This window comes from Paenibacillus mendelii, assembly GCF_024498075.1.
Lineage (GTDB): Bacteria > Bacillota > Bacilli > Paenibacillales > Paenibacillaceae > Paenibacillus_Z > Paenibacillus_Z mendelii.
This window is the reverse complement of sequence record NZ_JANHOF010000021.1, coordinates 1-57,671: the sequence shown is the minus strand read 5'-3', so window position 1 is coordinate 57,671 and position 57,671 is coordinate 1. Positions and strand designations below refer to the sequence as shown.

Below are 57,671 nucleotides of genomic sequence, written 5' to 3'. Positions count from 1 at the left end.
TTGGGAAGTTGCGCTCCCACTGTTGCAGCTTCGTCTGTACCATCCCTATCAACATGGAGCAAAGCTGCTCATGACTTCCGCATAAGGCAATCTCACTTTGCAGCTCTAACGGTTGGTTCATAATACGACTGAACGTTTGACTTAATCGCCTTGCCGTTTCTTTCACACGATACATCGATTTTTGCTGTATTCTCATGTGGTCAAACAATTGAATCAGTCGTTCACAGCAGCGATCGGCTTTCATTTGTTCGAATACAAGAATGATGATGCGTTCCATTTTCCACAAATCCTGTTCTCCCGCAAAGGTAGAAGGATCTTCTAACAGAGCATTGTCCCTTTTTTCCTCATACCAGTATCGATCTGAGCGAGATAATGCTTGACCCCAAGCCTCATAAAGCTGCTCCAAACGAACGACAGAGCTATATTCGATTCGGTATCGCATAAGCTGTGTTTTACGTAGGTTTTCTAATACATGCTCCGCATCTTTCTCAGCAGTAAACCAACAAAAAAAAGCCGTCTGGCCCCATTTCGAAAAGGTATGAATCGTTTGAGGCTGGACATGTGACCAGAGCTCCATACGCAGCAGCTTATTTTTATCGAACGTTTCTGAACCATGGGTGGAAACCAACACGATCAAATGCAACCCCTCAAAACCCGTCAAGGGAAAACGCTCGCGAATATCTGACTTCTGAACAATCACCTGCTCACCAATCTGTCCCCATATGTGTTCATAGAATGGCTGCAGTGAAGTTACCTGTTGACTAGAATCCTTCAGCATCTCCAACTTTACTTTCTGCAAAGCCTCGGTCAGCGACTCAATGTTCATCGATAATTTCAAAATGTAATTGGAAGCACCGTACTCCATCGCTTCTCTCACATATTCAAAATCACTCATGCAAGACAAAACGATAAAACGGCTTTCATAGCCTTCTTTTCGTGCCTCTTTCAATAAGTCGACTCCATTCATAATCGGCATAATAATATCTGTAATAACAAGGTCCGGATTGAATTGACGAATACAAGTCATCGCCTCTTCACCATGATCGGCTTCTGCAACGACTTGAAACCCTAACGACTCCCAAGGGATGATCCGTTTCACAGATTCACGAACTAAAATTTCATCTTCCACCAGTAGAACGGTTAACATTCGATATCCTCCTATTCATAGGGTTCTGAAATAAGCAGCGGCATGCGAAAATATACGAGTGTCCCCTCATTCGTCGATGTCATCTCTAAACTCGCTTGGTCTTTGAATAACAAGTGCAAGCGCTCTCGTAAATTGTTCAAACCAATGCCGCTATGTTTGGATGTTTTACTGCTATGTTTCTTGGAGGCTTCAGGTCCAATCCCATTATCAAGCACAGCAACGTCCAAAAACTTATCATCTGCCGTAATGCGAATTTGAATGATCCCTGTACTTTTCCCTGCGAATCCATGGATAATGGCATTATCCACTAGCGGCTGCAAGCTAAGCTTAGGCACCAGGGCAAAAGATACCATTTCATCATATTCCCAGTTTATCTCATACTGCTTGTTATAACGGAAGCACTGAATCTGGATAAAGGCATTCACAAGTTCAATTTCATCCTTCAAATGAATCAGTTCGCTTTCCGAATTCAGCCCAGCCTCCAGCAATCGACCCAGCGCCAAACAGATGTCTACGATGCGTTGATTGTGATCATTCATCGCGATCCATTTGATTGTATTTAATGTGTTTAGCAAAAAATGAGGATTCGTCTGAGAATGCAGCATGCGAAAATGAACGGCTTCTTTCATCCGCTCTTCTTGGTTCAGTTGCTTCACCAGCTTTTGAATATCACTTACCATCTGGTTGAAGGACGTAGCCAACTGCAGCACTTCACCACGATATTGTTCTTCTGGCAAATGAATTTTCAACTGCGATTGCGCTACTTGCGACATGCTTTCCTGGAATCGTTTCAACGGACGTGTGACCGCAGAAGCAATTAAGAAGGTCATGCCAATAAAAGCCGCCGTAAACAGAAAGAACGTAATAAAAAAGGAGCGTTTCAAGTGCTTCACTTCAGCAAATACAATATCGGTTGGCACCTGCTTCACCAGATACCATCCCATGGAGGGCATAAAGCTGTAGTTAATTATGGAACCATCTGATTCATAGTGTCCCTGCGCTGTTCCGAATGCATCCAACTGTTCGAAAGAAATAGCTTGTACAGGGTTGGTTGTCGATGATTGTATAATGCCATCTGGTTGTACAATCGCATAAATATGTTCTGATGGATAAGCATGTGTAAGGTTCTGATACCACTGATAATAATCAATGCTGATCCGTGCGACAGCATAAGGCTTATAGCTTCCATCAAGCAAAGCTACGTGAATAGAGAGAACATCCGAACTGCGAGAAACTTCAGCGTGAACATAATTCGGTTCAATGGCTAACGTATAAGGCAGTATGCCTTTCAATGCTTCTTGAAATCTCGGCGATTGTTGTAATTGAGTTTGAGATGAAAAAGGTTCTGCTGGCATGTAGGAGGAATACACATGACCTTTCAAATCTACGATTGTATAAAACACTTGTGGGGTTGTGAGAAATAAACTATTATTAATGGCTCGAAAACGTTCCTCGATGAGTGAAACGCGTTCAATCTCATTGAATTGATCGGGTTTTTGCAGCACGCGCCGCACTAATGAATCTTGATTTAACAAAACAGACGTACGATAAGCATCGTTAATCATCTCATCAAAGGATTGGTTAATCTTTTGCATTTGCTCCATGCTCTGCTCACTAAAAGTACGCTGCAACACAGATTCCACATTGCTGAAGTGATGCAGCATTAATAGTGAGAAAGGCAGGAGGATTAGCACAATAAAAGCTACGAACAAGCGAAGCTTTAACGTAGTAGGCAATATATGATCGATCAATCGACCCATTCTACTTTCCTCCTGACATTCCGATCTTAAGTTAGAATGATGACTATGTGTGAGTGTCGATTATTGTTTCCATTATTCCCATACTCGCTCTAAGCATAGTCGCATAGTCTCGTATCAAATCAAAGCGTCCTGAATGGATCCATTCTTTGTTAACCATGCTGCCGCCAATTCCTACACCGATGGCTCCCGCCTTCATGTATGCAGCAACGTTATCTTCATTGATCCCACCAACAGCAAGCATAGGAATATCGTTCAGTGGTCCCTTCAATTCTTTTATATAGTTAGGGCCAAGACTGGAGCAAGGGAAGATTTTGACTACCGGCGAACCGAAGCGCACAGCTTGAACCACTTCAGTTGCCGTCATCGCTCCTGGCAAAGGAAGAACACCATTCGCAACAGCATAACGAATCATGCCTTCATCCACGTTCGGCGAAACAAGAAATTGTGCACCAGCAGCAATCGCATCTTTGGCACTAGCTTCATTCAGCACTGTACCCGCTCCGACCATCATTCGTCCGTCATATGCTTTGCGCATCATGCTGATCGATTCCAATGCGTGCTCTGAATTCAAAGTGATTTCTGCCATGCGGATACCGCCGTCATACAAAGCTTGGAACAAATCGCTCATGTAAGCTGGTGCAATGCCTCGAATAATAACAACGACTTTATGCTGTTCTAATGGAAGTAATAAAGATGATGTCACCATTAGTTTAGTCCCTCCTTGTAAGCTTGATATAATTGAACAGCGCCTTTGGCGCTCAATTGATCTGACAAAGCTTCCGAAATGACAGTCACCCTCATATGCGGGTACTGCTCATTCAGAAGGATACGGAATAGTGAAGGAAAAAGCTCTTTACCATACAAAACAATGTGCTTCGTCTCTGCCGTCATCATTTGCTCAAGCATCGCCATATCCAAAGCGATTAGAGCACCCAGAAACAAGCTTGTAGCAGCTTGCTTATCTTCACCATCCATGACATGCATAATCCGAGAACGGAACAAAGCATGTCCGAAGCCAGATGCTCTGGCGATCGCAAGTCCTTGCTTTACAATCGCTAGATCAGGCAATACGTCAGATGGTGACACAAGGCTATTCTTCAATATCGTCTGCTGCTGAATCGCCATCATCAATTCACCCGTAACCGAGGTTGCACAGCCTACGATTCGACCATTTTCAAGCAAAATGCCTTTATGGTGAGAACCATAGTGCATGAATAGCATCGGCTCCTGAGCCGCTTCGCCAATTTCATGCAAATAACCGATAATCTCCGCCTCTTCTCCGCGCATCATATCTTTCTCCATGAGATTCGCATCTGCTTGAAATCCTGTTTTTATCCCGGGAACAAACAAAATCGGACGATCTGTAACGGATGGATAGGTCCGACTAATCATTCCTGCTTTCATTTCGTCGATTCCCGCAGGTGCAGGGAGATGAGGAATTTCTAACAATCCCATATTGGATGTAATCATGCCAGAGGCAATAATCGATTCGATCTCATCCATCGTAAGCTGCTGCGCTGTGAGAAGTTCCTCAATCGCTTCTCGTAAGGCAGCCTCCAATACTTGTGTACTTCCGGTGACAGCAACATCTTTCGCACCAACAGGACGGCTAACGGTAGCCAAGACATTAGTGCCATCGGTTAAACGGATACGGCTATTCGTTGTACCAGAATCAATGACTAATAACAATTTCATAATGGCATTACTCCTCTCGTGTTGTCACTTAGGGGTTGAGTAGACGATTCGAATGAGAAGAGCTTGTAATATAGCCCATCTTCATCGAAATATGATCAGACACCTCGATTAAAATTCGACTCAGCTCCTGCTCTCTTTGCTCCAGGCGGATCTCAGATAATGAACCTGAAATACTGATGCCCGCAATCACATCTCCCATACGATTCCGAACAGGCGCTGCAAGACACGCTCTGCCTAATGCCAATTCTTCATCTTCCATCGCATATCCGCGTTCGCGAATCCACTGAAGCTGTTCCATAAGCTGTTCCTTGCTCGTTAAGGTCTTGCTTGTATAAGCGAATAACTGATCCGAAGATAACGCCTTCTCAAGTTGGTCACTACCCATGTGCGCTAACAGTACTTTGCCAATTCCTGTACAATGCAATGGATTGCTTCTGCCGATCAACGTGTACATTCGCGGTGAATGATGACTATCGACGTGAGCTAAATAGAAAATTTGGTTTTCTTTTAACATAGCGAGATTCGCACCCAATCCGAGCTGCTGCTCTAATGCGTGCAATTCCGGTAGTGCCTGCTTACGAATGTCGTAATTATTCAAAGCTATTCCACCCAAGGTGACAATTTTCGTCCCTAATCGATAGAATCCAGAGAGTTCATCCTTCTCAACGTATCCCATCGCTTCCATCGTCGCTAACAGTCGCGAAACATTACTAATGGTTAAATCCAACTGTTTAGCAACATCACTCACTCTCACCTCTGGTTGCTCATCTGAAAAACAAGATAAAATAGTTAATGCTCGTACTACACTTTGTGTCGGCGCTTGGATTCCACTATCCTTCACTTAATCACCACCATTTTACAATATCTATTATCATATTATAGGAATAATTATTGCATTACGCAATTAGTTATTAAAAACAAAAAAACGCCACCTAATAAGATGACGGTTTTCTTCGAAATTATAACCAATTCAAACCTTACACTTTGAGCTTCTCGTGCTGAATACGGTCTGTTTCAACTTTCATATGTACAACATCAGCTCATGCAACTTTTGGATTCTCTTTCATCGATAACATCAGCCATTCATGGAAAAAGTTCAAACAGAACGTTGTAGTTATGCGTCTTGAATCATTGTTATCACGCCAGTAGATATCCTCCCAGATTTCAGGTGCAGCTGCGCGAAGCACATCGCCTGCGCCAGACATTCCGTGCTGTTCATTCTCTATTTCTTGTTTAACTAAACTGCCGTTAGCGCAATGACGGCTGCCCTGTGGCAGCCGTTTTGGTGTTGAACTATCGTAAACCCTTAGTTTAGTCATGTTTTTCATTGAATCAATATCAATCGTCGTCTGTTCTTCTTAATTTAAAAAATACATTCACTGCAATAAATACAACTGCAAAAAATAACTCAGAGAAACTGTCTATGTGGCTCAACGCACTATACAAAGGCTTCACCTCAAAAAATATGCCTTCACACAAATGAAGGCAAAAAATACTACTTATCCGCCTACGGCGAGGACAATTATAACAACAGCCAAAATCATAATCATTAAACAGACAAGAAGCATGGCGCTCCGATCGGCTTTATAGCCGATACGCTAGGTCATACAGCCGAAGACGACAAGGGAAACTATTTGCGCACCGCACTCAAAAAAGAGCATGATGTTAGCGAGTTTGTCGATATTCATTTGCCGAAGTGAGGATTGCGCTGTTTTCTCTGTTGTTATCGCTTCGAATAATTGCTATACTTCTAGGTTATGTAGTCCCCCCTATAAATAAAAGCCAAGGTGAACGAACATGTTATCATTTTCCAGATTAAGCAAGTGCAAGCCCCCGATCCCGTAATTTCGCCAATTTCTCTTTAGGCTTAGCCTGATATTGAGATTTTGGAATTATAGGGGGCGAACAATATGGCACAAAAAATCTCAACACCATCATTGCTGTTGTTTATTATTCTTGTAGGATTCCCGCAAATTAGCGAAACGATCTATACGCCGTCATTACCAGATATCGCAGAGCAGCTGCATGCCAGCGGCAATAGCATTCAGTTGACGCTAAGCATCTATTTTTTCGGATTTGCAGTAGGTGTGTTTTGTTGGGGCAGATTGTCGGATGCAATTGGCCGCAGGCCTTCACTGTTATGGGGCATCGTTGTCTATGGCATCGGGAGTATTGGATGTTACCTCTCCCCTTCTGTCGAATGGCTGCTCGTTAGCCGTTTTATTCAAGCCTTCGGTGCTAGCACCGGCTCAGTCGTCACACAGACGATATTGCGAGAAAGCATTGCTACTGATAAACGCCATGGCATGTTTGCACAAATTTCTGCGGCGCTAGCCTTTACGCCTGCAATCGGGCCGCTAATTGGCGGCTGGATGGATCAATGGCTTGGCTTCCGCGCCGTATTTATGACATTGGTCGTGATGAGTATTGCGATCTTCGCCTACACATGGCGCTCGCTACCTGAGACTAGTGCGGCATCTGCGATAACGAAGATCAGCACACTGGCAGTTGCCAAACGGATGCTTACAGACGGCTGCGTTTGGGCATTCGGCATTCTAATCGGTGTGACGAATGGCATTTTGTTCAGCTATTACGCAGAAGCACCGTTTATATTTATTGATTTTTTTCAGATGAGTCCTGGCTGGTTTGGTTTTTTCGGTATTTTTGTGGCATTGTCCTCGATCATCGGGGCGATGGCATCGAAGAGAATGCTTCAGAGCTATGCCGCGGAAAAAATCATTATGATCGGCTGTCTGATTGCAGCAGTTGGCGCTCTATTCTTGGTTGGTCTGGCGCTAAATGGCCTGCAGCCGACTTTGGTTCATATGGCACTAATGGTGATTGGCATTTTCATATTATTGCTCGGAGTAGGTATGGCAATTCCGAACTGTCTCAGTCTCGCGCTTGTCCGCTATGGAGATGTGCTCGGAACTGCCGGAGCAGTATTCGGATTGGGCTACTACCTGCTCGTTAGCTTAATTACGAGCGGTATGAGCTTTTTGCATAACGAATCGTTGCTGACGATGCCTGTCTATTTTCTGGTATTGACCACTATGATGGTTGTCGTAAGCAAGAGCCTTCAAATTAGAAGTAATTGAGCAGGAGCTGACTCAGCGCTTATCGATGAATCGATCGCGGGAGTCAGCTCCTTTTATAATTGTATAAGAAATAGTCAATTTCATAATACCGCTGGCAACTGTAATCAAGGCCACTCCTACTCGGACGGAAGGTCCCGTCTGCGAAGTCCTATAACAAGCCGTCTTCCAGTTGCTCAAGCACGCAGCTCCACCAATGGTTTTCGTCTGCCAGGCTGGCCACGTCCTTCTCTTCAAACAAAGCCCGCATCCGGGTCAACTCCGCCTTGCGGTCGAAGGCCAGCCGTTTCGGACGCTGCGGGACGATCTCACCGCGGCGGAAGGCGGCCAGTCATTCACGCATTTCCTCCGCCGTCCATATCGTCACTTGATCACCTTCGGAGTGACTTGCTGTAAACGATCGGACGCAGGATAAGAACAACAGAAAAAGACGAATATCCGAGTTAACGAATCCTGATTGCCCGGAGGCCGGGTGGAAGGAACATAGATGTCCCGAACCTTGAGCCAGCCCCAGAATGGCGCTTTCCGGCTCCCATTCGTATCCGATGGGCAGCAGCTTGCGTTCGCCAGCGTGCAGAAGTCCCATATCCGCGAACGATTGGAAGCGAACGCCTAAGACGGCATCCGCAGGCTCGATAAGAGGAATCCCTTCCTTAAGCAAGCATGCCTCTACCTTCTCAGGCAAATTGACGGATCTGACGAGATCCGGATCATAGACGACAACACGTTTCAAATGGCTGGAAGAGAGCGAGTTGCGGTTGTGGCAAGCAATTGCTTCGGCCGAGACGGTCGGTGAGCTGAGCGTAGAGGCCGTTCGTCATCTGAGTTTGACGTACGCCGAAATCTCGGACAAGCGCGAGAAAAAGACGCACAACGTCGTGGCGCATATCAGGCGATATATCGAGAGGCATTACGCGGAAGATTTGACGAACGCCCGGATCGCTTCCTCCGTCTACTTGACTACGACCTACGTCTGCCTCTTGTTTAAGCAAGAGACGGGTTTGACGTTGAACGAATACGTCGTCGAGACGCGGATAGCCGTGGCGAAACGGCTGCTGGCCGATCCCGCGAACAAGCCTTACGACGTCTGTTACGCGGTCGGGTACAAGGATCCAGGGTATTTCGGAAAGCTGTTCAAGAGGCAAACGGGCTATACGCCGGGCGAGTTCCGGGAGCGCGGCTTATGAACGGTTGGAGATGGCTGAAGGGGTACTTGCGGGCGTTCTCCGGCGCGAGCGTCACGAAAAAAGCGATCGCGATCTACGTCGGTGTTGTCTTATTGCCGGGCTGTCTGCTGTTTTATCTCTATTACTGGTAGACATCCGGCATCATCGAACGGGAGATGAGCGATTCGATGCTACAGACGCTGAACCAGGCAGAGTATAATATCTCGAACGGACTGGACAACGTCGCGAGCGTCTCGGACAGTTTGCTCGCCAACCAGGATATCGTCGACTATTTGAGCGGCACAAATGAACCCGCGTTCGAGCAGTACTGGCATTTTCAAGCGCTTGAGAAGCTGGTGACCAGCGCGGAGCGGAACCGGGGCATCCACCGGTTCCGCCTGTTCGTCGACCCGAAGCTGACGTACTCGCGAGAAGGGGTTCGTTTCTTTTCGCTGGAAGACTTGGATCGCGGGGCCTCCTGGTATCGCGACATGACTTCGCGGAATGGGGTGAACATCTGGCGGGGAACGTACCGCCAGTCTTATCTGGGAGAACCCGACGCCGACGTCGTATCCGCCGTGCGCATGCTTCACGATCCGCTACACTACAAGACGATTATCGGGGTGCTGTCTGTGGATAGCAAGGCGGACGACATCAGGGCGATTTTGAACCGGGTTTCCCTCTCTCCTTCTCAAGAAGTGTTCGTCGTGGACAGCGATCGCCGGCTCGTCTCCCACCCGGACGAGGAACGGTTTGGCAAACCCGCCGATCTGACCGTCGGCCAGATGGAGCTGCTGGCGGAATCGCCGGAAGGCATCTTCCAGGACGATCAGGGGACGTACTCCTTCCTGTTCCGCCGGATTCCGGGTACAGATTGGACGATTGTCGCCAAGCTACCGACGTCAGAGCTATCCGGTAAGAGCGTCGTCCTGACGAAAATCTCCGCTGTGCTGCTGCTCGGGATCGGCTCCATCGTCTTTATCTTTTTCCTCGTGCTCGCGTTCGCGGCGGCGGCCGAAAGTCTCAGCAAACGAATTCGGGAAATGATCCGCAGCCTAAAAGCCGAAGGCTCTGCACATTTCGACGGCAGCCTGCCGAAGCCGAAAGGGGACCTACGGCAGCTCGAGAGCGCGATCTCCCGCATGGTTCGGACCGTGCACGACCTGACGGCGGAATCGTACTTGTCCAAGCTGCACGAACGGGACGCTCAACTGAAGGCGCTCCAAGCCCAGATCGATCCGCATTTCCTGTATAATACACTGGACAGCATGAACTGGATGGCCATCCGTCGCGGAGCCGGAGAAATCAGCGATCTGATAGAGGCGCTCTCCACCTACTTCCGGCTAAGCTTGAACAAAGGCCGCGACGTCGTCACCCTCGCCGAGGAGCTTCAATTGATCCGGTCGTACATGCACATTCATAACACGCGGGACGACGGAGGCATTGAGATGGTCTACGATATCGAGGAATCGCTTCTCGCCTGCCGCCTGCCGAAGCTGACTCTCCAGCCGATCGTCGAAAATGCGGTCCTGCACGGCATTCACCGAAAACGGCCGAAACGTGGCACGATCGCAATATCCACCAGAGTTGAGGGAGCGTGGCTGCTGATCGGCATCGAGGACGACGGCGTAGGCATGCCTCCGGAACGTCTCGAACGATTGCTCGTACCTCCTCCTCCGGGTGAATTTGCCGAGAGCTATGGTCTATTCAACGTGAACGAACGCCTTCGCTTGTTTTCTCGTGACAACGGCGCGGGAGTCACGCTGACCTCGGAGCCGGGAAGGGGCACGAAAGCGCTGTTAAAAATAAAGATTTCCCCCCACTAGATTTTCGATCAAAGCCGATCTCGCCGTCGACGCCAAGGCCCGAAAGTCCAACGACAGGACGCTCGGGCCCTTTTATTCCGCGTCCCAATTTGAGATGTTAATGTATTCCTTGCCTACATATGGTCGATATCTATTTAAATAATTGAAATCCGATTACTCCTTCGAATCAATTACAGATTTGCATTTCTCGTTTAAGGCTAGCTGGTTTTCCATTCAGTTGGAAACAGATTTTTTTCACTTTCTGATATTTTGCGAATATCGATTGGGTACTGTCTCGGCTTTTAAGTTATTGTTCCCAGATTTGTTCAGCATCCTTACCGTGAACCATGACGCAGATCTCGAACGTATCCTAATTTTTGTCATCTGCAAGCCGCCGCTTAAGTGTATCCAAGCCGGTGCCGAAGTACGTACCACCTCATAGTCAAGTACAAAAGTATTAAAGACTTTTATCCGCAACATATCCTGATTGTTAACAGTGCATGTGTGGCCTTCATCGCTAACGAATTACTGACTTCAACATCGGGAAATCAACCGGCCTACGGTTTAATATTTAATGCCGGCATGCAGAGCAGCGGCATCGCGCGTAGCACGAACTTCCGAAGCTTCGAGTCGCGCAGTAGTTCGAGAGGCAACAACCACCTGTAGCCGAAAAAACCTGGTTACAAAGCAGAAGTTGAGCCACTCCTCCGCCTACCACTTAGCCGTTAACCCATTCCTTTCGCTCTAGAGTAATGGGCAGATAAATTCTGCCCCTCCTCATCAAACCGTACGTGAGATTTTCCCTTATGCGGTCTTTCCGATGTTCATCATTCATGTACATGAAGATTACAAGAGCGTTTTGGTCTATATTGTGTAGCCAAGAACCTAACCTCGCAAAATGCATTCATCCATGTGTGAGAGTTGCCGCTTCTTCGCCAAATATACCTATCCAACTTCACCATTTTCTGCTGGCTGTAGGCCGTATAGAAATAGTTCCACCAACCCTGAGTTGACTTGCTTACAAAGACGAGGTCATCCACGTAGCGCGTGAGTTCCCTGATTCCGCTCCCATATCGTTACCCCACAGAATGTCGAATTAGCTCAGATAGATATTCGCCAGAACCGGTGAAACAACACCATCCTCTAGCGAGGTCTTTTTGTACGATGCGGCTTGATTCTCATCAAGTTACGTCATGGTATGTTACTGTTCTGTCTCTGGCAGGTACATTCGTTGATACGCGTTTACGCACAGATTTCGTCATACGCAAGTACCCTAGCTACACAGGGGCTTGGCCCCTGCCGTGACCAGACTTTCACCGGTTAGAAGATGTATGCCTTGTCACCCGACATAATAATAGGATCGGTCGCAGTGACCGATCCTATTATTATTATTTATAGATGCTTTTAATCTTGCTACTAAACTTTTAAGTGTCTGCTTAATTATTTACTATGTCGGTGTAAACCCTGTGCAAGATAGTAACGGCTTCCGCCCGAGTGACCTTAGCGTTTGGACGGAACTTCCCATCGGACCCAACCATAACACCTGACGTGATAGCTCCTTACAGGATCTCAGCTTTCATGACGTCATTGTCGTTACTGTAGTCTATGCCTAACTCATCTGTATAGGTAAGGATCATGGGCTTGTACAAACCGGATTCTTCAAAACCTTTTGTAGGCCTGACTGTAATATCGGTGTATTCGGTTATGGTATTTAGAAATTCCTCTGGCATCTTAGTCTGATTGCCGTTTTCATTGTCGGATGACAAGAACATACAGTGCTCGAATCCAAGCAGATTAAGCGGGAATGGCAGGCCAACTGGAAGACGATTCTGATCGGACCGTTCTTCGCCCCGGGTTCCTATCTGCTGTTCCTGTTCGCCATGAAGCTCGCGCCGCTGGCCTCGCTTGTGCCCCCATCCGCGAGATCGGAACCGTGTTCGGAACGCTGCTCGGCGTCTTCCTTCTGAAGGAACGGCAAGGGCTGCGCCGCATCGCCATGTCCACCATCATTACCTTCGGCATTATTTCCGTCGCTTTCAGCGGCTGATACCGGATCATTCCTGCCCGTTTGCATCACAACAAAGCTGCCGTGCGGCAGCTTTCCCCTCATTTTTCATCCCAAAGTCGATCGGAAACACCCCCGCCCATGGCATGAATCCTGCCGATGATGGATGGAGGTGTTTTCGATTTGGTATCGGTTGCTATCGGTTTACGGCTTTACATAACCGATATAGTCGAGCTGGAACCGTCCGCCCCAGATGAGCGTGCTTTGAGGCGCCCGGAACGCAATTTCGATTTTGGTTACATTGTTTTTGAATGCCCAACCGGAAATGTCGGCCGTGATACGATTCCATCGGTCGGCTTGCATTGAAAATACTTGCTCGAACACTTCCGTACCGCTGTACAAGCGAAGGCGGGTTTCATAAGCGGAGCCTACGCCGCCGTAGCCGTTGATGTCGTAAATAAACGATTGCGCGTCCGACATATTCAGCGCCGTCGCCGGCGTGACGGTTGCTGCGTGCCATTTGTTCGCTTCTACCGGCGCATTGCCTACTTCCAAGACATAGGAACCAAGCGAAGGCGTTGTCGGGCCATTCGCGAACGATTCGACGCTGCTCACGCCCGCGGAATTTTCGCCGGCTGTCCAGCCGTTCGTCGAGTTCTCGAAGTTGTACAGCAACTTCACATTGGCAGGGACTTGATCTTCGCCGGTATATTTTTGCACGGCTAACCGAACGGTATGCCCCGAATCCCGGTATTCGAAACGGACCCCGGTAACCCCTTGAATAGCACCTGGAGTATAGCTCGTCACCGTAAACGCAAACCGTTTCGACTGTCCGAAATTCAAGCCTTCGACGGGCAATGCGCTCGTGGAAAAGGCAATGTCGCCAATCGGGGTCAACCCGATCTCGCCATGCATCGCAGCCGAATCCCGATTCGTTACGTCGACTGTGATCTTGCTGCCTACCGCCAATGTCGCCGTATCCATCGAAGCCGAGATATCGATATTTTTCAATCCGCCCATGGCATTGTTTTTGCTGCTGAAAATAACGTCATCGATCAGCATGGAACCGTTCCAGTCGCGATTGGTCGGCGATTGGGCCCACACTTTGATTTTATCGATCGCATTCTTGCGCGGCCATACGCTCAAATCGAGGGATAAGTTCGCCCAGCCCTTGGCAGGATCGACCAAAGCGATGCCTTCGGCTACCTCCAACCCGCTGTAGGCTTTGATCTTAATGTAATACGGATCGCCGGCATTCGTGTTATTCAGCTTTACAGCGACGTTCAAATAAGGCGATGCCGTAGCATCGATTGGAGCGGCTAACGGCTTGAAAGCGCCGCGCCACTGCTTGGCTTCCGCCGCGAATTTCACTTCGAGCGCCCCGCTGCCGCTATAGGCGTCTTCGGTCGAAACGGCATCGAGCGCATACGTATTGTCTGCAATCTGCCAACCGTCGGTGCCCGTTTCGAAATCGTCTCGCGTGACCAAGTCTTGATTTTTAATTTCCTTCTTATTGATTTCGATCGGCTGCGGTACCGGCGCCGTGCGCTGCGCCAGCACGTTCGGGTCGAAGCCCGGGACGATCTCGCTCCAGTCGGCAATGCCGATGATCGGCTTGGCAAATTCGGTTGCTTGCAGCGACTTATCGGTATCGATGTCACGGAACACGTTGTAAATCGCCTTCTTCTCGCCCGGCCAATTCGCGCCCGCCCGGCCGTCATCCCATGTCCACAAACCGAGGCGCAAGCCAAACTCGCCCTTATGGTCGACATGACGGTGCAAAATAAACGAGTCGATTCCGTCCAGGAACAATGTTTTGTAGTAAGCGTAGGCATAGGCCGCCGCTTGTAAATTCATTGCCTCTTCCGAGTAGTCGCTTGAATGAAAGCCTTGCTCCGACAAAATAATACGGCGGCGATCCCCACCGTAAGCAAGCTCCGGTCTTCCCATGTACTGGCTGAGAATGTGCAGGTTTTTGAACGTCACCTTCGGCGAATCGACGCTGTCGATCGCCGACTGATCGTTCCACGTCGCCGGATTGAACAAGTTTTCCGGGTACGGATGGTAAGCCACGTGCCAAGGGAAGTCGCCGTACTTCTTGGACAGCGCATTCATCTTGTCGATGACGTCGCGGCTCTTGTAGTATCGGGTAGCCGGCGATCCGATCGGCTGGGTCCAGCTTTGCGTCAAGGAAATATATACGCGCGGATTGTCGTATTTCTTGCGCGCTGCCTGATACACGATACGTACTGTACGTTCATACTGCTCCATGAACTGGTCGACCGTCTTTTCGCCCATGTTCGCCCAGTCCCACTGCGCATCGACTTCGTTGCCGACGATGTAACCGACGGCGCGGCCGTATTTCTCGTCCACGCGCGTATAGCGGTCGACCAAAAATTCAGTCGCGGCTTTGAAATATTTGACGCCCATCGCATTCGTCGTGTTGAAGGCGTATACGATCCCGCTTCCGCGCGCCGCATCCGGATGGATCAAATAATCGTTCGGCGAATCGGGATCTACCACGTCGTACATAAGAAGGATCAAATTGACGATGATGTCGTTGTCCGACAGCGGTTTGATTTGCCGATCAAGCCCTTCGACGGCGCCTTTGCGGAAAAAGAACGTTTCCCCGTCCACGACATACTCGATCGTATCCGCCGGATTGCTGCCCGTTTTGTACATCAAGCTGTTGTAAGAGACGTTGATCGCCGCGTGGCTGAGTCCGAGCTCTTCGGCATCGTCAACCATCTGCACCTGCAGCCCCTTCTTGGAGCGGGCCGTCGGAAACGGGAACCGATTCTCCGCTGCAAACGCGATTTCCTTGACGTACTGCGGTGCATCGACATATTGCGGATCGCCGCCGTTGTCATCGGCCAGCGCGACGACGAACTTGGAGTAATAGCGATCCCGCGCGCCGTCGAAGCGCGGGATTTGGAACCGGAACTGCCTGTCGGCAAGCGGTCCGGCTGCGGTGGCGACAGGTGTCATCTGCGCGGTGTCCGCTTCATATTGATAAGGGGCCACTTCATACAGGGCCCAGCTTTTCCCCGTCACATCGACCGTTTCCGGTACGAAGCCTTCGACTTGAATGTCCGTATCCGCAGCTTTGACATTGCTGACGACGCCGATATGCTCGACGGGCGTATACTCCTCTTGGCCTGTGCTGATGCCGTCGATCTGTATCGTGCCCGCCGCCGTCGGGTTCTCCGCCGGATCGATTCGCAGGTGAGTAATCGAACCTGTCCAATTCGGTTGTCCGATCATATAAACTTTGTACTCGGTAAAGCCGGCATCGTTCGGGCGCAGCGCGAAAGTACGCGATTTCGATTCGCTTAAGCCCGTCTCGGTATCCGTCGTCCAATATATTTTACCGACCGTATTCGCCGTCCCGTTACGCAATTTTATCGTGATTACATTATTCGTATCCGCGTTCAATTGCATCGGCGCCGACGTCATATTCGGGTCGTTGCCGATAATATCGAAAGTCAGCTTGCTGTCGGCAACGACCGGACCCACGATGCCGCTGTTGAACGTCCAGCCTTCGGCATCGCCCGCGTACGAGAACTGCCAGCCAAGATCGTTTGCCAGATGCAGGTAATCGATCTGGAATTGCGGATCCGGCCAATACGGGTGCGGATCGTCCGGATAATTGGCGCGGTCGTAAGCGTGCTGCCAGCTGACCTCGATTTTGTCAACCGCATTGCGGCCTGCCCAGTCGCCGATAAACAGGCCGATTTTGTTCCATTGATTTTCATCCGTCGCGACAATGCCTTCGATGGCGTCGCTGCCGCTGTAAAGCTTGATCCGGACGAGGTACGGATCGTTATTCGGCAAATAGCCGTAATGATTGAAGGCCATCATGACATAACGCGATGCGCTCCAATCGACCGGAGTCGAGAATTCACGGAATACGGTACGCCATACATTATTTTGCAAATTGAGCACGCTTTTCGCATTCAACATTTTCGACCCTTGGAAGGCCGAGCCCGTGTTCGGCGCGCTGCTTGCCGCGGAGATGGCGGACACGTTGTCGCCCGCATGCCATCCGGCAACCGATTGCTCCGTTTCAAAATCGTCGATGACCGTCGCCGCACGGAACGTCTCTACCGTTCGGGTATTCGCGGTCGGGGCGGGATCCGGATCGGCGAAAGCATGCCGACCCGGATCGATGCCGGTCACGAACCCGGCAGCGAGGAGGGTAGAAAGAATAATCGCCATCGTTTGTTTCAAACGTTTCATGAGAGAACCTCCACAGGTATTGTTGGGATGGGTTAACAACCCTAAGCAACTTTCAGGCGCCACTAAAATGGATGCGCTTACATTTCGACGGATGCAGCCCTGTTTCCCGTCGCGTCTTCCTAATTATCCGCCCCCTTCTCGCATATTTTCGTAAAGCGGTTACATTTCATAATATACTTAAATCTTGTCACTTTTGTAAAGTATAATCTTTCTTCGGAATTCACCATATATCGAACGTTTTGGATATATATACTTAATAAAGTATACGTTATAGTTTGGGATCAGCATGGTTTTACGGCGCACGCCGCACCCTTGGACAGGCGTAACGAAGGAATGAGAGGGCACAGACCCGTTGAGACATGGGAGTGAAGACCTCCAGGGCCGGCGTGGAGAATGCGTGCAGTATATGGAAGGATATGGGGTTTGCAACCTCCCCCTCTATTTCCTCATGCCTTCATGTTGTCCTGGTCTTCAACTAGGTTTCACTAGCTATCTTTCCACATTTCTGGCAAGGGTGAAATCCTGCGAATAAGCGAGCATTCGTGAGAAAACTAAATCGTACTGAGGGAGCTTAATGGATCACAGTTGTAGTCTTAATGCAACCTACCACTTATTCCATTAATCTCCCTTTACTTCATTATCGTTCGGAATTAATTCATACAAGGCACGAACATCACAACCGATGGAATCGGCGATCGATATGGCAATTTTGAGTGGCATCACTCTTTTGTTTTCAATAAAGTCGTAAACTCGTTCCGGTTTAAAAAGCAAGTCTTTTGCCAGCCATTCCGCTGACTTTCCGGATTCCATCAATCGTTCATTTAGTAAGCAACGTCCTAGTTCAAATTTCAAGAAGCGATGACCTCCCGCATAAGATAATATTTAACCTTAAGCGTTGTCCATTGCCAGCATGAATATACTTCTCATAAAGGGCCCCATAACGATGAAGTTCCCCATGCGTCTGCCCAATTTGTTGGGCGAGTTTCATTGCCGGGCTATCGTACCCGTTAGTGGAGCGAAAAAGCGGCTGTCAATAAGCAAACGCAATTCCACTCCGATCAAAAAGCGGAAACCGGTGTTTTGTGTATACGCAACCGGGCTCCTCATCAGGGGTAGTCGGTTTACCCCAAGTTGATTGATCTCCGCATAAACGGAATTTGTGATTACAAAACATCCATTCTTGTTCTTGAATCATTGTTATCACGCCAGTAGATATCCTCCCAGATTTCAGGTGCAGCTGCGCGAAGCACATCGCCTGCGCCGGACATTCCGTGCTGTTCTATATACTTTTCCATCGCATCCAAAGCCTTTTTAGCACTTGGTGTGTGATTCGCCCTGTTGAGGTGAGCAAGTTCATGGACAATGATATAGTCAATGACAAACATAGGTGCTTTAATTAATCACCAGTTAAAATTGACATTATCATTCAAGGTACAAGAGCCCCACCGGTAGCGGTTGTCAACGATCTTGACCAAGGCAACATCGACACCGAGTTGTCGGGCGTGATGTTTTCACTCGTGAGACAATCTTTTGTTTTGCCTTACCGATATACCATTCCCGTTGAGCAAATTCAATTTTCGATAACCCTGTTTTGACGATCTCGATGCGGTATTGGCGACCCAAATAAAGTGCAGATTCTCCACTGACGAGTTCTTTCCCCGGCGCATGAAGCAAATCCTGATATTTCTGAGGATGGCCAATTTTTCATAAATCCATTGACGCTTCGGTGCCACCACCTGTTCAATTTTCTCGTCAGATGTGCCTTCCGGTGCATGTACAACAACACTGTGGTCACTTTCAACGGTGATGGTCAGCTTGCGCCTCTTGGCAGATCTTTCAATCGTATATTTCAGTTCAATGCAATCACTCCGCATACAGAATGGTATCGTTATTCTTCTCTGCGATTTAATACAACTTATAATATGAGCACGGTTTTTTACGAGACCAGGAAGCATTACAAACACCGGTGAAAGCAGTATCTTCTGAAGCTCTGCTTTCAATTTGTTGCGCGCAGGTATGCTCCCCCAGAACCCCGTAAGCTTCAGTTCACGCTCGATGACTAAAAAGGTCTGTTGTGTTAGATTAACAAGCAAAGAGATCTCATCTTCATTGATATCCTTTTCACCGAAATCTTCGCGTTTAAAGCTTCGGAACAGCAGCATTTGCTTCTTCCGGTGTAGACCATAGGTCGGCTCCTTACTGGCATTGATGATGCGTTCCCGAAGTTTTTCTAGTTCCTCATAGATCAATTGTTGTAAATCTCACTGCACAACAAGAGGATATGACAGATGTGATTTCAGTATATGAACGAATAGTCGAGCTACCATCCAATGGATTCAAAGTAAATCCATAACATACCTCACTCCGAGCTGCTGGTATCCCTACTATTGTCCTCATACGAGCAAGCATACATTAAAGCTTTCGTATAGGCCGATGAAGAATGAAACAATACCTCATTCGTACCACCCAACGCTTCGATTTCCCCGTTTCTCATGACAGCAACACGATCTGCAAACCTTGAGATCGTCTCTATGCGATGCGTAATATAGAGAATGGACATCCCTTCTGCATCCTTCAAGGAAAGCAGCAGTTGCATGATTTCTGCTTCAATGGAAGGGTCAAGCGCTGAAGTAATTTCATCGGCTACAAGCAGCTTAGGTGACATCGTTAGCGCTCTGGCTATTGCGATCCGCTGCTTCTGTCCACCGGAGCATTCCGTCGGATAGCGATCTAGAATATCCAGCGGCAGCTTAACTTTCTCAGCAAGCTGACTCACCTGCTCTAGTGCAGCCTGCTTCTTGCGCTTGCTGAGAATGAGCGGCTCTGCAATAATATCCTTTATTCTCCAGTATGGATTCATAGAACGGTCCGGGTTCTGGAACACCATTTGAATGGAGGCGGATGGTTCACTTCGAATGATCGAGCCCGATGTTGGCTTCTGCAGTCCGACGATCATTTCGGCTAATGTAGATTTACCCGACCCGCTCTCACCTATAAGCGCGAAAATTTCATTCGGCTGCAGCTCGAAGCTCACTTCATGAACGGCTTTAACCGGCTTCCCGCGCCTCATTTTCTTGTTGTCATAATGCTTGGAAACTTGATTTAGGCTAAGCAAAATTCATTCACTCCCGGTCGTTCACCTTATATGGCGATATCTTTGTACACATTCCTGCTCTTCTGGATGTAGGCGCGCTGCTGCTCTTCCAGCAGCATCGTTCCTTCCTCGAGTGCAATGACGGCTTCAGCAATATGTGCTGCAGCAGCAATGTCGTGAGTTATGAGCAGCAGGGTCATCTGATGTTCCCGCACTTTACGGACAAGCAAATCAAATAGCTCACGCTTCACGATCGGATCAAGTGCGCTCGTCGGCTCATCGGCAATAAGCACTTTAGGCTTATTCACTAATGCCAGCGCAATTAACGCCCGGCTCAGCATGCCACCGCTAAGTTCATGCGGGTAGCAGGAAAGCACTCTTTCGTCAAGCTGCACTTCATTCAACGTTGCAATCGCAGCAAGCCGCTTGTCTTCCTTCTTCGTCTGCAGTTGCATCGTCTCATAGAACTGCTCGCCGATCGTCAAGATCGGATTGAAGCTGCTCCTCGGATCTTGAAAAATATAGGCCGCATCTACCCAGCGCTGCATCGTACAAGCTTTCCCATCCCGGTAAATCGGATGTCCATTGATCAGTACGTCGCCTGTTACAGCCTGTTCTGGAACTAGACCATATATCGTACGGGCCATCGTCGTTTTTCCGGATCCGGATTCACCAATTAATGCAGTAATATGGCCCTGCCGGACATCGAAGGAAACAGGATGAATAATCGTTGTCTCGCCATACCGGACAGCCAAATTCCGCACCGAAATAGCAGCAGGCGTATCCTTAGAAGCCAGATGACAGCCGATGGCCATATCTAAGGTGCACGGCTCCTCACAACCCGTAGAATCCTTCATCTCCTTAACATCAACCAGGCGGCTTTGCACTGGTCGGAATGCAGCAGCGAAGCGGCCCGCTGACGTTCTGCCTTCACCCATTAGAGCAAGTGCAACGGTCACAAGCATAATGGCTAACGCGGGCGGCACAATCATCCATTGCCAAGCGTCCGTTATGAAAGTCTGTGTACGCGAGAACGCCTCCTGCAGCATTTTGCCCCATGTAACAGAGCTCGGATCACCGATACCTAGAAAAGAAAGACTTGTCTCCATCGCAACCGCCGATTGAAAGGCGATGACGAGCTTGGTACGAACGAGCGGTCCGATAAAGGGTAATAAATGCTTCGTCAGTATATGCCAAGTCCCCCCGTTGTACAGCTGTGCCGCCTTAACAAACTCCCTTTCCTTAAGGGACAATATGGATGCGCGAATCAGCTTCATATAGCCTGGCCATGAGAGCAAGCCAAGCGTTAGAATTAACTGCCACGTTCCTCCGCCCGAGAAGGAGGCTACCACAAGTATAAGCAGCAGTGAAGGAAGAACCAGAATCATATTCGCAATCCCGTTAAGTATCGGATCAAGCCGCTTCGAATAACCGGCAAGCAGTCCTAGAGAAACACTAAGAGCTGTACTGATCAACGTAACCATAAGTCCGATAAACATCGTCGTTCGAGCACCGTATAGCAGCTGACTGAATAAGTCCTGACCGATACTGTTCGTGCCAAGCCAATGCTCCTTAGACGGAGGCAGCAATCGCTCACTATCGATCTGTGATGGCGAATAGGGTGTCAGCATCGGTGCGAAGATGGCGATCAGGACGAATAATCCAAATAGTGCAATACCGATACGCTGCGATCCTGTCAGCTTCATGCTACCTCACCTCGATTCACATCATGTCTAATTCGCGGATCAAGTCGAGGGTAGATAAGATCGGCGAATAAATTCAGCAGCAGCACGAATAACGTCATGAGCAAGAACAATCCATGCAACAGCGGATAGTCTCTGCCCAATATCGCCTCTTGAAGCAGCTTCCCAACACCCGGATAGGCAAAAACCGTCTCGACCAGAATAGAGCCGGCAAGTAATCCGCTCATCCGAATAATGATCAATGTTACCAGTGGTAAGGCAGCATTACGCGCAATATGCTTCATTACAATCGCTCTTGGCCCGATCCCCTTCGCTGAAGAGAACTCAATGAAGGACTCCTGTTTCACTCTGATCGATTCATTGCGCATGAGCAAATACAGACTCGCTACACTTCCGATCGTTAACGTCAATGCCGGTAGAACAGCGTGATTGGCAATATCCAGCACCGAAGCCAGCCAGCCGTCAGAACGAAGAAAAGCCGTCTTCGCACCGCTTAGCGGGAACCACTTTAACTTGACAGCACACGTAATGAGCAGGATCATCCCGAGCAGAAATTCTGGAATCGAGCTTAGACAAAGCATAGAAAGGAATAAACTGCGATCGACTCGGCTTGGATGACGCCATGCCGAATATAATCCGAGCAGCAGCCCAATCACAATCGAGAATAGAGTCGCTAAGCCAACAATAAGCAAGGTCCATGGCAGACGCTCCATAATAACATCAAATACAGGAGCTTTATGACTAATCGATAAGCCGAAATCAAAGGTAAATATGCCCTTCACATATTTAACAAACTGCTCGCCTAAAGAATCATTCAAATTGTAGTATTCAAGCATGGCAGCCTTCTGAGCTTCCGTCAAAAAAACAGCGCCTTCTTCACCGCCGCCCGCAATATATTCAACTGGCCCCCCCGGTAAAAACCGGGGAAGCCAAAAATTCAATATGATTACGAATAATAGTACGAGGAAGTAGGACCAGTACTTATTATTGTTTGACATCGATCAGAAACACCTTATTCTCCCAAAGCGGCATCCCATCTGCTATACCGCCGTAGGTGTTTTTCCAATAATCGAATACTTTCGGATTATGGATGTGGTAGAACGGACGGTGATAGAGGGCTAAAGTAGGCAGCTCCTCGGCCAATATATCTTGCAGCTGGTTGATATACTCATGACGCTTCGTTTCGTCCATTTCTTTCATTTGCAGGTTGGCAATCTCATGGAATTGCTCCAGATCAAGACTCTTGCCACGTGCAGACCACATATTGCTTGCCTTACCTGAGAACCACAGTCGTAAGAAATCCGGATCGCCGCTTGCTCCGACATGACCGGAGAGCACCATATCATATTTATTCTCGCCAAGCGCCACAGTGAAGGCAGCCGAATCCAGGTGAACCAGGTTCAACTCGATCCCAGCCTTCTTCAGCATTTCTTGAATCATAATGGAATCCTGCTTATTGGATGAGGTCATCAAGCTGAGCTTCAATCCATCACGAATCCCTTTCTCATTCTTTACATAACCAAGCTCATCAAGAATACGTTCACTTTCCTGAAGGTTGTACTCATACTGCTTCACATTCTTGTTGTACCATGGTGAATCTGTAGGCACGACGCCGGCATTGCCGACCATTGGCTCCGCACCGGAAACTTTGCTGGATATTTCAGCACGATCCATGGCGTAAGCAAGGGCTTGGCGCAATCGTTTATCACTTAATTGAGGATGCTCCAGGTTAAAGGAAAGCCTCACGATACTACCGGCCGGCTCACTCTTAATCGATTTGTATCCGCCATCCACCATGGTTTGAACATCGCCATAGTTCGTTGTATAGGCAGCGTCGATTTCGCCATTTTGCAGGGCAAGTAATTTGTCGGATGCCGAGACGAAGGCAAGCTCCTTCACGATGACTTGGCCTTTGAAGAAGTTCTCATTGGCTTTAAACAAATATTGACCTGCAGCAGCATCATATTCCGCCAGTTGATAGGGACCTGTCCCAACCAAAGCCTTCTCATCCCGATATTCAATCGGATTCGTAACCTGCTCCCAAATATGCTGCGGTATGATCGGCACAATACCTACAAGATCGCTCAACATCGGTGCATATGAATTGTTCATATGAAACACGACGGTCAAATCGTCAATTTTCTCGACCGATTTAATTTGAGCAATATCCCCGTTCCAGTTAAACGGGTAGGTCTTGTAGTAGTTAAAGCTGAAGACAACATCATCCGCTGTGAAGGCTTCGCCATCATGCCACTTGACGCCATCCTCCAGCTTAAACGTATAGGTCAGGCCATCGGTGGAGATTTCCCAAGATTTCGCCAGCCATGGAATGACACCTGAATCATCCTTCCACGTTAACGTATCGAAGATCAGCGAGTTTCTTAAATAACCGAATGGACCGGAAGGACTGAATGCGAATGGGGACGGGTAACCAACATCACTTCCAGCAACTCTCACCATATCGACCGTCTTAGCCGTTCCTTCAGCCGCTTGCTCTGCCTTTTTGGCTGCATCATTGGAAGATGTCGACACCGCGCCATTCTTCTTATCGGTCGTATTGCTGCTGCCGCTTGAGCAAGCAGTTACCGCCATCACCAAACATAGCATAGCAATCATAATACTTGGTGTACGCATCTACTTTCACTCCTATTGCTGAAGGTATGTCCTCTGTTACTTTATAGCGTTCCTGTGGCCAACCAGGGAATAAAGCCGTTAAGAAACCGTTCCGTAGCCGGCATAAAGTAGGAGCCGTAATGGTATTCCGGATCGAGTGTTGTCATGATTAATGTGCCAGGTGTATTTACCTTATCGATATATAAAATTGCACCGTCATTCTCTAGTTTAATGAGTGTCTCAACGTCTCCATCCGGAAAGAAAACACCGTGGTAATGCCAGGTTGCATCTTCTAGCGTAATGTAGCGGAACAAATCATGATCGGGCTGGTGAAGCTCAAGACCGCTTCTCGCATCCTTCTCTCTCCACCACCAGAAATTGACTGGACGGGCTTCCCAGTTATGGGCTGGAAACCAGCTCTGATTCTGAGCGCCAAGGGCGACAATTGTCTTCCCTTGAGCTAGAAAATCATGGAGCCGCTTATTATGGGCCGTGACTTGTCCTTGATGTAACTGAGAAGGAACAATAAGCACATCATAAGCATCCAAATCATACTCGGTCATTCGCGGCAAATAGATCAGATCTACAATATAAGGTGCGAATCTCGGATCTGTGAATGAACGATGCTGATGGGCGCTTCCGGAATATAGGACTGCAATCTTCCTCATGCTCGCACCTCTCTCATTCGAATCGCCGCATGCTCTTCAATCAACCACTTGTAGAGCTGCTCCCTGATTCTGCCTGATGAATTGCCGGTCTCGCGACTTTTCAACAGATTACGTCCCGCGTGCAGCAGTATCGTTCCTCTCGTGCTGGTTCGGTCAATATACGTGATTGGAACTCCACCAGGCAGCTCCAACAATACTTCAGCTCCCTCCGGCATCGGATGATGGCCTCTGCTGAAAAATCCTGCAACGCCCCGGTTGTACGTAATATCTTCCGATTTCACACCATCAAAGATGGGATGATCCAGAATCGTCACCACATAATCGAGATAGCTCGTCACGGTTTTCGGTACAAACATCGAAGCACCCGGTATCCACTCTCTGAACAAATGTCCAGCGAAAAACACAATGTTTCCTCGATCCAGGAATGCTTTGATTTTGTCCTTCTGCTCGACCATAAGCTCCTGATCAATAAACTCATCAATGACAAGAATTTTATGATTCGCATTCTCCAAGTCATAGCTGACAAGATCATATTGGTCGAGCACCTTCGTCATTGAATCTGCCTGGCCGCTATGTACAGAAGTTCCACTAAAGGCTGCCCCTGAATCTAACAGCAGGTAATCAGCTGATTGCTGCGTGAATGGACTCATGACAAACGTTTAACCTCGAGCAGCTCATCCTGAGGGAGTGCAAGTGCGCGTTCACACAGAATGCCTTTCAACTTCTCATTATCCTCGAGCTCCTCAAGAGTCATCGTTTCTTCTCTGCCTTTTTTCAGATACTCATAAAATTTTGCCGGCAAAAAGTCTTCCTTCAGTGAAACTTCTACAGAAACACCTTTATCATCAGAAATAACATAAGCATAGGATTGCACGCGGTATGGATCATATTGCGCAACCGGATAGTCAATATCCACTGTATATGCGCCTCTCGTAACAGCTCTCGTTACATATTCGAAGGCATCGCGAAACCCCGGACCGGCATGACCCGAGCGAACGGAAAGGCTCTTTCTGTCTGGCGCTTCATTGCCATATAGTTCCTTGAAAGCCGCCTGCAAGACACGAAAACCTACTCCAATAGCCATAAGTGCCAAACTGCCGTGGTAATTGCGCAGCTCTGAAAATTGCAAGGTCAAAACTTCTTTTATATCCTTTACTTGAATGGTTGTCATCAAAGAACACTCCTTGTTATTTATTCTGTGATTGATAATACTATAACTGATAATAATTATCAATATCAATTAGAATATATTTTTATATTGCTCCTATGACAAATTTTTGTACGAATATGGAATGATATGGTGACATTAGAAGAAGGCCCTCCACAGGTCTTAGGCCTGATGGAGAGCCCCTTCTCGCATTACGGCAGCTCGGTAATTTCCTGTGTAAATTGTTGTGGGCAGAAATAGGTAGAAATTTGAAATATTTCTATCCACCCTGCATCACGGGAAAAACTATACATGAACCCCTTGGAGGCTGAAAATGGAAGTGAACATGAGTGCGGATGAGATTTTTAATCAAATTAAACAATTACAGAAAAGTGGAGGAACCCTTAGCAAAAAGATGATAGAACAACGCTTGTCACAAGATCAACTATCTAAAGAAATCAAGCAGGCTTATCTCGAACTCAATGTACTCAAACACTTGTATGACGCGGGTTTCAGATAGAACCGTTAATTGGTTAGTGAGACCCCTCCTGATTTCGATACTTATTGCGTTGAAAAACCACCATCCCAAATAGCGAGATAGTGGTTCATGTAAACGCCAAGTAGTCCCAATTCTGAGGCAGTACGGCAAGATCAACCTGTTATGGATTAATAGTGCGGCTACCCCATCCTTCCAAAAACATTATGCTCGAGGAAATACGATAGTATCAGCCCGGCGCTATGATGTGAGAGACGGCCCCTCATTGCCAGAACACCTATTCGCCGCGTTTGCTATTATAGATACGAATGATATGCTGCGCATACTCCAAATCGGTCTTCATACGCGATTTTACCTGTGTGTTGACGGAAGAATCGCCATCCAGTGCCGACGCAATCTGTGCCAGCTCGCGGTCGAGCTTGGCCGCCCGCTGGTCGATCGTATTGTTTTCCTGAAGTCGGTTGATTAGCGGTTTCAACATTTTCTCGTATGATCTACCGTCCGACATACCTCCATTCGGCACATAGATTGCGTCGATTTTGCGTACGAGATCTGCAAGCAGTGTCTTGACGGACAAGCCTGGCTGGCTGAAGGGCACGATCGCCTTATCGCGGTATAACCCCTGCTTGAGCGGCTCGTCGTACCGGTCGCCGAAATACGATATGAATTCGAAGTAAGCGCTGCCTGAAGTGCCTAGCTTCTGGGTCAGAGCGGCCTGCTGCACGACGACCGGCTTCGCGACCCTGGCTTGCGGTCCCAAGCCCATCGTGACATACGATTTATTGCCGGCCAGCTTCAATGTTTCCTCGGCGTCGTGAACAACGGCGGGTGCGTCCAGCTTGTACGACATCGGGAAAACATTATCCAGATAGCCGCGCTGAAGCCACAGACCGGCTTCCTGCAGCTTAAATTCCGGCTGCTTGTAGAAATCCGAGTACACCGCCGCGCTGATCGCCAGCTCCGGACGGACCGCTTTCAAATCCGGAACGAGCTTACCGACAAAACCCGTTATAATATCCATTCGGAATTGCTGCCATTCCGGCCACAGTTCATCGCCCGGATACAGGCCGAGCGGATCGCTATTCGTCTTATACGCATCCATGAACTGCGTACGGGTATATTCGTCGTAGCCATAGTCGATGTCGGTCCCATAGTTGTCCGGATACCGGATGTAATCCAGGTGCAAGCCGTCGACCGGGTAGCGGCTGACCATGTCCGTATAAAGCTCCGTAATAAACTGCCGCACTTCCGGCAGAGCGGGATTGATCCAATAAAACGTATGGCCGTCGACTTGCCAGTAGTCCGCGCCATCGCGGCGGATCATCGACCATTCCGGCTTTTCCTCCAGCTTGTTGCCTTCCAGAAAGGCGTTTTCGACCCAGGCGTGTACCTCCAGGCCGAGCTCTTCGGCGACATCAAGATAAGCGTCAAGCACGTCGAAGCCGTTATAAATCGGATTATGAGGAGCAAGCGGATTATCCGACGGATAGATGGTATACCCGTTCCACCAGGCTTCCACATAGACCTGATTCAGATTCGCATCCGCGATCTTCGTCAGATGCTCCCGGACTTCTTCGACACTTGTCTCGAGCGGACGAATCCAGATGGCGCGATGCTCCACTTTGCGGGATTCCAGATTCAAATTCCCGATCTCATCGATTAACGCATCCAGCTCGGCGGTCTTAACAGCCATTTCATCGTAAGACCGGCTCTCGATCAGCGCCTTAATCGTTTCTCTGTTCCCTTCCGCCTGTCCGATCTTCCGTTCAATCTCGGCATAGGGGACGTCCAGGAAAGACGCTTTTGACTCTGCCAGCATCCGTTTGACGTTGCCGATCCGGAAATCGGCACGCTTGAGATAAGATTGCGGTGTAAGCGCGATGATCAATTCGTTGCCGCTTCGGTCGAGCGTCACGGTAGCGCTAAATTTGGCGTAGATCTTCAGCCATTCCGCCTTGATGCCATGTCCAGAAAGCACAAATCCGTTCTCCGGAATCGCCGAATTGTTGCCGCCTGCCGCGACGATCTGATTATTCTCGTCCACGACGACTTCATACCCCCAAGGATTGGTGCCCGTCATCGCATTACCGTATGAAGAGGTATACACGATCAGCTGATCCGCGCCGCGGAACCCGTCGTAGGGCCTATCGTTGGCCTCGTCCCAACCGCCCGGATTATCCGCCTTTACCTTCGGATCCAAAGCGTCGTATCCTGTCTTGCTCGCCAGATGCGTCTCCTGTCTGACCACAAGCCGGACGGCATCCCCTTGACGGATCGTCCCGTTCCCGATCTTGGCATTCAGCCCGGCAAAGGATGGCGAGCCGGCTTGTACGGAGAGCACGGCTCCCCCTTCCGGAATGGCCGAATTATTAGGCGTCTTCGTATCGAACCGCGCAATGCCGGTTATGAAGCCTCCCTCGATGACGAGCTCCAGCCCCCACGGATTCGTATTCGTGTACGGGCCGAAGGCGGAGTCGAAGAGCACAACGTCTCCTTCATCCCGGAAGGCGTTCGTCTTGGTGATCGCAATTCGTTCACCGTCAACGACTGCATACCGGCTTGGCTCCCGGTCGATCGCGACATTCTCCAGCGCAACGGCGTCTCCCGCCGCTAGTGCCCGCAGCTTCTCTTCGGCCGTTCCCGAAGCGGAGATGACATAATTGTTGAATGGAATATAGGTCCCTTGATCGCCTGTCCGGTTGATTTCCAGCACGATTCCCTCCGATACGATATATTCCGCCGTCCCCTCTCCGAATGGAGCCGTATAGTCCATTTCATTGCTTCCGGTATACAACGTAATCCCCTCCGGAACGCGCTCGGCATTAATTGCCTCGATCGGCAGCCTGCTGTTATCCGGCAAAATCAGGTACGGGCTTGTCCCGCTCTCTGCTGCGTCGGCGGCCGGCACCGAAACAATCGGAACCATCCACATCAGCGTCAGACAGATGATTGGCAGAACCGCTTTCTTGAATATTGTCATTATAAACCTCCGATTCAATTGATTTCCGCGCTCTCCTGTTGTCCAGAGTTAAATCATCCATAACATGAGTGCAACGCTAGTGTTTGGACTAAAAAACACTGTTAAGGAGTGGCCAGCTCCTTGACAGGAAAACCCTGAGTGCAATGAGGTTTGAACGCCAGCATTGTAAAAGAAAATCCCGACGTTGCGAGCTGTTATTTTCGTGTGGAGCATGGTAAATCGCAAGCTGCAAGTGTCGAGATATATAATAATTATAGAATATTTTACAATGTTACTCGATTCACTGTATATGACACCTTTTATCTTGTTTGTATCCATTTTCGACAACTTGAACGCGATGGAAAGATTACCGAATGGAAATCCATCAGGAGCTGATACAAATATCAAAATCCCATTCTATGCATGAAGATATGGCAGTTGGTCAATGATGGCATCGAATATCCATTCGAATCAATAAATTGTCCATTGAAATAGAAAAAACCGCGAGCGTTCACCCCCCCCCACGGCTTGTGTCGTGCAGCTGCTCAGAGCCAGAAGTGAAGGAGTAAGAACAGGGGCATTAGTGACCGCTACCCTTCTTCTCCTTCCGCAGATGCTCCAGTTCTGCTAGTAGAGATTGTGCCGCGTGTGTAGAGATATTCTTATCGCTTTGCTTAACTCTCGGCACAAAGAGGCTTGCGGTTCGTCCGTTATGCTGACGATTGCAACATCTTCGTGGCCAGCAAACGCGCAGGACAGCGCGTGATGGAGTCGGTGACGCGATTCGTAGAAGGAAAGTTGACAATGAAGGTGAATCGAGAGAAAAGTGCGGTAGACCGGCCATGGAAGCGTAAGTTTCTTGGCTTTAGTTTCTTAATGGACAAGAAAGCAACGATTCGTCTGGCGCCTCAGACCCTCTCACGATTTAAAGAGCAGATCCGTGAGCTAACGAACCGAACGCATTCAATGTCTATGGAGAGCCGCATAGCAAAACTATACAAGTATCTCATGGGGTGGCTGGGCTATTTTCGGCTGGCCGCCGCGAAGAAGAACTGTGAGAAATTCGACCAGTGGATTCGCCTAAAGCTCCGCATATGCTTATGGAAGCAGTGGAAACGGGTGCGCACCCGAATGCGAGAGCTTCGAGAGCTTGGTGTTCCCGAATGGGCCTGTTTCATCATGGCTAATTCCAGGCGAGGCGCATGGGAAATGTCTCGAAACACAAACAATGCCCTTCCGACATCCTATTGGGAAGCGAAAGGGCTGAAAAGTCTGCTTTCTCGTTATGTGGAGCTTTGTTAACCTTTTGGAACCGCCGTATGCGGACCCGCATGTACGGTGGTGTGAGAGGTCGGGGGCTTGCCACCCCCACCTACTCGATTCAATCGAACTCCGCCAAGGCTATTCCAAGCCCAGTTCCTTGCGAAGCTGCTTCGTATGTGGATTAAATTCGGCAGCCTTCCTCTGGAAGATGCTCAGATCGCCGCCATTCTTAATGATGCTGCCCAATTCCCCATCGAACCAGCTGATGTATTTATCCCATCCGACAAGTGCAGGCTCCCAGCAGCATTCCTGAACGATGGCATCGTTGATGGCTTTACCCTGCCACGTTTCGATTTGTGCCAATTCCTCCCACATCTTCGGATCGGACGTCAGTGGAATGTTGCCATCCGCCATCAATACCCGCTGCCCATCCTCCGAAATGAGCCAAGACAGGAATTTGACGGCCTCGTCTATATTCTGCGAGCTCTTCAGAATACCCATTGGAGAAATATTATTATAGCCAATCTGCTTCACCGAGCCCTTCGGCAGCGGCAGCAGATCCCAATTGAACTTCGCGGCTTCCTTCCGACTGGCGCCTTCCCATTGCCCCATAATATCAAAGGCAAATTTGCCCGTAATCCAGGCTCCTTGTCCTACGGGGTCTATTCCGGCTTGGGTTGACTGCTCATCGGTTGGACGCGATCCGTCCACCCATCCCAGATCTGCCATCCATTGAACGGCGGAGAACACCTTCGGATCTTCCAGCATGCTCTGGCTCAAATCTTCGTTCATGAATTGTAGATTGGGCACAAGACCATTGGATACCGCATAAGCTTGAGATTGTACCTGGAAGTTGAAGACGAACGGCGAGATGCCGTATTCGCCAGCGGCCGGATCGGTCACCTTCTTGGCAATCTCCCGGAACTCCTCCCACGACCAATCCTTCGTCGGCATCTCGACACCATGCTTTGCCAGCAGGTCCTTATTCACATACATCATGTATGCATCGATTGCCCTTGGCAGTGCAACAAGCTTGCCCTTCCATGTCATCGCATCCAGAACGGATTGCGGGAACTTTGCGGCCGATAGAACCGGATCAGATTCCATATACGGCTTGAGATCGACGAGCAGATCATCCTTCACATACTCCGGAAAGGATTGAATCCATACCATATCCGCCGGCGTTCCAGCCGCGTTCATGGCGGTCACTTTCTCGAGGACGGATCCGGTCTCGCCGACAATCGTTACGACCTCAAGCGTAATGTTCGGATACTTCTCTTTGAACTTGGCCGGGATGGTCTCCGTCCATAGCGGCGGCCCCCACATGACCAATCTTAACGTAACGGGCTTATCGTCCGATCCGCCTTGTGCCGGATCCACTTCTGTATTAGCGTTGTTTCCCGTCTTCGGTGTGTCTGCCGGTTTGTTGCCACCGGAATCCTTATTATTGGAGCAAGCCGTCATGATCATGACAAACATTAATACGATTATCATTCCAATTGATGTCCACTTATTCGCCTTCATTGTACATCCCCCTCATCCCTAATCATTAGAATATGACTCTATTACATATGATTCGCTTTCCCGCCGTAAGTTAAGATGGCAACGCCTCCTCTCCAGATTATCCGCCTCATCGGAATTTCCCAAGGGTGGTCGCGGTGCAAGGTATGCCGGTTAATCCACAAGACCGGTACGCTCGATGCCCTCGACAAACCATCTTTGTGCAATCATATACACAAGCAGAGGCGGGAAAATAATCAAGAATGCGCCCGCCATCTTGGTCCCCTCTGTTACAGGATTGGCAGCAAGCATCTCAATGGACGGCTCCCGGCCGAAGATGGCGGTTTCCAGCTTCTCCAGCCGAACCGATAGTGGTGTAAAGTCCTGGGACAGAAACATCGAAGACAGATAGCTCTCATTCCAGTGCCAGACGAAGGAGAACAGGAATACGACCAGGCAAGCCGGTATCGACAGGGGTAGAATGACACGGAAGAACAGCCGAAATATAGACGCGCCGTCGATCATCGCCGCTTCCTCAATCGCCTTTGGGAGTGATTGGAAGAATTGGCGGAAAATAATAATAAACAGTGCACTCTTCAAACCTTGGCCCAGAAGCGCCGGAATAATGAACACGAACGGCGTATTCAGCCAGCCGAGCTTGCTGTAGATAACATACAGTGGAATAATCATGATCTGCGGCGGTATAAGAAACGTGAGCAGAATTAGCGCAAAGTATATATTTTTCCCTGAAAATTGAAGCCTGGCCAGCGCGTATCCCGTAATCGAACAGATCAGTACCTGAATGAACGAAGGAATAACGGCAAGCGTTAAGGTATATAGGACGGACTCTTGATACTTCAACCCCTTAAGAGCCCGCGACAGATTCTCCCACTCGATTGACCGCGGAATCCACTGGACGGTAGGATCCAGCAAATCCGGCAGCGTCTTGACCATCGTCGAAACCATGTAGAGAAAGGGCTGCAGATAGAGATAGGCTACGATCGTCAGCATGAAGTAGATGAAGAGCTTGGCTAACAGGCCGTCGTTGGTGTTCCTCCCCAGAACCAGAAGCTTCACCCGTTGGGCTTGTCTTCCATTCAACAACGATCGTAGATGTCGTACGCGCTGCTTCATTATGATTTCGACCTTCATATTAAGCCCTCCCCGCTTTGCTCGAGCCGTTCAAGAACCGCAGAACCACCAGCAGCATCACAATAATAAGTAGAAAATAGAACCACGCGAGAGCGCTTGCATATCCGTACCCCGTCGAAATATTAAACATATTCCGCCTGATGTGGGGCATCACCGGGTTGAACGGAAAGGTAAAGAAATCGACAGTCGTGTAGAGCAGGTTCAAGCCGATGAAGGGCTTGATGCCGGGGAGTGTGATCTTCCAGAAGCTGGACCAAGGAGAGGCCCCATCTATCCGAACCGCTTCATAGATCGATTTGGAAATCGTTTGGAAGCCCGCAATAAAGATCAGAATCTGTACGCCTGACGACCATAGGATCAGAATGATCTTCCCGAGAACCTGTGTCACAATATCCGCCATGACTCCGCTGAAATTATCCCTCACAAGCGCATCGATGCCATATTGCGACAGGAAAGGCACATCGCCGGCCCCCTGCTGGAATAATTCATTCAACACTTGCCCCGTAGAGAAGATGACGGGCAGGAAGAAGATGGCCCTGTAGATGAACCGCCCCTTGAAACGCTGATTCAGCATGATGGCGACCAGCAGCGAGAAGGTAATGATGATGGGAATCATCAGAATCATTTGCCCGAAGAAGGATGTGATCTGAACCGTAAATTCGTTATCCTTGAACAGGGCATCCTTGAAGTTCTGCATGCCTATGAATTCATATTTGAACAGTCCTGTGCTCGATAAGCTGACTTTCTGGAAGCTAAGATATAACGACCAGCCAATCGGGATGGCCATGAAGACGCAGAAGCCGATTGTCCAAGGTAGCATAAACAGATGGCCGACACCTTGACTTTTCAATTTGTAGAACAGACTTGCTCTGCGATTCTTGCGTTCACGGTCATTCATGCGCCATCCCCCTCCTTCCCGACGTGAAACTCTTTACGGTTGTAGTCTACAGTGACGGAGACACCATTACCGTATACGGTCACGTAAATGCCCTCAGAACGGCGGTAATGATCCGTAATCGGCTCCCCTTGAACAGATGCCAACTTATTGAAGGATTTATACTCCCGGATGACATCATCCTTCCAATCCACGAACTTGCTGCTGAAGATCCCCCATGTAAAGGTATCCATCAAGGACCGGCTGCTTTCATAGGTCAGCACGAATGATGGAATGGCGCCATATTCGATGGCTTTCAGAAACTCACGCCCATCCTCGTCACGCATATTTCCGGGCGTTAGCGAATACGGAATGCTCCCATGCAGAACAATCGGGTAGAAGGGAACCGTCTCATCCACCGCATAGGAATAACTAGGGTCGGATATTAAGGTATGGATCTCGCCTGTATACTTAAGCGAATATAGATTGCCTGTAAGGACACTGCTATGTCCGAGCACCTCTTGTGCACGCTTCTGGATATTCTCGTATAAGTACGCTGTGTCTTCCCGCGTATAGTTGTATGCAGGATTGTAGTCATTGAACAAGAGCCCCCCTAATCCACTGAAGCGCATCCCGTCAATTCCGTATTCCTTCGCGTCGCGGATCATATCCATTGCCAGATTGTAGGTGATGCCGGGATTCAAATAATATTGGTCATTCCGCAGCAGCACATCCTCCTCCACGCCCCGAATGCCGTAAGACTTCGGCGGCAGCTTGGAGAACGTCGGATTTGCTTTGACCAAATCGACGGCCAAGTCTACCTCGTAGCCGAGGCCATGCGCCTTCTCGACGAATGCCCGCAGCCCCTTGCCCCCGCCCAGCTTTGACTCTGGCGAGAACCGTTTGTCGGGGTTGATCGTCCCTTTGGACTCCCAGCCCTTGTATGTAATACGCATGCTGTCTATACCGGCCTTTTTGAGCTCCGTTACTATCTCTTCCGCCTGCTTGAACGTCGTTGCGCGTTCGTAGCGATAGTCGCCATAATCATTCGAATCTCCGCCGATCAGCGTCAGGTCAAGCGGCACCAGCCCCCCGACGGATGGCTGCGGTCCTTGGGGCACCTGCCCCGTATCGGTTAAATATTGGCGGTAACGCTTGGCCATTCCGACATAGCCTGCATCTTCCTTCTCCAGAAAGAGATAGCGAACGGTGCGGTCCTGCAGCAGCGGATCCTCCTGAAACACCCGGATCGATCTCCCGCCCAGGCTGAGCCGGCGGTCGTACTCCTGCCGATAGACGAATTTAGCATGAACCGAATTCAGCGAACTTACGATGCCGGCAGGCAGTGCCCGGATGATCGATGACTTCTCGCCCGCCGATATGACGGCAAGAAACGCCTGATCGCCCTTCTTCATGCCGAATACGGGCATCACCACCTCATTGCTGTTGTCCGAATCCGAGATGCGGTTCGTAATCTCGGGTCCATACACCTCCTGATTGTATCCTTTGCCCACAAGCTCCTTCTGCAGGGGAAAATGAATGAGGCCGCCTGGTCCGTCCGGGACGAACAGATAGCCGGACTCCTCGCCGGTAGCTGCGCCGAAGAACGGCAAGGACTCAATGGACAAAATTCGGTATGGTCCCGATTCTTTTATACTTTTGGCGGGAATCGATACCTCAAGCCCGTCATCCGTCAGCACATAATACATGCTGAAGCTCAAATTGACTTTCGCAATATCGTAATGAACGGCAACGCCTTGCTCCAATTTCGTGATCGTCCGTTTCACGCTCGGATCCAGTCCATTCATAACCTGGCGCTGGATTTTGGACTGTTCGAAATATTCCAGAATAAAAGGAGACTCCATGTTCGTTCGGAGCGTTCCGGCTACCTTCTCCGTCTTGACCTGCTCCGGAGACGGATTGCTCGACCATTTGACGCCCTGTTTCTTATCCATCACCTTCATCTGCCCGTTATCCGGATGTACGGACAGACGGAACCGGTCGTTCTCGGCTGCCCGTGCAAAACCCTGTCCCTCCTCCTGGCCCGGCTTCCAAGGCTCGCTTCCTTCTACGGCCATATAGGAGACCGTATAATCCGGAATATCCAGCCGATGCGACACCGTATCTGTCAGCAGCCATACGATAAACCATGCAGCGCTTCCAAGAATGAGTACCGCCCCGGCTGCGACGAGGATGACCCGCCGGCGTCCCATCGCTTTATCCAAGGACGGCCACCTCCTTATACAGCTGATAAATAAAGTCTGTCACGTTGAAGGTCAGCCCTGTGCTGACAATAACAAATATCCAGATCAACCCGATTGTACATAGCGTGATGAACGAATTTTTCATATTCTCCATGAAATCGAAATTGTGAATGACTTGGCCGTTTACAACAAACAAAACCATCGTCCATAACCACATAACCGAAGTAAGCGAAGAGACGATAATTCCCTCTTCGAGCACGAGAATATTGGAGAACAAGACAATCGGCCCAATTAACACGGCGTAAGGCATAAGCGAGAAGATGCTTGCCTGCAGTACGTCGCGGAACCGGCCTTCTCCGTCCTTAACCGTACTAACCAGATAGTTCGCAACGACCCATGTCGCCAGAGGTGCGAAGAACAAGGCGATTTCTCTTCCAAGCTTAATCTCGCTCAGATTGATCGGGTTGAAGATGAAGCCTGTCCAATAAAGGGAGGCCAGCTTCCCGAGCATCACCATCACTAACACGGCCAGCAAGCTGAAGATGGATAATTTCTTGCCCTTCATTCTATAGAAACCGTCATACGGATGAAACATCGTCCTCCATCCGTCCGCCAGCTCCTCGGTGACACGCTGGATGCTTGATGGAAGCTGGTTCGAGAACCGCTTAAGCACCCGATTGATCACGTATCGGTACAGGAGCCAAAGGATGACGGCTAGAAGGAAGACATACACGAATTTAGCTTCAATCCATTCCATTCGGTAGGTCCAGAAGGCTTCCGAATAACCTTCATTGTCGAAGGACATCTTGAAATAGGCCATCGCGCTTTCCATATTTCCTTCCTTCTGGGCTGCCTCCCCTAATCCGAGGTAAGTCAGGCTAACCAGCTCATTCATCGTCCTGACAAGCGCCCAATTCTCCTTGCTTTTCTTATAATCCCCAACGTAGTAGTCCGCTGCTGCGGTTAGAACGGCATCGCCGAATACGGTTCTCTCGAACGATTGCATGACATTCAGGTCCGAATCGAGCACCCAGATCCGGTTGCGGCTGTCGATATCGAAGCTGATGGGATAGGAGAAGACCCCCCGCTGCTGCGGGTCCTTCTTGGTCTTCCCGAAGCGGAACAGCTCGGTCCCTCCCGGCCCATAGATGGAGATCATGCCGTCCCTTCGTGTCTGCTGCTTGCGATCCAAGACATAGAAGAATCCGCTTTCATCTGCCGCGATATCCGCAATTTGATCCGATTCGGGCATGGTTACCGTCTTTAGACCGCTGAGCCGGTTAACGCCCCTTGCGTTCAATTTTTTGATTTGATCGCTGGCGGAGCCGAAGGTGGTCGTGTAGAAGAAGCCGTCCTTGTCTATCGTGATGTTGCTAATCTCCGGCGGCCGTTTCAAGTCCTCCTGCGCCAATTGCTCCTTCGTGAACAGCTGTCGTTTTATTCGGTCTATGAAGCTTGCGGCCGCTTTGTTGCCGCCGAAGAAGCCGGTAAATTCGCCTTGCGGATTCAGCCGGACAATCCCCTGATAGGACCCTTTGGATACAACAAACATGACACCGCGGGCATCCACAGCCAATTTGATAGGCACGAAGAAGTTATCCTTCGGCATCAAATCATTGGTGGGTGTGCCATACTCGCGCACGAAGGTGCCCTTCTCATCGAATACAGCAACGCGCTGATTCCCCGTATCGGCGACATAGACCGTGCCGTCGTCTCTGACGAAGACTCCTTCTGGCCCCTTCAGCATCCCCTTCCCTTCCTGATCGCCGATCGATCGGATCCATCTTCCTTGGTCATCCGTCTCGACGATCCGATTATTCCCCTTGTCCGCGATGAAGACATGGTCGTTGCGGGCAATGAACAGATCGCTCGGCTTGTTCAGCGTTTGCTCACCGCTTAACGGAGCCGTAGGGCCCAGAATGTAGACGTCCTGCATCCAATACGTCCGCGTTCCCGCACCCCCGGTTCCATGGGAAATATAGAAGGTGTCATAGGGTTGTGCTGCGGATGCCGCTGCCGGAAATAGAAGAAGAACGATAAGTGCTATTCCGATAAATCGCATATGAAAGTTGCTTTGCATACGCTAGCCAACCTCTTTCTCTATATAGATTGAACGATTGATTCGGTCCTATGCCGCTGAGCAGACGCAATGCTGTGTTGACAAGGCGACTGCCATCGCTACTCCGAAATCAATTTCATCCTGCTCCGCTCTTTGTTCACTCTATATATTTTCAAGCTTCGTTCCTTGCCGATTATTTCACGCCGGAATGCACCATCGTCTCCATGATCCGCTTCTGGGCGAAGAGAAATAGAACAAGATTCGGCAGGAACATGAGCAGTCCCGCTGCCGCCGCCATTCCTTGACCCGCGACCGTATTGGCCATCCCGCTCGTCAGCGACATGACGAAGTACGGCAGTGTCTTCATCGTCTCATCCTGCATGAATAAGGTGGAGGCCTGAGTATCTCCCCATACCCCCTGGAACGTAATGATAGCGACCGTGGCAAGCGCCGGCATCGTCAATGGGGCGACGATCCGAATAAACACTTGAAACTCGGAGGCCCCATCAATCTTGCCGGCCTCCAACAGATCATTCGGAATTTGGTCAATAAACTGCTTAATGAGAAATACGGCTACCGGCGACGCAATGAACGGCAGAATATGACCGAAGTAGGTATCGTTTATCTCCAGCCAGCTAATGATCAGATACCGCGGAATGGACACTGTCTCAGGTGCGAACATCAAGGCAAGCATAATGCCGCCCATGACGATCTTCTTCGGGCCAAAGCGGATCTTGGACAGCACGTATGCCGCCATGCTGCTGGACAATATGACAGCCGTCAGCGTGAACGCCGCCACGATGATACTATTGAATAAGTATCGGGAGAACGGCACAATCGAATCGGCCGATCTGAGAAACAAATCATAGAAGTTCGTCAGCGTCGGCTGCCGGACCAGAAACGTCGGCGGAAACAAGAACAGCTCGTGAAACGGTTTGAACGCATGATTGAGAATGAAAACGATCGGCAGTGACAGGAATGCCGCAACGGCCCCCAAAACAAGCAGCAGCAGCTTTTCGAACATCGTCATCCGTCTTAGTTTGGTTATGAATGCGATCTTACTCACCGTCCTTCGAGCCGAACAGCCGGTAACTGAGTTTCATCGCGATATATGAGATCACTAGCAGAACGACTGATACCATGGAGGCATAGCCGAGCTCGAAACGGATGAAGGCATAATCATCGATATGATTCAACACCAGATGCCCCGCATACTGCGGTGTAATCGCCAAACCCGTCAGTTGAGTCGAGATTGCACCCGCCTTCAACGTTCCCACGATGGCCATGACCGCGCTGAATAGCATTTGCGGTTTCATGGAAGGGACTGTGATGTAGAACACCTCTTGCAAACGGTTTGAGATTCCATCGATTTTCCCCGCCTCGTACAGCTCCTTGTTGACCGTATCGAAACCGGCGAGCAGGGCCAGAAATCCGACCCCGAACCCCATCCAGACTGTAACTATGATCATAATATGAAGCAGAAACTTCGGATCCTGAAGCCACAATACCGGCGTCTCAATCAGTCCAAGCTGAAGCAGGTAATTGTTCAGATAACCGACATAATCCCCGCTGAATGCCGCCTGCCAGACCACCGTCAAGGCGACTGCACCGGCCATCGAAGGCGCGTAGAAAGCCAGCGTAATGATGTCGCGCGCATCCTTGGGAAGCTGGTAGATGAGCCACGCAACCCCAAAGCTGAGCAGGTAGCCGATCGGTCCGACGAAGAAAGCGAATTTCAACGTATTCGGAATGGCATATTTCATGAACACAGTGTCCTGCGTCAGCAGTGCAATGTAATTCTGAAACCCGACGAATTCCGGAAACCGGAAGGCGTCGAAGGAGGTGAAGCTCATTAGGATTCCCATGATGACCGGAATCAGGATAAAGGCAATGAAGCTAATCAGGAACGGCATCATAAACAGATAAGCCATCCGTTCGTTCCATATTCGCTTCAATGCCCTGACCGGCTGTGCCCCGGCCTTTAATGTCGAAGTATGCGTTCTCGCCAATTCAGGCTTCATTGTTGAGCTCCCCTCCAATCAAACGGCTCGGCAACGGATGGGAAGGCCAGACTCTGCTCTTCCGGGAGCTTCAGATTCTGCTGCTTGCGGTGCATTTCCCTCTCCAGTGAAGTGTAGGCTCGGTCCAGCGAGTCCTTCGGCGGCACCATCTCCACGACGGCACGGTTCCATGCAAATTCCATTTCCCTGCCCAAGAAATAGCCCCCGGGCAAGAACGGAACGTTCCGGACCCACCGATTCTGCTCCTTGATCGCCTGCATATCGCCGGAAGGCCACGGCATGCTTCCTATAGCCTGCATATTAGCGGTGTTCCACCGGTATTCCACACCAAAGAAGGATTCCATGTTGACTCCGTACTGCTGCTGAGTATCAGCGGATGTCCACCAGTTCAGGAATGCCCAAGCCTCATCCTTCCGTTCGCTCTTCCGCAGAATCATTGCGGACGTCAAGCCATTCGCCGCCCAGCGGGCTACCGTTCCATCGGCTTGCTTCACGCCAGGCATTGCTGCAATTCCCCAATCGCCTCGAATTTCCGGAGCGGATACGAGCAATTGAATATAGGTATTGAAGTCTGCCACACCCATGGGGATGTCTCCCTGCTTGAAATGCTGGAAGAATGCCGGCACCTCCTTCGGCAGATCGTACTTGCTGTACAGATCCGTCCAGAGAGAGAAGGCCTTGTAAGCCTGCTCCGTATCGAAGCCCGGTCTGCGACCGTCGGGCGAATACAGCTCAGCGCCGTGTTGATAGAAAAATCCGATGTAATCCTTCGGGTTATGGTAGACATTCATCCCGTTTTCTTGCAGAGCCGGAATGATCTTGATGACGTCCTCCCACGTATCGGGTATCTCCAAGCCAAGCGATTTCATGACGCTCTTGCGATAGAAGAGCAGCGGGAACGATTGCGTCTCGGGCAGCGCGTAAATACCCTGCTTATAGGTATAGGAACGCATCGCGCCAGGGTGGAATCGTGCCGCGACTTCTGGGAAGTTTCCAAAGGCGGTCAAATCCAGTGCGGCCTCGCGCATCGCGTAATCGACCGGCATATCCTGCGGCAAGCCAAGCGCCACATCCGGTTGATCGCCGCCGGCATTGCTTAATGTCAGCGCATTGGCATCCGGCATCATATTGACTTTCACGCGTATTCCGGTCGTCGGCGTGAAGCTCTGATTAATCATCTCCTGCAGCAGATTGACATAATCTCTGCCCCGTCCAACCCATATTTCCAGCTCATCCTGCTTGGACAAGTGCTGCGTATCATACTTTAAATAGAAGGTGCGCACAAAATTGACGGCTGTGTATGGAATTTTGCTTAAGAACGTCGCTTCCTTCACTTCCGGCTTGGCGGACGGAGCACGTACGATAAGGTAGTCGACCGTCATCGCCCCTTTGGAGAAGGCATCCATCCAGCTGCCGATTCTTTGCTGCAAATCGGAAAACTTCGCCAATTTGTTGGGTACTTGGTTGCTGTCCGACAGCAAGTCCTCCAAGATCGCGGTTCCGATCTGAAGTGAAATCGTCGCATCCGTCCTGTTCTGGTTCAGCCCGTTCAAGTAATCGGCAGTCTTCTCCAGTCGGTCGCGAAGATCTGTCAGCTGCTTCTCCAGATCAGGAAAGGAACCGGCCATATCCCAAGTCCTGTTCACGTCTCCACTGTTCTCGCCGTAAGCGCCGGTCAGCTTCCGCAGCCTTTGCTCCAGCGTATACAAATCCCCTACGATGCTTTGCAGCGACAGCCAGGACGGGTAGAGCAGTGACGTATCCACGACCATGAGGAGCTCATGCCGGCCTTTCTCCAGATAGAAGCGATACGGCGTACCACCACGGTCACCGATCGTGAATACCTCCAGCTTATCGTTATAGGGAAATGCATAATGCTGCATCTCCTGAAATGGAACTTGACCATCGATATACAAGGTACGATAAACGTTGGATTTCCCTTGAAACCGTTGAGAGTATTTCACATCCAGCTCATACCATCCGTTATCGGGCACCTCAAGCATCCAGGAGATCGACTCACCCGGATTCTTCCACCGGTTCCCGTCAATGACATTGTAGACGATCCGTCCCTTGGGATCGGGGGACACATTCGGTTCGTTATGGCTTCCCGTCTGGATAGCCGGATGCGATTTGTACCCATAACGTTCGGCTTCGATACGGGAATACCATGATGCGTCTGTTCCACCTGCCTTCGTCGAGTGGTTTGCCTCATATTCCTCATAAGAAGGAAGCCGGTCCGGTGCAGCTAATCGAATCGCTCCCCAAGACATGGATTCATTCAAACTGGTAAATCGAAGGGTGTGGCGCCCTTCGGTCAAATGGAACCGCAGTGGCTCGGAGGATAGTGAATAATTCATCAGTCTTGTGGTTACCCAGCCTGGAATATCCTCCTGCAGTGAGCGAATCTCATTACCGATCTCATCCTTCTGATACGGTACCGTCTTGTCCTTCCACCGTTTCGTAAATTCGATGTTCCCTGCTTCTGAGAAAGGCAAATGCCCATCAATCGACAAATCGTAAAGAACAGAGCTGCTGCTCTTCTCCGCTGCCTGATATAGCACTTCGATCTCGTATAACCCTTCCTGCGGAGCATCGACCATCCATTCCACCCAGCCGATTCCGTTCTGCCATGCCAGCGTGTTGCGCTTCAATTCGGGATCGTTTACGACCGCGATATTTGCTTCGTTCGAGGCTGCCGTAAATTGGTCCACCTCAATCTCTACATCCTGACCCGAATAGAATGGGACTGCCTTCTCTTGCATCGACCGCAACGTCTCAACATAATAAGCAACGTCGTTTCCATCCGCTGGTTCAATTGACATCGCCTCAGCCGGAATAACAGGAAAGGCCTCCGTTGTCCCGGTATTGGAACGAATCACATAGAACGTTACGATAAAAGCGAAAAGAATCAAATAAACTATAGGCTTTCGCAACTTCATCGTGTACCCCCGCTATTTATTAAACATTCATTACATTGAGCTCGGTCCCTGCATCAAACAAGTGGGCTTTCTCCAGCTGCAGGGCAATCTCCAGCTTGTCTCCGGCCTCGAAGGGGGTACTGGATTCCACGACTCTGGATATAACCATGTCATCCCCCAGCTTCAAGTACACATATGTATCGGAACCCATCAGCTCCGTAATGTCGATTGTCGCCGAAATCCGGTTGCTGCTCCGGCTTACGGCCTCGGGCTCGGTCAAGATATGCTCAGGGCGGATGCCCAGTATAATCTTATTTAATCTTGCCGATTTCAGCGATGCGTTGAATTTCTCCGGAATTTCCAATCGGAACCGCTTGTTGTGAAAATAATATTTGCCATCCTCCGCCACGACTGACCCTTCCAGAAAGTTCATGGAGGGCGAGCCTATGAAGCCTGCCACAAAGGCATTGCGAGGATGGCCGTAGATAACCTTCGGCGTATCCGCCTGCTGAATGATGCCATCCTTCATGACCACGATTCGCGACCCCATCGTCATCGCCTCCGTCTGATCATGCGTCACATAAACGGTCGTGGTCCGGAGCTCCTGGTGGAGATGGATCAACTCCGCCCTTGTTTGGGCGCGCAGCTTCGCATCGAGATTGGACAGCGGTTCATCCATTAGGAAGACCTCCGGCTCCCGGACGATCGCCCTGCCGAGTGCCACCCGCTGCTTCTGACCGCCGGACAGCTGGCTTGGCTTCTTCTCCAGCAGGCTTGCAATGCTCAGTATGCGAGCAGCCTTCTTGACGCGGGCTTCGACTTCGTGCTTCGCCGTCTTCCGCAGCTTCAGCCCCAGCGCCATATTCTCATAGACGGACAGATTAGGATAGAGCGCATAGTTTTGAAAAACCATCGCAATATCACGGTCCTTGGGGGACACGTAATTAATAAACTTGTCGCCGATGTAGATCTCGCCCTTGGATATCTCTTCAAGACCGGACAGCATGCGCAGCGTCGTCGTCTTGCCGCAGCCTGAGGGACCTACCAAGACGAGAAATTCCCCATCCTCAATCTCCAGATTGAAATCCATTACCGATGGCCGAGGTTCGGATTTATATTGCTTGTACACGTGTTTGAACGATACTCCCGCCATACTCAGCCCCCTTATCTAGGCAAACTTTATTAATCTTCCATCCTGATTTTCATGAAAAATAGGCAGCATTCGACGAATTGGGATATTGTCATCCCCGTTTCGTGTAAGCGCTTCAGGAGATTTATACTATAATTTATTATCTTGATATTGTCAACATTAACCACTTATAGTCTACATCGCTATAATATGTTGGTAATTGGTTGTATAATGTCGATTTTAATAAAGAATTATATACAAATTATCAATAATTGTATTCACTTTAGCTCGATTAGAATTCATTTTCGCAACTTGGCATTCTTTCCTCAAAAAAAAAGGCTGTGCCTCCAGCCCTTTTAGGCCAATAGTCACAATTTTCAATCCTTACATTTGGTTACCCTAAACTAGCGGCAAAAGGCAGAATAGCATTACCCGATTACTTCATCCCTAATTAACCCTTGGACAAACCCATCATACCGAGGGGCTCCTTTATTGCAAAAGGCATTTCTTAGCCTTAACAGGAATGTTTAAGTCGAACGTGCAGTGCATGAACAGATTCGCAATCTGATGACACCGCCTTGCAGCGTACCGGACATCCTCTCTCTTTCACTCCCACCCTTCTTTGAAACGGCGCTTTAACCATCTTTCGATGTAGAGGATGACTCGCGGGCAGTCCGTATGCTTCTTTACTGCTTTCATGAGTAGCTCGTGGTCGATGTGTCAAACAGACCTTTGATGTCAAATTCCAGCACCCTGTCATATCGCCAACACCGTGTTCGCGTCACTCTCACCGCATCAATTGCGGATTTCCTGGTCTGTACCTATACGAATCTGGGTGAAAAATTGGCTCCACCAACGGTTCAAAGTAAAGTTTGACTGTCATTTGCACAATTCAATTGGATACGGTTGGTACGCCCACCGTACGAAAGCTCGAGAATCTTGGTTTTCAAGTCGCGCTCTCTACCTCGGAAACCTCTTAACTTCCAAATGTTTCATAAATTCCTAAGAAGCACAGTTTTAAAAAAACCATTAAAGCTGGGCTTAGTTTCGTGCTGCCATTTTTAGGTTTGCGCTAAGAGTAATTTTCGGGGTAGCTTAATAACTCGTATACTTTTTGACTCGCGGGATTGTATAGAAGTTCTTGTCCTGATTGGGCTTTGTATAGAAGTTCTTGTCTTGAGCAAGCGACGAGAACTTCTATACAAAAAATAGAAAGCCGCAGTGTATGCGACTTCCTTTGTATATATGTTCTTGTCATCCGACAGACATACATGTTTAAATGACAAGAACTTGCGTCCTTAAGCGTTTCTCTCCATGAATCAGCAATAATAGTAGTAAAAGACGAGCATTTTCGAAAAGGTTGGTTTATCAAAAGAATCTAATAATAAATTATAAAGGATCGAATTAAGAATATGGGGTTATTATGGGTTACAGCTAAAATTGGGCTAGAGGATATCCCTCCTTTTCTATTTTCAGCATCAAGACTTTTAATAGGAACAGCAACCTTATTTTTACTTTTATTAGCAAAAAGACAAAAAATCTTACCAAATAAAAAAGAGTGGCTTCCATTTTTTTATCTAAGCTTATCTATGTGTGTTGGTTATTATGCTCTATCCACTTATGGATTGCAATTTGTAGATTCAGGCATATCATCTGTACTTGTTTATACGATGCCTATTATTATTAGTGTTTTAGCACAATTCTTCTTAAATGAATATTTAACTCTAAATAAAGTTATTGGTCTCATTGTTGGAGCAATTGGTCTTTTATTCATATTGGGCCCAACGATAATGCATCTATCTTGGAATGACTCGTTGTTAGGTAAGATTATTATTATAGCTTCTGCCTTCTTCTTGGCTTGTGCAAGTATGTATACAAAAAAAAATGGACAATCTCATGACAAATTGAAAATGACCTTGTGGCAATTATTAATGGGTGGTAGTTTAATCCTTGTTATTTCTTTAGGAAGTGAACATGAAGCTATTTCTCAGATGACATTACTGTTTAGGGACACTAATATGAGAAAGTGACTTACTTTCCCGTATATTTGTGACAATAGGCTTATTCTTCGCAGCTGCAACAGAAAATATGGTCCAAAAATTCAGACAGCATCTTCTACGAGCAAGGTGCACATGTTGAGCCTTCGGCCGTTGCGCTCCATGCTGTCCGTCAAAGCAAGCTCGAAGTTGGCGGCGAATTGATAATAGTCATTAACTAAGAGATCAACTGCGCCTCGGGGAAAGATCCCCCGGGCGCACTCGCCTTATTCACTAAACTTGCCTAATCAACACAACCGCACTGCTTCTCGGTTCGGGAAGAGCGGCCAAGTAACCTTTTTCCATCAGTTCTTTACCCGACGCAAACGTTACACCGCGATCCAAATCTCGCAGCTCGTATTTCGCCTTTGCATCTAAGCCATGGAGTTTAATCGTCTTCTGCGCTTCTTCATTTTCCTCACGTCTGAACAATTGCACAACCCCTTCGCCGGTATCCGAATTAATGAACTGCCAGCCTGCCCAGTCCTGCTCGGAACGGCTCCACGGAAGAAGCGGGTAATAGTCTTCATAAAACAAGTGATTAAATTGCTTCCATTCATTTACGAGACCGGCAACGAAATTCCAATCCACGTTATCTTTACGGACATCGAAGCCGAACGCAATCCACGGAATAAAGGCCGATCGGATCGCATATTTGTCGTTTGGATTCGCATAGTTTGGACCGGTCACCGGTGTTCCATAATACGGAAGCCAATTGTACAACGACTGGTGCATGCTGTGTTTTACGGCGAAATTCGAATAATCCGCATCCGTCTTATGCAACGGAACCGAGCGGCGCATGCTTTCCAGATCATTGCGGCGGCCACCCGAAGCGCAGGAATCGATCATCATGTTCGGATAACGTTCGATGAGTGCATCCCAAAATTCCAAATAACCTTGATTGTACAAGTTCTCTGTCATCCCAATCCGATCGGGCGAATCCGCCTTTTCCCAAATCGGCAGTGGATAAATCCCATAATCTTGACGATATAATGCAATTTTCCCCTTATCAATAATGGAAGTCGTCCGCTCGAAGAAATACTTCCGGAACTCCGCATTACCGAAGTCAACTAAATACCACTCGGGAACGCCGGATTTTCCAAAGTCTTCCCGATGACTGCCAACGAGCCATTCGCGCTTGACTGCACCCTCTGTCAGCTCATCTAACTCCATTCGCACCACTTCAGGCTCGAACCAAAGTAACATCTTCGTGCCAACCGTCGCTCCGTAATCGGCAATATCGGCAAACTCGCTTGGAAAACGGTGTTTATCTACATGCCAATAGCCTGTCGGTAGCCAGACGTCGAGCGTTTCTCCATCACGCTTATAATACCAGCCCGCATCCATCCACCAATAATCCAGCTGAATGCCATTTTCCGCATAGGTTTTGATGGCTGCGATTTGATTTTCATCCGTTGCTTTAATCATTTCTTCATAAATCCATGACGTACCGCCGGAAACAACCGGCTCGAACATTTTGTTATCAATCTTGCGCATATTGCAATCGATATACCAGCGACGCCAAAGGTTCGATACTCTCAGATCATCACGACCGTCATAGACGATGAACACCATAAGCGGCGCACGAATTTGCTCACCTGGATACAAGATCGCATTAACCTTCTCCTGCCCGGCCGTAAAATGCATATTTCCATACGTATACGAGAACCGAGCTCTCCACTGTGAAGGCCAGCCTACGATAAGTAATGTACCCCCATCGCCATGCTCTAGATTGTAATACGGGAAGTTCCCTTCCGTTGCCCGTCCTGACGTGCAAGTAAAATCGAGCGCCATATGCGAGGTCATCGTAATAACATGCGGCTTGAACGGTGCCTCCGCTCCATCTGCGCTTCCATCCCCAAGCAAATATCTTAATACCGGATTATAACCTTCCAGCAGCACATCGGCACCGTTAACATCTGCAAGCGGCCCGATATTTTCTGAGGAAGTATTCTTAAACCACGCTGTCCACTCGTAAGCAGCATATTGTGGGTAAAATGCCGTGTGAACAGTTACAACCAAGCCGGATGCGTGTGCAGCTGTGACAGTAGCCGTTTCCTTAAAGCCTTCTAGCGGCTTCCGATTTACACTTACAGCGAATTCGTCGTTAAACCCCTTATACGACTTGCCTGCAAGCTTAAAGGAAATTGGAAAATCCGCCAGCTCCGTAAGTAGTTTCGCATAAACCTGTTGCGCTCTTACATTTTCCTGATGAGCTGCTTTAACCTTAGCCATGATACCCTCCTATTGTAAACATTTCCCTTCTATATTTAGTATACAATTAATAAATAATGTCGTCAAACCGCAACAGATGTTTACCGTGCGGTATTTGACTTGAAATGATCTACCCTCGTTCCAAAAGGGCGCCGAGTCCATTGGCAGCCTTGAGTTTTGATTGTTGATCATTTGTTTGGTCATTAAGATACATTTGAGTGTTTAGCCCGTATATAGCTCCCTTATTCCGATGCAAGTTCCCCCACAAAGCAAGTACTCACGCTGTATCTTTATTTCTTTCCCTACTGTTCTCCACTCCGTTTGAGTAAATCCTAAAAGTTTAAACACTCGTTTGCTAACGATTTCAGCGACAGTTTTTCCTGTAGCTTTCTTAATAATCTCAACCAAAACCTCAGTCTCAAAATGGGAAATTGGAACAGCCGTTCAAAATACGGTACCCAATATAAGAACCGGCCGCGGCTCGTGCTTGATCGGCTAGATTACCGTCTATCAATTAGTTCGATGTAAGCCGGTTTACCTTAGCGCTCAGGAAAACCGGCTTATTTACAGTGCTCCTCATTTCGTTCAAACCCCGTGTAAAAGCTCCGAACCGCCGCGCCGTCCTCTTTACTGAGGATATAGTAAGTTTGCTAGAAGCTATCCTCAAGACTATTGGGAAAGGCAAACGAATAGATGCTTATTGCGTGCTGGATAATGAACTAGAATTCGCGCTCGTTGCCGACATGGAAGTGCTTCGGCGCAACGGCAACATCGACGTATTGTTCGAGTCGGTACGGCAATGAGGGACATCTATAAAGTGTCGCCAGTTATGTTCATGAGGGATATTGGATTCTAAATGGTGAGACGAAAGTTGCTGGGGTGCAGTCTGCCGCTGCAATCTACTCCATTCTACGCGTGAGCAGCTGCGATATGATAGGTAACATGATCGAGGGCGAAGTAGATCCAGAAAAGCTGGCGGCCTTTGCACGGCGGACACTGAAGAAAAGAAAAAAGAGCTGGAATTAGCCTTGCAAGGCAGCATGAATGCCCACAGCGGAACTCACTTGGCAGATTGCGTTATCCCACTTGGATATCAGTAGCCCGCGTACAGTTGCCCGGCTTCGATTTGACGGAAGGTATCAAAGCCTCTGCCGATGGCATTGTTCGCTGTCATTTGAGCATCAGTGGAATGAATGCAGGCCAATTGCATTGGATCGAGAATGGCGAACGGGTACAAACGGTTGAAATTGGTGATGGCGGTGGCACATTCATGGCGACATTCGATTGGAAGAATCGCGACTACGTTTGGGCACGTGCGGAAGTTCGCTCCGTCGATGGAGAGTTGCTGGGATTTACAAACCCTGTTTCCTGCGGTTCCAAAACAACGGATTTTTTTGATGAATAAACCTTAAAATTCACGAATTTATTGCTGGGGAATTCATTAATAACACAGTGGAATTGTTAACCATTTACCATTATCTTTTTAGTTCTTTTGCAGAATGTCTTCCCCATTTATATGACCCTCCTGAATACGCGGCTGCCGATCCATGCCAGCAGCCGTGTCTTAGTCGTTTATTAAGCTATCGTGTCCCGTCGTATTAGGATGAATGACTACACCTTCCACGTAATAAACAAAAGTGAAGTACACTCCTTTGCTGCCAGTCTATCTGTTAAAGCACAAATCGTTCTCCCGGTGCCATGTTGCGTCCGGCGAAACCCTTATCCGCGAGCCGGTTGACGAATAAAACGGAATCCTGCTTAATCGGCGCGAACGTGTCATAGTGAATAGGCACGACTATTTTGGCACCGAACCATTCTGCCGCCTGAAGCGCATCGTCTGGATCCATCGTGAAGCAGTCACCAATCGGAATGAACGCAACGTCAATGTCGTGGCGGTCTCCGATCATCTTCATATCTCCATATAAGCAGGTATCACCGGCATGCAAGATTGTGAAACCTTCAGCCGTCACAATATAGCCGGCCGGCATGCCACCGTAAATGATCCGCTTTTCATCGTCCAAAATGATGCCTGAGCTGTGGAAGGCTTGAATCATCTTAACCTTCGCAAAGCCGAGATCCATCGTTCCTCCCAAGTTCATGCCTCTCGCTTCTAGCCCTTTCCAGCTGAAGAAGGTAGCCAGCTCATGCATCGCAATGATTGGGGCTGCATTAACTTGGGCTATCGATTCTGCATCAAGGATATGATCGGTATGGGCATGAGTAAGCAATACCGCATTCACCAGTATATCCTCCGGTTTTGTCACCGCTTGCGGATTGCCGCGCAAAAACGGATCGATGACGAGTGATTTGCCATTCGCGTTCAATTGGACACAAGAATGGCCATGATAGATGATCTCCATGAAAATCCTCCTCTATTGCATTTTTTCAGTATCGGCAAGGGCCAGAACATGCTCGTTTCGTACGGAAAACGAGTTTCCATGACGGAAGACGCATACATGTTCATTATAGCGAAAGATGTGCATTGCTCCAAATTATGGACACGTCCTTGAACCACGCGCAGGTCAGTCGACAGGTGATTACGAATTTTCGTGGCTTCCCGCATTCGACTCCGCGGCAGTCTTGTTCACGACCCACATGATTGAACTTGCGAAGTCTACACCGACAATTAGTGTAGAAGAAGTGATTTGATTGATTCATTCATTTTGAGTAGAATGCATTTTGTAGTCTCCTTGGTTTTGTTTTGGATCCCTTCGCTGGCTAGCATCCAGGACCCATTAACATCATACCAAGGAGCTTTTCTGTTTCTCAAACCCCGTATTTCTCCATTATAGGAATGCTGCCCGTTAGTTGAGCGACCATGAGTGATTAGACTACCTTATTACCAAATAACTGCTGGCTCTAACGGCTATTTTCAATTTCGTTTGTGCTACCGTTCACGCATATAGTTAGTTGAGAAAATAAGATGCCGCGGTTAAGGAAGTATGTTGTTGTCACAAATCGGCTAAGGACGCAAGTTCTTGTCAATTCATTTTGACAAGAACTTGCGTCCTTAAATGAAAAAAAGTCGCAACTACGCGACTTTTAAGGAAGTATGTTCTTGTCACTCGACACCCGCTGAAGGAGATAGTTGACAAGGGACAGCAGCGAATCCCGGGGGTCTCGATAGTTGAAGAGTATAGGAGGCTCCCCTTTAGAGCACCAGTCCAGAAGATGACACCCAACCCGCCCGCAATGCTCTTCACTTTTAAAGTGAGTACGGGACACGCTGGCGAATGCTCTCTCAGGTTACATTCAGGATAATGTCCTTTAGTTCAATCAGAGTCTTGATTCGATAGCTGGCCTGTGAGAAGTCATGTGTTTTTGTGAAGTCGTTATGGACAATAGCACAGTCGATACCAGCCGCCACGGCTGAGTTCAACCCTCTGTTTGAATCCTCTACAACCAGGGTCTCTTCTTTGGTAGCTCCGAGGCGCTTTAGGCCGGTCAAGTATGGTTCCGGGTGCGGCTTGGTGCGCTCGTAGTCTTCGCGAACAAGGACGAATTCCATGAATTGTCTAATCTGGCGCTTTTCATGAATAAGTTGAAAATCCGCACGTTTTGCAGTCGTCACGATGGCCATGCGGACGTACTTTGACAGTTCGGCTAGAGTTTCAACTACGCCTTCAATCTCTATGGCTTCTGTTCTTAGATATTCCTGATAATAGACGTTGCGGGCCTCACGCTGCTTGCTGATGGTCTGTTCATCAATACCTGCCGCCCTAGCTTGGGACCAAGTGCCCAATGACTGGGTCATGTCGCGGAGGTATTGATCTTTATCCAAGGTAAATCCAATGTCAGCCAGAGCGCGTTCTCCCGATTTGTAATACCAGAATTCAGTATCAACCAGAACACCATCATGATCGAAGAGTATGTACTTTTTCATTGTTTCGTTCTCCTTTGTCAGCTGCGGCAACCATGTCAGTTGCAGTCGATTAAGTAAGCCCTCGTCACGAGGTCGACGGCGATTTCACGGGCTGCAATATGTCTATAACATCTCCACAACCTCTTAAACCGTATCCAATAACTACTAGATCCTTCATTTGTTTTATTGAGCTATCGTTCTCCGTTAACGGAATGATGAAGTAAGATATCGTTCAACTTGTTCTTTATGATGTGAATCATGCAATATAAACAGTAATGTCGTCGGAGTAGACGGGGCGGATGCGAGTCAAACCCTCTTAACCCGGGCTCGGTGGATGTTTTATCGTCCAAACGCCCACGCCACCATCAGTGGTAACTCTTCTCGCCACATCACATCGTCGTGTGACGCGACCCGCTCTCTCATTTCCACGTCCGCACCTGCCTCGCGCAGCGCAGCAGCCCATCGGGTCGCGTTATCGAGGAAAAACGGCTCCAGCGTACCGGCGACGAGGTACGCGCGCGGAATCGAACTCGGCATCACGTCAGGTGGTCGGTAACCCCCGCCCGGCGAGGCGCAGAAGATCGCACCGAAGATGTCCGGATGCCGAAGGCCAATGGCTAGCGAGAGCTCTCCACCCGCGGATACACCGAACACCGCGGTGCGTTCGGTAGTTAGCGTGACTCCGAAACGCGACTGGGCCCATCGGTGAACTTCCTCGACGAAGAACTTCTCGTGTGCCGCGAATCGTTCCGGGCTAAAGCCTGGTGAGTATTCATGGAGCCGCAGTGTCTCATCGGCCAGTCGGTGCACGCCGATGATCATCGTGGACGGTGCGACGGCCTCCTCGAGGACTCCGCCCCACTGCGAGATCAACTGACCATCACCGGCAAACACGAATGCCTGGGGCGGGTCCGGAGGGACATACACCGTAACTTGCCGACCACCATCGTACTCGAGCGTCTCGGTGACGAGCCTTCCCGCGATGAATGACATTGTCGCTAGCCTCCTCTCAATGATACCTCTCCTAGGAGGTTTCATATAACGCCTTATTTACGAACTTCGTAAAAAACACATACATAAATTTATTCGCGAAGTACCTGAACTATCCTCCCTTTATGGAGAATCACTTTTCTCTTAAATACTCACGTTTTCAGATTTTGACCCAAGTTCACAGCAAGTTCCTCATTTTCCTTCGTTCAACCGTATTTTACTTTTTCGATATTCGAAACATTTGGCTCAGTTTCGAGCGCGGAACTGTAGATCATTGATAAGATACTGAATTTGCCTCAATCCTTTAATTCACTGCTTCTTAAAACTCGCTGTAGATGGTTGATTGCACGGTGAATACGTGATTTAACTGTGTTTAACGGGATTTGGTTCGCAATGCTTATCTCTTCCAGTGACATCTGTATGTAACGTTGGTAAATGAACGGCTTCCACTTTTGTGGTAGCTGTTTGATTGCCCGCATTAGACTTTCGTTTCCCTCAAATTTAACAGCGTACTGTTAGGTGTTATCATTGGGGAAGGTACGCTGTCGATGATTTCATTCGGATCTCCCAGTCCTCCAGAATTGAAGATATAGCGGGTTTTTCTCCTTCAGATTGTATCAAATGCAAATGTTGGTTCCGATCCGATATATCCATGCCGAAGTGTTCTTAGCTCTATCAAAGTTATGTATATTCTTGTAGACTCGCAGGAAGGTCTCTTGAACGGCAACCTCTCGGTCGGTTTGGTTCGCAAAAAATTTACCAGCTAGTCGGTATATCTTCTCCGAGTAATTCTGAAAGAGTACATTGAAAATGTTGTGGTCTGTGTAGTTCCTTTGTTGGGTACTGTTCATCGACGCCGATCTCCGATTATTCCTAAAGTAAGACGATTATAACAATTCATGTCGACCTGTGTCTGATTTTGGAGGGTGAATAAAATCGGAGCGAGACTATCCGCTCCGATTTGGCCAGTTACATCTTTTTTATAAGGTATCCTCGGTTAAAGACTTGGTTGAGGCAATTAAGATGTTCCCTTTGCAACTCGTCGTGGATGATGATTCTGGCTTTAATTTCTTTCATCGATTGTAGACCCTCGAAGAAGAAGTTATTATCATCCTTCATGCCCCTTTTTCTTAAAGCATCCACAGCTTGCTGGAGATAGACAATTTCTTGATTGATATTTTCGAGAAAGAATACTCAATGTTCCCTGATGACATCATTCGTCACGGGAAAGTATTTTCGAATTCTTCTAATGGCAATCATGTACGTTACTGTACGAGGGATTACGAATAGAACTATGACGAGGACTAGACCGGTCAGAGGTGTATAAATTGAGTTTTGCCCTTGATATCCGAACCACTTAGCGACCTGATTAACACCCATTCCGGCGAATATTGAACCTGGGATAATGGTCAGCACTTTAAGTAGGGTTAAGGTGAGTCGTTGCAAGAATCGAATATTTTTCTACTTATTACTCCTCCTTATTCAAAGTATGTAGTAGTACAAGATACAACTATATACGCAATCCTCGCATTCCTATAAAATGGTCCGATAATCACCATACGACCTGCTCGGGTTCCATAGTGTAGGAATCCTTTCGGCAAATTGAAATATGGCCGGAGCAATCCCGCTAGTAGTAGTCTGATCCACCGTAACCAGCAGCCGCGTCTTAGTTCTTTATTAAGCTATCGTGTCCCGAGGGAGTTTTAATAACTCGTGTACCTTTTGGCTCACGGGATTGTATAGAAGCTCTTGTCCTGATTCGGCTTTGTATAGAAGTTCTTGTCTTGAGCAAACGACAAGAACTTATATACAAAAAATAGAAAAGCCGCAGTGTATGCGACTTCCTTTGTATAGATATTCATGTCACCCGACATGAAGAATAATGCGTCCAGTGAACCATAAACTCTTCCCCGCCCGCGGCCCGCCGAAACATCATCACTTTGTGCACATGACCGGGCTGCTTGTCGAACAGAACAAATCGAATCCGCCGTCCGTTCGCCATGCCCATGGTAGTTTCCTTTACTGCTTTGAGCACTCCATGCCTTGCATGGCCGCATCCGATGAAATTAGCTACCGCGTTAAAGAGGTATGTTGTTGTCACAAGTCGGCTAAGGAAGCAAGTTCTTGTCAATTCATTTTGACAAGAACTTGCTTCCTTAAAATAAAAAAAGCCCCAACTACGCGACTTTTAAGGAAGTATGTTCTTGTCACTCGACACCATATATTAAGTCCATATCCTGTCCATCGCAATATTCTACCGTTCGTATTGCGCTTCTCATCCGATTTTATTAGTGATAAATAACCATCCGCCCCCTATCAATAATGCCATACAACTCCAGATTGTGCGTAAGCAGCCTGTGGAGCAAAGCTATGCTCCATGTCTAAAAATATTGGATGGCATGTACTCTCGAAGAGAAATCAAATATGAGGAATATCAAAATTTATTGATGCGGATTTCGGATAGCTGAAAATGTCGTAAAACTCCATTGCATCAACAGCGTCGGCTGCAGGACAATGGAGTTCTGGCATGCCGTTTCATTTCAAGTACTGCGATTGCTCTCCCGTTGCTTTCTGCTCGACAATAAATGCCTCCGGAATGGAGTTTTCCATTTCATCGACCTTCTGTTTAGTCTGTTTGTCCACAACTGCTTGTACAATCCAGTGTCTCATCGCTTCATTGATTTCGTCCGCCGCTTTCGTCGGAAGCTGATGCTTCTCCGCCTTAAGGAGAACGAGCTTAGATCGACGAAGGTTCTGCTGGAGTATTTTGCGATAACGCTTGAAGCCCCAATCCTTCTCCCCGTAAAGCAGCAGAACAGGTGCTTTTACATCCGAAAGCCGATCGGTGCAGTTATATTTCAAACTGTACTTGTAAAGCTCGAGAATATTCCGTTTATGTCCTCGCTTCGAATCCTCCAACAAATTACGGAAGGTACTCAAACTGTCCGAATTCCCCCACGTAATCCCAAGCCTAAGCAGCCGAACCGCCGGCTTCCAGCTTGACAATCCGATCGCAATTCGTATGCGGCTCCTCAGCACAAAATCACTTGCCTCAGACATTGCGCTAATTAATATTCCGCCCATAAAAAGCCCGGGATAAGTTAGCAGCGCCTCCAATGCAATAGACCCTCCCGTTGAATAACCGGCTACAAATGCCCTGTCAATCTTCAGGTAATTCAAGAGCTGTCTCATATCCTCGACAATCAGCTTATAGGTGATGGGCACATCCGACGGACGGCTGCTCCCATGTCCCCGAATATCGAAAGTAATGACCTGATATTCGGCCGACAGCTGCGCTTGTTGATATCTGAAGTTGGCGCTTGTAAGCAACGGAGGATGGATGAATACGATCGGAATCCCCGATCCATACGTCTCATAATAAAGCTTGGTACCGTTAATATTTGCATAAGGCATAAGTATTCGCATCTCCAGTTGATAATTATTGGCTTTCTAAACCAAGCACCGCAATTGCGAACTTGATGCATCCCCATCCAATTTTTGATTATCATATCCCAAATCAATTCAACTATTCTCCCGTTAGCCACCCATGCCCCTCTCGGGGCACCACAGAGTAATGAAAATTTTGGTGCGGCGTTTTATACTATTCTTACGGCTGGTGAGGAAGGTCGTTACGCTATGGTGTCACGAACCCATCCGTTAGTCTGACTACGACGATCACGGTGCACCACGGTATGTCGCTCCTTTTTGGAAGCACGCGGGGTAGAGTAATCCTTTTCTGGTTGTTGCACCAGTCCTCAATTTCAATTGCCGTAGAAAGGTGAATGTTATGGATGTCCTGATCGAACGCGCTTGTGGTTTGGATGTTCACAAGAAGTCCATCACTGCTTGTGTTTTGA

At 48.7% G+C, this 57,671-nt stretch carries 46 protein-coding genes and 2 pseudogenes (1 of these 48 running past the window's edge); 10 read left to right on the top strand and 38 right to left on the bottom strand.

The window, feature by feature from the left end:
- The 6 genes from NNL21_RS32130 to NNL21_RS32105 form a co-directional block, all read right to left on the bottom strand.
- Nucleotides 1-1,147, bottom strand: partial view of a response regulator gene (locus tag NNL21_RS32130; RefSeq protein WP_204822244.1) — the 5' portion only. Its footprint begins 332 nt before the window's first position; 1,147 of the gene's 1,479 nt are visible here — the first part of the coding sequence; it begins with the start codon at nucleotides 1,145-1,147; its stop codon lies off the left edge, out of view.
- 11 nt (nucleotides 1,148-1,158) lie between these two features.
- On the bottom strand, nucleotides 1,159-2,907 hold the full coding sequence (locus tag NNL21_RS32125) for a cache domain-containing sensor histidine kinase (RefSeq protein ID WP_204822243.1): 1,749 nt from the start codon (nucleotides 2,905-2,907) through the stop codon (nucleotides 1,159-1,161).
- A 43-nt stretch (nucleotides 2,908-2,950) separates the two neighbouring features.
- Nucleotides 2,951-3,613, bottom strand: coding sequence for a bifunctional 4-hydroxy-2-oxoglutarate aldolase/2-dehydro-3-deoxy-phosphogluconate aldolase (locus NNL21_RS32120; protein WP_204822242.1), 663 nt, complete (start codon nucleotides 3,611-3,613; stop codon nucleotides 2,951-2,953).
- A complete protein-coding gene (locus tag NNL21_RS32115; RefSeq protein WP_204822241.1) occupies nucleotides 3,613-4,602 on the bottom strand; it encodes a 2-dehydro-3-deoxygalactonokinase in 990 nt (329 codons plus the stop codon). Before NNL21_RS32115 ends, NNL21_RS32120 begins: the two co-directional genes overlap by 1 nt.
- Nucleotides 4,603-4,630: 28 nt before the next feature.
- Nucleotides 4,631-5,443 (bottom strand): IclR family transcriptional regulator, encoded by an 813-nt coding sequence (locus NNL21_RS36665; protein WP_204822240.1) that lies wholly within the window; start codon nucleotides 5,441-5,443, stop codon nucleotides 4,631-4,633.
- Nucleotides 5,444-5,642: 199 nt separating this feature from the next.
- Nucleotides 5,643-5,930: a hypothetical protein gene (locus NNL21_RS32105; protein ID WP_204822239.1), complete on the bottom strand. Its 288-nt coding sequence runs from the start codon at nucleotides 5,928-5,930 to the stop codon at nucleotides 5,643-5,645.
- A 582-nt stretch (nucleotides 5,931-6,512) separates the two neighbouring features.
- Between NNL21_RS32105 and NNL21_RS32100 the strand changes: the two genes are divergently transcribed.
- Nucleotides 6,513-7,700, top strand: a complete 1,188-nt coding sequence (locus NNL21_RS32100; RefSeq protein WP_204822238.1) for a multidrug effflux MFS transporter — start codon at nucleotides 6,513-6,515, stop codon at nucleotides 7,698-7,700.
- A 328-nt stretch (nucleotides 7,701-8,028) separates the two neighbouring features.
- On the opposite strand, the gene NNL21_RS32095 is transcribed toward NNL21_RS32100, so the two are convergent.
- Entirely contained in the window at nucleotides 8,029-8,430 is a 402-nt protein-coding gene (locus NNL21_RS32095) for an SUKH-4 family immunity protein (RefSeq protein WP_204822237.1), read from the bottom strand.
- 19 nt (nucleotides 8,431-8,449) lie between these two features.
- Here NNL21_RS32095 and NNL21_RS32090 point away from each other — a divergent pair, with 19 nt between their 5' ends.
- The 3 genes from NNL21_RS32090 to NNL21_RS32080 are packed head-to-tail and all read left to right on the top strand — an operon-like array spanning nucleotide 8,450 to nucleotide 10,689.
- Nucleotides 8,450-8,884 carry a helix-turn-helix transcriptional regulator gene (locus tag NNL21_RS32090; RefSeq protein ID WP_204822236.1) on the top strand — a complete coding sequence of 145 codons (435 nt, stop codon included), beginning with the start codon at nucleotides 8,450-8,452 and terminating at the stop codon, nucleotides 8,882-8,884.
- Nucleotides 8,881-9,015 carry a hypothetical protein gene (locus tag NNL21_RS32085; protein WP_256555626.1) on the top strand — a complete coding sequence of 45 codons (135 nt, stop codon included), beginning with the start codon at nucleotides 8,881-8,883 and terminating at the stop codon, nucleotides 9,013-9,015. Before NNL21_RS32090 ends, NNL21_RS32085 begins: the two co-directional genes overlap by 4 nt.
- 9 nt (nucleotides 9,016-9,024) lie before the next feature.
- On the top strand, nucleotides 9,025-10,689 hold the full coding sequence (locus tag NNL21_RS32080) for a cache domain-containing sensor histidine kinase (RefSeq protein ID WP_507176571.1): 1,665 nt from the start codon (nucleotides 9,025-9,027) through the stop codon (nucleotides 10,687-10,689).
- 1,415 nt (nucleotides 10,690-12,104) lie between these two features.
- On the opposite strand, the gene NNL21_RS36910 is transcribed toward NNL21_RS32080, so the two are convergent.
- A complete protein-coding gene (locus tag NNL21_RS36910; RefSeq protein WP_373567622.1) occupies nucleotides 12,105-12,221 on the bottom strand; it encodes an S-layer homology domain-containing protein in 117 nt (38 codons plus the stop codon).
- Between the two features lie 251 nt (nucleotides 12,222-12,472).
- Between NNL21_RS36910 and NNL21_RS32075 the strand changes: the two genes are divergently transcribed.
- Nucleotides 12,473-12,715 carry a DMT family transporter gene (locus tag NNL21_RS32075; protein ID WP_256555624.1) on the top strand — a complete coding sequence of 81 codons (243 nt, stop codon included), beginning with the start codon at nucleotides 12,473-12,475 and terminating at the stop codon, nucleotides 12,713-12,715.
- 162 nt (nucleotides 12,716-12,877) lie between these two features.
- On the opposite strand, the gene NNL21_RS32070 is transcribed toward NNL21_RS32075, so the two are convergent.
- From NNL21_RS32070 to NNL21_RS32015, 12 genes and pseudogenes are all read right to left on the bottom strand, one after another.
- Nucleotides 12,878-16,912 carry a DUF5722 domain-containing protein gene (locus NNL21_RS32070; RefSeq protein ID WP_204822232.1) on the bottom strand — a complete coding sequence of 1,345 codons (4,035 nt, stop codon included), beginning with the start codon at nucleotides 16,910-16,912 and terminating at the stop codon, nucleotides 12,878-12,880.
- Between the two features lie 618 nt (nucleotides 16,913-17,530).
- On the bottom strand, nucleotides 17,531-17,764 hold the full coding sequence (locus NNL21_RS32065) for a transcriptional regulator (protein WP_076106729.1): 234 nt from the start codon (nucleotides 17,762-17,764) through the stop codon (nucleotides 17,531-17,533).
- 311 nt (nucleotides 17,765-18,075) lie between these two features.
- Nucleotides 18,076-18,207 (bottom strand): hypothetical protein, encoded by a 132-nt coding sequence (locus NNL21_RS32060; protein ID WP_256555633.1) that lies wholly within the window; start codon nucleotides 18,205-18,207, stop codon nucleotides 18,076-18,078.
- Between the two features lie 33 nt (nucleotides 18,208-18,240).
- Nucleotides 18,241-18,411: pseudogene (locus NNL21_RS32055) on the bottom strand (M48 metallopeptidase family protein); the annotation flags it as partial.
- A 12-nt stretch (nucleotides 18,412-18,423) separates the two neighbouring features.
- Complete coding sequence (locus NNL21_RS32050; protein WP_204822230.1) at nucleotides 18,424-19,161, bottom strand: YgjP-like metallopeptidase domain-containing protein; 738 nt, start codon at nucleotides 19,159-19,161, stop codon at nucleotides 18,424-18,426.
- 110 nt (nucleotides 19,162-19,271) lie between these two features.
- Nucleotides 19,272-20,027 (bottom strand): ABC transporter ATP-binding protein, encoded by a 756-nt coding sequence (locus NNL21_RS32045; protein ID WP_256555623.1) that lies wholly within the window; start codon nucleotides 20,025-20,027, stop codon nucleotides 19,272-19,274.
- A gap of 26 nt (nucleotides 20,028-20,053) precedes the next feature.
- Entirely contained in the window at nucleotides 20,054-21,712 is a 1,659-nt protein-coding gene (locus NNL21_RS32040; RefSeq protein WP_204822229.1) for an ATP-binding cassette domain-containing protein, read from the bottom strand.
- A complete protein-coding gene (locus NNL21_RS32035) occupies nucleotides 21,709-22,707 on the bottom strand; it encodes an ABC transporter permease (protein ID WP_204822228.1) in 999 nt (332 codons plus the stop codon). The genes NNL21_RS32040 and NNL21_RS32035 overlap by 4 nt, the downstream gene beginning before the upstream one ends.
- On the bottom strand, nucleotides 22,694-24,343 hold the full coding sequence (locus NNL21_RS32030; RefSeq protein ID WP_204822227.1) for an ABC transporter substrate-binding protein: 1,650 nt from the start codon (nucleotides 24,341-24,343) through the stop codon (nucleotides 22,694-22,696). Before NNL21_RS32030 ends, NNL21_RS32035 begins: the two co-directional genes overlap by 14 nt.
- Before the next feature lie 41 nt (nucleotides 24,344-24,384).
- Nucleotides 24,385-24,990: a hypothetical protein gene (locus NNL21_RS32025; RefSeq protein WP_204822226.1), complete on the bottom strand. Its 606-nt coding sequence runs from the start codon at nucleotides 24,988-24,990 to the stop codon at nucleotides 24,385-24,387.
- Complete coding sequence (locus NNL21_RS32020; RefSeq protein ID WP_204822225.1) at nucleotides 24,987-25,640, bottom strand: phosphate starvation-inducible protein PhoH; 654 nt, start codon at nucleotides 25,638-25,640, stop codon at nucleotides 24,987-24,989. Before NNL21_RS32020 ends, NNL21_RS32025 begins: the two co-directional genes overlap by 4 nt.
- Nucleotides 25,637-26,161 (bottom strand): hypothetical protein, encoded by a 525-nt coding sequence (locus NNL21_RS32015; RefSeq protein ID WP_204822224.1) that lies wholly within the window; start codon nucleotides 26,159-26,161, stop codon nucleotides 25,637-25,639. Before NNL21_RS32015 ends, NNL21_RS32020 begins: the two co-directional genes overlap by 4 nt.
- Nucleotides 26,162-26,471: 310 nt before the next feature.
- On the opposite strand from NNL21_RS32015, the gene NNL21_RS32010 reads away from it, so the two are divergent.
- Entirely contained in the window at nucleotides 26,472-26,657 is a 186-nt protein-coding gene (locus NNL21_RS32010) for a hypothetical protein (protein ID WP_204822223.1), read from the top strand.
- Between the two features lie 253 nt (nucleotides 26,658-26,910).
- On the opposite strand, the gene NNL21_RS32005 is transcribed toward NNL21_RS32010, so the two are convergent.
- Complete coding sequence (locus tag NNL21_RS32005; protein ID WP_204822222.1) at nucleotides 26,911-29,613, bottom strand: glycoside hydrolase family 10-like protein; 2,703 nt, start codon at nucleotides 29,611-29,613, stop codon at nucleotides 26,911-26,913.
- Between the two features lie 666 nt (nucleotides 29,614-30,279).
- Between NNL21_RS32005 and NNL21_RS32000 the strand changes: the two are divergent.
- Nucleotides 30,280-30,894: pseudogene (locus tag NNL21_RS32000) on the top strand (group II intron maturase-specific domain-containing protein); the annotation flags it as partial.
- A 99-nt stretch (nucleotides 30,895-30,993) separates the two neighbouring features.
- Here NNL21_RS32000 and NNL21_RS31995 read toward each other — a convergent pair.
- The 9 genes from NNL21_RS31995 to NNL21_RS31955 all read right to left on the bottom strand — a co-directional run bounded on the left by NNL21_RS31995 (nucleotide 30,994) and on the right by NNL21_RS31955 (nucleotide 44,736).
- Nucleotides 30,994-32,379, bottom strand: coding sequence for an ABC transporter substrate-binding protein (locus NNL21_RS31995; RefSeq protein ID WP_204822221.1), 1,386 nt, complete (start codon nucleotides 32,377-32,379; stop codon nucleotides 30,994-30,996).
- A gap of 150 nt (nucleotides 32,380-32,529) precedes the next feature.
- On the bottom strand, nucleotides 32,530-33,507 hold the full coding sequence (locus NNL21_RS31990; protein WP_204822220.1) for a carbohydrate ABC transporter permease: 978 nt from the start codon (nucleotides 33,505-33,507) through the stop codon (nucleotides 32,530-32,532).
- A gap of 1 nt (nucleotide 33,508) precedes the next feature.
- Nucleotides 33,509-34,405, bottom strand: a complete 897-nt coding sequence (locus NNL21_RS31985; RefSeq protein ID WP_204822219.1) for a carbohydrate ABC transporter permease — start codon at nucleotides 34,403-34,405, stop codon at nucleotides 33,509-33,511.
- A complete protein-coding gene (locus NNL21_RS31980; RefSeq protein ID WP_204822218.1) occupies nucleotides 34,402-36,606 on the bottom strand; it encodes a DUF5696 domain-containing protein in 2,205 nt (734 codons plus the stop codon). Before NNL21_RS31980 ends, NNL21_RS31985 begins: the two co-directional genes overlap by 4 nt.
- Entirely contained in the window at nucleotides 36,599-38,665 is a 2,067-nt protein-coding gene (locus NNL21_RS31975; RefSeq protein ID WP_204822217.1) for a YIP1 family protein, read from the bottom strand. The genes NNL21_RS31980 and NNL21_RS31975 overlap by 8 nt, the downstream gene beginning before the upstream one ends.
- A gap of 172 nt (nucleotides 38,666-38,837) precedes the next feature.
- Nucleotides 38,838-39,710 (bottom strand): carbohydrate ABC transporter permease, encoded by an 873-nt coding sequence (locus NNL21_RS31970; protein WP_256555621.1) that lies wholly within the window; start codon nucleotides 39,708-39,710, stop codon nucleotides 38,838-38,840.
- Nucleotides 39,703-40,665 carry a carbohydrate ABC transporter permease gene (locus NNL21_RS31965; protein ID WP_204822216.1) on the bottom strand — a complete coding sequence of 321 codons (963 nt, stop codon included), beginning with the start codon at nucleotides 40,663-40,665 and terminating at the stop codon, nucleotides 39,703-39,705. The genes NNL21_RS31970 and NNL21_RS31965 overlap by 8 nt, the downstream gene beginning before the upstream one ends.
- Entirely contained in the window at nucleotides 40,662-43,604 is a 2,943-nt protein-coding gene (locus NNL21_RS31960; protein WP_204822215.1) for an extracellular solute-binding protein, read from the bottom strand. The genes NNL21_RS31965 and NNL21_RS31960 overlap by 4 nt, the downstream gene beginning before the upstream one ends.
- 19 nt (nucleotides 43,605-43,623) lie before the next feature.
- Nucleotides 43,624-44,736, bottom strand: a complete 1,113-nt coding sequence (locus NNL21_RS31955; RefSeq protein WP_204822214.1) for an ABC transporter ATP-binding protein — start codon at nucleotides 44,734-44,736, stop codon at nucleotides 43,624-43,626.
- A gap of 1,388 nt (nucleotides 44,737-46,124) precedes the next feature.
- Here NNL21_RS31955 and NNL21_RS31950 point away from each other — a divergent pair.
- Nucleotides 46,125-46,742, top strand: a complete 618-nt coding sequence (locus NNL21_RS31950; RefSeq protein WP_204822213.1) for a DMT family transporter — start codon at nucleotides 46,125-46,127, stop codon at nucleotides 46,740-46,742.
- Nucleotides 46,743-46,982: 240 nt separating this feature from the next.
- On the opposite strand, the gene NNL21_RS31945 is transcribed toward NNL21_RS31950, so the two are convergent.
- Nucleotides 46,983-48,983: an alpha-galactosidase gene (locus tag NNL21_RS31945; RefSeq protein WP_204822212.1), complete on the bottom strand. Its 2,001-nt coding sequence runs from the start codon at nucleotides 48,981-48,983 to the stop codon at nucleotides 46,983-46,985.
- Nucleotides 48,984-49,609: 626 nt separating this feature from the next.
- Here NNL21_RS31945 and NNL21_RS31940 point away from each other — a divergent pair.
- Both NNL21_RS31940 and NNL21_RS31935 read left to right on the top strand, forming a co-directional pair.
- Complete coding sequence (locus NNL21_RS31940) at nucleotides 49,610-49,765, top strand: hypothetical protein (RefSeq protein ID WP_204822211.1); 156 nt, start codon at nucleotides 49,610-49,612, stop codon at nucleotides 49,763-49,765.
- Between the two features lie 386 nt (nucleotides 49,766-50,151).
- A complete protein-coding gene (locus NNL21_RS31935) occupies nucleotides 50,152-50,367 on the top strand; it encodes a hypothetical protein (RefSeq protein ID WP_204822210.1) in 216 nt (71 codons plus the stop codon).
- A 265-nt stretch (nucleotides 50,368-50,632) separates the two neighbouring features.
- On the opposite strand, the gene NNL21_RS31930 is transcribed toward NNL21_RS31935, so the two are convergent.
- The 7 genes from NNL21_RS31930 to NNL21_RS31910 form a co-directional block, all read right to left on the bottom strand.
- Nucleotides 50,633-51,322 carry a metal-dependent hydrolase gene (locus NNL21_RS31930; RefSeq protein WP_204822209.1) on the bottom strand — a complete coding sequence of 230 codons (690 nt, stop codon included), beginning with the start codon at nucleotides 51,320-51,322 and terminating at the stop codon, nucleotides 50,633-50,635.
- 881 nt (nucleotides 51,323-52,203) lie between these two features.
- On the bottom strand, nucleotides 52,204-52,845 hold the full coding sequence (locus tag NNL21_RS31925; protein WP_204822208.1) for an HAD family hydrolase: 642 nt from the start codon (nucleotides 52,843-52,845) through the stop codon (nucleotides 52,204-52,206).
- 318 nt (nucleotides 52,846-53,163) lie between these two features.
- Nucleotides 53,164-53,817 (bottom strand): alpha/beta hydrolase, encoded by a 654-nt coding sequence (locus NNL21_RS31920; RefSeq protein ID WP_204822207.1) that lies wholly within the window; start codon nucleotides 53,815-53,817, stop codon nucleotides 53,164-53,166.
- Between the two features lie 293 nt (nucleotides 53,818-54,110).
- Nucleotides 54,111-54,293 carry a sigma factor-like helix-turn-helix DNA-binding protein gene (locus NNL21_RS36905; RefSeq protein WP_204822206.1) on the bottom strand — a complete coding sequence of 61 codons (183 nt, stop codon included), beginning with the start codon at nucleotides 54,291-54,293 and terminating at the stop codon, nucleotides 54,111-54,113.
- A 138-nt stretch (nucleotides 54,294-54,431) separates the two neighbouring features.
- The gene (locus NNL21_RS36900; RefSeq protein ID WP_204822205.1) at nucleotides 54,432-54,665 is read right to left on the bottom strand and encodes a sigma factor; all 234 of its coding nucleotides are present in this window, start codon (nucleotides 54,663-54,665) and stop codon (nucleotides 54,432-54,434) included.
- A 1,684-nt stretch (nucleotides 54,666-56,349) separates the two neighbouring features.
- The gene (locus tag NNL21_RS31915) at nucleotides 56,350-57,228 is read right to left on the bottom strand and encodes an alpha/beta fold hydrolase (RefSeq protein WP_204822204.1); all 879 of its coding nucleotides are present in this window, start codon (nucleotides 57,226-57,228) and stop codon (nucleotides 56,350-56,352) included.
- A gap of 220 nt (nucleotides 57,229-57,448) precedes the next feature.
- Nucleotides 57,449-57,671: hypothetical protein (locus NNL21_RS31910; RefSeq protein WP_256555620.1), on the bottom strand; the 223-nt coding region annotated here is incomplete at its 5' end.

Excerpts from the sequence above, each read along its gene's own strand:
- NNL21_RS32060 (WP_256555633.1), bottom strand. The coding sequence starts at position 18,207 with ATGGAAAAGTATATAGAACAGCACGGAATGTCCGGCGCAGGCGATGTG.
- NNL21_RS32010 (WP_204822223.1), top strand. The coding sequence starts at position 26,472 with ATGGAAGTGAACATGAGTGCGGATGAGATTTTTAATCAAATTAAACAA.
- NNL21_RS32100 (WP_204822238.1), top strand. The coding sequence starts at position 6,513 with ATGGCACAAAAAATCTCAACACCATCATTGCTGTTGTTTATTATTCTT.
- NNL21_RS32015 (WP_204822224.1), bottom strand. The coding sequence starts at position 26,161 with ATGACAACCATTCAAGTAAAGGATATAAAAGAAGTTTTGACCTTGCAA.
- NNL21_RS32070 (WP_204822232.1), bottom strand. The coding sequence starts at position 16,912 with ATGAAACGTTTGAAACAAACGATGGCGATTATTCTTTCTACCCTCCTC.
- NNL21_RS31930 (WP_204822209.1), bottom strand. The coding sequence starts at position 51,322 with ATGGAGATCATCTATCATGGCCATTCTTGTGTCCAATTGAACGCGAAT.
- NNL21_RS31920 (WP_204822207.1), bottom strand. The coding sequence starts at position 53,817 with ATGTCATTCATCGCGGGAAGGCTCGTCACCGAGACGCTCGAGTACGAT.
- NNL21_RS31955 (WP_204822214.1), bottom strand. The coding sequence starts at position 44,736 with ATGGCGGGAGTATCGTTCAAACACGTGTACAAGCAATATAAATCCGAA.
- NNL21_RS36900 (WP_204822205.1), bottom strand. The coding sequence starts at position 54,665 with ATGAACAGTACCCAACAAAGGAACTACACAGACCACAACATTTTCAAT.
- NNL21_RS32075 (WP_256555624.1), top strand. The coding sequence starts at position 12,473 with ATGGCAGGCCAACTGGAAGACGATTCTGATCGGACCGTTCTTCGCCCC.
- NNL21_RS31950 (WP_204822213.1), top strand. The coding sequence starts at position 46,125 with ATGGGGTTATTATGGGTTACAGCTAAAATTGGGCTAGAGGATATCCCT.
- NNL21_RS31975 (WP_204822217.1), bottom strand. The coding sequence starts at position 38,665 with ATGCAAAGCAACTTTCATATGCGATTTATCGGAATAGCACTTATCGTT.
- NNL21_RS32020 (WP_204822225.1), bottom strand. The coding sequence starts at position 25,640 with ATGAGTCCATTCACGCAGCAATCAGCTGATTACCTGCTGTTAGATTCA.
- NNL21_RS32115 (WP_204822241.1), bottom strand. The coding sequence starts at position 4,602 with ATGAAATTGTTATTAGTCATTGATTCTGGTACAACGAATAGCCGTATC.
- NNL21_RS32030 (WP_204822227.1), bottom strand. The coding sequence starts at position 24,343 with ATGCGTACACCAAGTATTATGATTGCTATGCTATGTTTGGTGATGGCG.
- NNL21_RS31935 (WP_204822210.1), top strand. The coding sequence starts at position 50,152 with ATGAATGCAGGCCAATTGCATTGGATCGAGAATGGCGAACGGGTACAA.
- NNL21_RS31995 (WP_204822221.1), bottom strand. The coding sequence starts at position 32,379 with ATGAAGGCGAATAAGTGGACATCAATTGGAATGATAATCGTATTAATG.
- NNL21_RS31960 (WP_204822215.1), bottom strand. The coding sequence starts at position 43,604 with ATGAAGTTGCGAAAGCCTATAGTTTATTTGATTCTTTTCGCTTTTATC.
- NNL21_RS32120 (WP_204822242.1), bottom strand. The coding sequence starts at position 3,613 with ATGGTGACATCATCTTTATTACTTCCATTAGAACAGCATAAAGTCGTT.
- NNL21_RS32040 (WP_204822229.1), bottom strand. The coding sequence starts at position 21,712 with ATGAAGCTGACAGGATCGCAGCGTATCGGTATTGCACTATTTGGATTA.
- NNL21_RS32105 (WP_204822239.1), bottom strand. The coding sequence starts at position 5,930 with ATGAAAAACATGACTAAACTAAGGGTTTACGATAGTTCAACACCAAAA.
- NNL21_RS31985 (WP_204822219.1), bottom strand. The coding sequence starts at position 34,405 with ATGAATGACCGTGAACGCAAGAATCGCAGAGCAAGTCTGTTCTACAAA.
- NNL21_RS31915 (WP_204822204.1), bottom strand. The coding sequence starts at position 57,228 with ATGCCTTATGCAAATATTAACGGTACCAAGCTTTATTATGAGACGTAT.
- NNL21_RS31990 (WP_204822220.1), bottom strand. The coding sequence starts at position 33,507 with ATGAAGGTCGAAATCATAATGAAGCAGCGCGTACGACATCTACGATCG.
- NNL21_RS31945 (WP_204822212.1), bottom strand. The coding sequence starts at position 48,983 with ATGGCTAAGGTTAAAGCAGCTCATCAGGAAAATGTAAGAGCGCAACAG.
- NNL21_RS32125 (WP_204822243.1), bottom strand. The coding sequence starts at position 2,907 with ATGGGTCGATTGATCGATCATATATTGCCTACTACGTTAAAGCTTCGC.
- NNL21_RS36905 (WP_204822206.1), bottom strand. The coding sequence starts at position 54,293 with ATGCGGGCAATCAAACAGCTACCACAAAAGTGGAAGCCGTTCATTTAC.
- NNL21_RS32085 (WP_256555626.1), top strand. The coding sequence starts at position 8,881 with ATGAACGGTTGGAGATGGCTGAAGGGGTACTTGCGGGCGTTCTCCGGC.
- NNL21_RS32025 (WP_204822226.1), bottom strand. The coding sequence starts at position 24,990 with ATGAGGAAGATTGCAGTCCTATATTCCGGAAGCGCCCATCAGCATCGT.
- NNL21_RS32035 (WP_204822228.1), bottom strand. The coding sequence starts at position 22,707 with ATGTCAAACAATAATAAGTACTGGTCCTACTTCCTCGTACTATTATTC.
- NNL21_RS31925 (WP_204822208.1), bottom strand. The coding sequence starts at position 52,845 with ATGAAAAAGTACATACTCTTCGATCATGATGGTGTTCTGGTTGATACT.
- NNL21_RS32005 (WP_204822222.1), bottom strand. The coding sequence starts at position 29,613 with ATGACAATATTCAAGAAAGCGGTTCTGCCAATCATCTGTCTGACGCTG.
- NNL21_RS31965 (WP_204822216.1), bottom strand. The coding sequence starts at position 40,665 with ATGAAGCCTGAATTGGCGAGAACGCATACTTCGACATTAAAGGCCGGG.